Consider the following 57,671-nt stretch of genomic DNA (forward strand, 5'->3'; position numbering starts at 1 on the left):
CCCCGTCCCCCTCGCCGGCCCCCGTCCCGCAGCCGCCGGAAAGCACGCCCCAGACCGGGGACGGCGCTTTCCCGGCGGGCTGGCTGCTGGCGGGTTCGCTGGCGGTGCTGGCAGCCCTGCGCCGCCGTGCCCGCCGCCTAGGATAACAAATTAACCTGTCTCCGTCCGGGGGCTCTGTGCATTGCGCACAGGGCCCCCGGTTTTGTCGCTTTTCCCCCAGGGGGGAATCTGGTATAATGAAACTAATGATTGTATAAGGAGGGATCCCATGGGCGCTGTAATCCTGATCGCCGAGGATGACGGGGATATCCGCGGGCTGCTGCGGCTGTATCTGGAGGGGGAGGGCTTTCGGGTGGTGGAGGCCGCCGACGGCCAGGCCGCGCTGGACCTGGCCCGCACCGAAAACCCGGATATGGCCATCCTGGACGTGATGATGCCCCAGCTGAACGGGTACGAGGTCACCCGGGCGCTGCGCCGGTACAGCGATATTCCCATCCTGATCCTGTCTGCCAAAAGCCAGGATAACGACAAGATCCTGGGGCTGAATCTGGGGGCGGACGACTATGTGGCCAAGCCTTTCAACCCGGTGGAGATCGTGGCCCGGGTCAAGGCTCAGCTGCGCCGGGCCGCCCGCACCGGCGGCGAGGTGGTGCGGGTAGGGGATCTGGCGCTGGATCTCACCGCCATGCAGCTGGAAAAGGCGGGCATGCCCATTCCGCTTACCCCGATGGAATACAAGATCCTGGCGATTCTGATGCGCTCGCCCGGGCGCATCTTTACCAAGGTGCAGCTGTACGAGGGGGCCGCCGGGGAGTATTTTGAAGGGGACGACAACACCATAATGGTGCACATCTCCAAACTGCGGGACAAGATTGAGGACGATCCAAAAAATCCCCGCTACATCCGTACAGTAAGGGGGCTCGGGTATCGGTTTGAAAAATAAACGCGCATCCGGCAGTCTGTTCGGCTTGCTGGCCCGGCAGTACCTGCTGTTTTCGGTTACCCTGCTGGCCATTGCGGCGGTGGTGTTTGTACTGTGGGGCCTGGCCATGGCGTGGGTCTGGGCCCCGGCGGACTGGGACTCCCTGCTGGCGGACCCGGCGCTGGAGCAGGGCCAGTATGACCGCCTGCACCACTATCTGAACAAAGAGAGCGGTTTTGCCGTATACGACCCGGCGGGCAGCCTGGTCTACGCCGCCGGGGAAGGCTTTGATACAGTACTGACCGCATCCCAGGCGGCCTGTGTGCCCCTGTGGGAGGCGCCGTCTCTGGTGGACGTGTATCCCCTGAATAACCGGGGGGAGGGCATGCGGTATCTTCTGGTATATCACGACATGCAGGCCCAGGACGGTACCGAGCAGACGCGCGTTGCGGTGCTGGATGAAGAGTACCGGGTGGTGCTGGGCGGCCTGGAGGACGGCAAAACCGTCTACACTCCCGAGGAATACGCCTACCTGACCGGCAGCCGCTTTGCGGACAGCTATCTGTACCGGGCGCAGCTGGCGGACGGACGCACCCTGCTGCTGCGGGAGGGCATCCCCAGCGAAACGGCCTATCAGCAGGCTTTCCGGCGCAGCGGCCGGGTCTGGCTGCTGTTTGTGCCGCTGTATCTGGCGGTGGCCGGCCTGTTTATCTGGCACCTGCGCCGGCGTATCGCCCGCCCGCTGCAGACCCTGAATACGGCCCTGGAGGCGCAGGCCGCCGGGCGGAACGTGCGGGCCGGGGACTGCGGCGGCCCCTGGGAGATCCGCCGCATCGGGGAAAGCCTGGACCGGTACGCCGACCTGCTGGCCGCCAGTGAGGCCGAGCGCCGCCGCCTGGATGAGGGCCGGCAGAAGCTGATCGCCGACATTTCCCACGACATCAAGACACCGGTGACGGTGATCTCCGGCACCATCGACGCCATCTGCGACGGCAAGGTGCCCCCCGAGGAACAGGAGCGGTATCTGCGGATGATCCAGCGCAAGGCGGCATCCCTGGCCGAACTGGCGGGGGCGTTCCACGAGTACAGCAAGGTGGAGCATCCCCGGTTTGTGCTGCATCCGCGGCGGGTGGATCTGTGCGAATTTTTGCGCGCCTTTCTGGCCGCCCGGTATGACGAGATCGATCTGGCGGGCTTTTCGCTGGAGCCGGACATCCCGGAAACCCCTGCCTGGTGCCAGGTGGATGAGCTGCAGCTGAGCCGGGCACTGGACAACCTGCTGGCCAACGCGCTGCGGTACAACCGGCTGGGCACCGCGCTCTATGTGGAGCTGGAAACCGGCCCCAAAGCCGCCACCATCCGGATCGCGGACAACGGAGACGGCATCCCGCCGGAACGCCGCAGCCGCATCTTTGAACCCTTTGTCACCGGCAGCGATTCCCGCACCGGCAGCGGCAGCGGGCTGGGGCTGTCCATCACCCGCCGCATTGTGGAAAAGCACGGCGGCACCATCGCCCTGAATCCCCGCCCGGCCCCCGGCCGCAGCACCGAATTTGTGCTGACCCTGCCGCTGGATAAAGAACCCTGAATACAACAAACACAGACGCGCTTGCCTGGCAGGGCAAGCGCGTCTGTACTGTGTATGCCCGGCGAGGGAACCGGGCGATGTATGTGAAAAGAACCGGCGGGCGGGGGGGAGAGGGAACCGATCCGGGGCGAGAGGAGATGCCCCGGCCGGACAGCCGCCGTGAGGGAGGAGGCGGCAAACGCCCGCGCGGCCCTTTCAGCAAAGGTCAGTCGCTCTTGATGGCTTCCAGAGCGGGGATGCGCACCGCCTTGTCGGCCGGGTAGTAGCCGGAGCCAAGGCCGATGAGCACCGAGAATACAATGGCAAAGAGCAGCAGCCAGGGCGGGGTCACGCAGACCCGGGTGGCCCCCTCGCCGCCCAGTATCGCCAGCCGGAAGTTTTCCGGCGAGGGGCCGCCCATGGCCGCCAGATTGGCCACCAGCGCCGCGATGCAGCTGATCACACAGCTGACCACCCCGCCCATCAGGCCGATCACGCCGGCCTCGGCCAGAAACAGCTGGCGGATATCCCGCACATAGCAGCCCAGGGCCTTCATCACGCCGATCTCCTTGGTGCGTTCCGAAATGGACATGATCATGGTGTTGGTGATGCCGATGGCGGCCACCACCAGCGAGATCGCGCCCAGCCCGCCCAGCATCATCTGCTTCTGCCGGGCTTCCTTTTCCATGGGCTGACGGATGCTTTCCATGGACTCGGTGGCACAGCCCAGCGCCTTGATCTGCTTTTCCAGTTCGGCCACCTGGTTGATGCTGGTGGCCTTGACCAGAATGGACTGGTAGGGGGAGGCCCCCTTCTTTACGGTGTGCAGCTTTTCCGCCAGAGCTTTCAGATCCTTCAGATCCAGCAGGATGCCCTCGCTGGTCTCGCTGCCTTTGGAGTAGTCCTCCTTGGTGATGCCCACCGGGTTCAGCACCAGGGTGGCTTTGTACTCCCCGTTTTCCAGTTCCAGGGTCAGTTTTTCCTTCATCGGGTCAAAATAGGCGGGGGGCGGGTCGGCCAGCTGGCCGTTGTCGTCCCAGCCGCCGCTCCACCGGTCCACCGTGTTGGCCCCCTCGGGGCGCAGGGTGTCACGGAAGTTGTAGGCGGCGTACTGGCCCAGGATCACATCCCCGGAATGGGAGATGTTTTCCCCCTCGGTCAGCCGGAATCCCATCGGTTCCATCGCGGAGGTGTCCAGCCCCGCTATTGGAACCCAGTCGGCCACATACCGCTTGGACGACCCGGCGTACAGCCGTATGGTGTCCACATTCAGGCTCTGGCGGGGCATCACGGCCTCAGCGCCTTTCAGGCCTTTCAGCCGTTTGACCAGCGCGTCGTCCAGCTTCACCTTGCCGCGCCCGCCCTGGGGCGCGGTCACGGTGATGATGGTCAGATCGCCCAGCTGGCTCAGCAGCTTGTCCTGGGCTTCTTTCATGCCGATGCCCAGCGACACCATGATCACGATGGAACAGCCGCCGATCACCACCCCCAGCACCGTGAGAAAGGTGCGGGAACGCTTGCGCAGCAGATTCTGCAGGCACAGGCGGAACAGGTCCTGTTTGCGCATGGATCATTCCTCCCCGCCGGCGCCGGTATCCGGACCATCCGGCTGCCAGTTCCAGCTTTCGCCGCCCAGCGCGGCCGCCTCGGCCTTGCGCTTGCGCAGCCGCAGAAGCAGCACCACTCCGGCCGCGATCGCCGCCAGCGCAATGGGGATCGCGGGCAGCCAGCCAGGCAGACCCGGCTGCTCTTCGGGCAGATCTTCGGAGAAGTCGATCTCGGGGGCGGCTTCCTCCACCTGCAGCGTCAGCGGAAACTCCTTGGTCTGGGCCTGCATGTCGGAATCTTCATAGGTGATTTTTACAGTCAGTTTCAGTTCGCCGGCCTGCTCCGGGGTAAAGGCGAACCCGATGTTGCCGGAAGAACCGGCGGCTACGTTGCCCAGGTACTGCACGCTGGCGGGGGATTCAAAACCCTCGCCCACCAGGCTGGCCTCCAGGTTGCCGATGTCCGCCCGGCCCTTGTTCACATAGGACAGGGTGATCTCGCTTTCGGAACCGGCCTGGGGCATGCCTGCGGATACCGGCGCGTTGATCTGGAACCGGTCCGGCTGGGAAACCGGCACCGACAGGCGGATATCCGCCGTTACCGGGGTGCGCTTGCCGTTGTCCACATATTCGTACTTGAAGTTTACCATGATGCCCTGGGCGCCGCTTTTGCAGGTGGGCACCGCCTGCATGGGCAGCTGCTGGGTCTGGGTTTTGCCGGGTGCCAGGTCCTTGTAATGGGCGGTGTTGGTGCCGCCGCTCACGGTAAAGCACTCGCCGCCGTCCACCGTGGCCACAATGTTTTCCACCCGGGTGCTGCCGGTGTTTTCAAAGGTGAAGGACAGCGGGAAATCCCCGCCCGCCTGTACCGGCTTTCCGCCGTAGTCAAACTTGCTCACCACGATGTTGGGCACCGGCGTGTCCGCCGAGGTGGAGGACGCAGCCGCCTTGGCAGGGATGTTTACCTTATCCCCGGCGCTGCCCGCGGTGGGGGTGCCCGCGCTGGTGTAGGTGAACCGCAGATCCACGCTCAGGCTCTGGGCGGCGGAGGCGATCTCCTTGGCGCCCTGCAGCTGCACCTTGATGGTGCTGGTCTTGCCCGGGGCAATGTCCGGCACCGGGAAGGTGGAACTGGCGTTCAGCAGGCTCAGCCCCTCGGAGGGGGCCACGGTGGCCGCCGCGCCGGTCACCGCCACCGAACCGGTATTTTTAAAGGTGATGTCCAGATCAAACACTTCGTTCGGAGAGATGGGGCTGGAGATGTCCGAGCGGCCGATCAGCACCAGCGGGGCCGAGGCGGCGGGCCGTCCGGCCACCGGGATGGTCAGCCGGTCGTTGGATACGCCGTTCTGGGCAGTGGGGTCTTCGCCGTAGGTGTAGCGCAGTTCCACGCCCAGGGTCTGGGCACCGGAGGCGGTGTCCGCCGCCCGCACCTTTACCTTGACGGTGCCGGTGCCGCTGCCGGGGATATCCTCCAGCAGAAAGCTGGACGCCCCGCCGGACAGGCTGATGCCCTCAGAGGGGCTAAAAGCCGCCACCGGCTTGTGCAGGGTAGCGTCCCCCAGGTTGCGGAAAGAAACCGTGATCTCGGTCTCCTGCCCGGCGGGCAGATCGGACATATCGCTGCGGGAGATCAACACTCCGGGCAGCACCGACGCATCCGCCGCGGCGGGCGGGGGGGATACCGTTGTGGTTTCGCTGTCGGCCAGTGCGGCCATGGGCAGGGCGGTCAGCGCCAGCACTGCCGCCAGAGCGGCCGTTGTACGCCGCAGAGCAGATTGTTTCATGTCAGTTCTCTCCTTTTCGTTGTCTCATCCCGCACGATCTCCCCGTCGATCAGGGTCACGATGCGGTCGGCGTATTGGGCCATCTCCGGGTCGTGGGTGACCAGCACGATGGTCTGATGAAAATCCCGCGCAAAGCCGCAGATCATCTCCATGACCTCCACGGTGGTTTTGGAATCCAGGTTGCCGGTGGGCTCATCCGCGAACACCACATCCGGTCTTGCCAGAAAGGCCCGGGCGATACCCGCCCGCTGCTGCTGGCCGCCGGACATCTGGGCCGGATAGTGGTCCAGCCGGTGGGCCAGCCCCACCCGTTTCAGCATCTCCCGGGCGGCGGCGTCCCGCTGGGCCGGGGGAACGCCCCGGAACAGCAGCGGCATGGCCACGTTTTCGGTGGCGGTCAGCCCCGGCAGCAGGTTGTAGGCCTGGAATACAAAGCCCAGATGCCGCTGCCGGAAGGCGGCCAGCTGTTCCTCGCTCATGCGGGATACCGGCGCGCCGCCGATCCGCACCTCGCCCCGGGTGGGCTTTTCCATCCCGGCCAGCTGGTTGAGCAGGGTGCTTTTGCCGGAACCGGAGGTGCCGAAGATGCAGCAGATCTCCCCCCGCATGATGGTCAGGTTGATGTTTTTGAGGGCCACCACCGTTTCGTCCCCCAGGGGGTATTCCTTGCGCAGACCCCGTACCTCGATAATGGGCCGGGTGCGCGGCGTTGGTTCGGTCATCCCGTCCGCCTCCCTTCTGGCCCTTAGTATACCGGCCCTTTCTTTCGCCTGCCTTTGCGCTTCCTTACGATTTGTTAAGGTTCGCGGAAAGGTACAAAAATGCCCCGGCGGAAATCCCGCCGGGGCATTGCGTGTTTTTAGGATAAGGGGGTCATCCAGGCGCCCAGCATTCCGCCATTCCGGTCCAGGCAGAGCTGCCATACCGGCGCGCCGGTCTCATCGTACCAATAGTAGTAGTACATATACCCGTGGGTCACATACCCTTTTACCCGGGTGATCCGCTGCAGGCCGTCGTAGTACAGGCGGCAGCTGAAAAACCAGGTGCCGAACAGCCGGTCGTTGTGGTAGTAGTCCCGGTACTCCAGCGTGCCGTCCGGCCGGTAGAAATAGTCGTCCGACCGCACCGGCACCCGCTGGCCGTCGTCCTCATAATAGCCGGTGGACTCCCACCGGGTGATCCGGCCCGCCTCGTCCCGGGTGGTGGATTCCGCATAGTCGAGGACGATGCTTTCCGGGTCTTCGGCCAGGGCACAGGCCGGGTCAAAGGGGTCGTCGGGCCAGTAGTCCCGGATATTGCTATAGTAGCAGGGGCCGGTTTCATCAAAGAAGAAGGGCCGCTCCTTGCCGTCGGCGTACAGCGCCCCGCAGCCCACCCCACGCTCCGGGTCGAACCAGAGGGTCAGTTCCGGCTCGCCCTCCGCCGGCCAGCGGGCGTAGGGCTCCGCGCCGGTAAAGCCGTACTCCGCCAGAAGCTCGTCCAGATCCCGAGCGGAGGTGTAGTTCACCGGCGGCAGGCAGCAGCGGCAGCCCCACCGGGCAGAGCAGCCGCACCAGCACCACCCCCCACAGCAGGCAGGTCAGCCAGGCGGGGGCCCGGCGCAGCAGGGGCCGCACCAGGCATACTATCAGAATCGTCAGCGCGCCGGTCAGGCTCATGGCCAGCACCCGGGCAAATACCGCGCCAAGGGTCATACACTCACCCCCTCATTTCGTCAATCAGCGCCTGCAGCTGATCGATCTCCCGATCGGACAGCTTTTTGCGGGTGCTGAACGCCGCCAGAAACGCGGGCAGCGACCCGTCAAAGGTTTCCTCCACAAACTGCTCGCTGCGGGCCGCGTAGAATTCCTCCCGGCTCATCCGGGCGCTTACGGTGCCTTTTTCGTTCTGCAGCAGCCCGCCCTCGCACAGCCGCTTGAGCACGGTGTAGGTGGTGGACTTTTTCCAGCCCAGTTCCTCTTCGGCCAGGGTGGCCAGGCGGCTGGAGGGCAGCGGCCCCTCCCGCCAGACAATGTCCGCAAAGCGGGATTCCACCGCGCCCAGTTTTCCGTCGCGCATACCGGTACCTCCTTGTTCTACAACTTGTAGACCTATTGTAATTCTACATGATGTAGACTGAGACTGTCAAGCCTTTCGTTCGCAAGAGTGAAACGGATTCAACAAAAAAATCCCGGATGCAGCGGCATCCGGGATTTTTGGCACCCCCTGGGGGAATCGAACCCTCAACTAGCCCTTAGGAGGGGCTTGTTATATCCATTTAACTAAGGAGGCAGAACAGTATAGTTTAGTATACGGCAAAACCGGCGCAAAATCAACCCTTGGCCGCCAGGCGGATTTTGGCGTTTTTTTGCGGAACGTGTTATAATAAAAAGAACGGCGTCCCCGCGCGGGGCCGGATTTTACAGAGATTCAGGTGTATGCCTCATGAGCAAAATTTCGATAAAATGTCCGCTGCCCAGCCCAATTTGCCTGACCCGGCGGCTCTGGCGGCGGATCGCCGCCCTCTGCCTGCCGGTGCTGCTGGCGGTGGGGCTGCTGTGGCAGGGGCTGGCTGATCCCGCCCGACTGTTCAGCGTCCCGGAAACGGTGTCGCTGGCTGGCGCGGATTCGGTGGAACTGCCTGCGGATGCGGCGGTCTCGGGGATCGAGCAGCCCTTTACGGCTCAATATTCCTGGCTTGCCTCGGTTACGGTTCGCCCCCGGATCGGGGAGAATGCCGGGGACGACCTGTGGACCGTCACCCTCCAGAAAGAGGACGGCACGGAGGTCTGGCAGGGCCAGGCCAGCCTGACCGGTTCCCACGCTGGAGAGGTGACCATCCCGATGGGCGCCTCGCTGCAGACGGGCGAAACCTACCGGCTGGTCTTTGCCTGTCCGGATGCGGCCCAGAACCTGGAGGCCGCTGTTCCGGCCGAGGGGCAGACCACCCTCTCCCTGGCGGGAGCTGCCCAATCGGCAGCCCTGCGGCTGGATCTTGTCTATGGTGCGGCTGACTGGGTGCTGTTCGGGCTGCTGGCGGTGGGGCTGCTGGTTAGCCTGGCGGGTCTGCTGCTGGAATGGCAGGACTGCCCGGCCGCTTGGCAGGTGCTGCTGCGCCTGGGGCAGGGAATCGTAAGCGGGCTCTGGTTCCTCTGCGCTGCCGAACTGCTCAACGGTGACAGCGCCCTCTGGAAACTGCCCGCCATCGCTGTTCTGGTTGCGTTCCTGCTGTATGCCGGTCTGGCCCTGGTGCTGCGGGCCGTCACCGGCCGCACCGGACTGGCCACGGGGCTTACCGGCGCGGTGCTGTTTGTGGTGGGGGTTGCCAACCATTTTGTGCTGCTGTTCCGGGGCACCCCCTTTACCTTTATTGATATTCTGAGCGCCGGCACCGGTATGCGGGTGGCCGGCGGCTACCGCTTTACCATCCAGCCTGTTCTGCTGCTGGGGGTGGTGTTCCTGCTGTTTGGCCTCTGCACGCCGGCGCTGCGGCTGGAACCCCGTCTGCCCCGCACCCGGCGGAATCGCTGGCTGCTGCGTCTTGGCTGCCTGGCTGCCGGAGCGGCGGTGCTGGCGGGAGTGTGCCGCCGGGATACCTTCCAGGCGGCGGGGATGGCGCCCTCCGGCCGGTCTGCCGTTGACTATGCCGAAGCGGCCGGCGCGGTGACCTCTTTTGCGGGCAGCGGCGTGTTTTCCTTCCCGGCCCAGCCGGACGGTTACAGCCCGGAAGCGCTGGAGGCACTGGCGGAGGCCTATCCTTCCGATGAGGCAACGGCAATATCGGAGGACGCGCCCAATGTCCTGCTGATCCTCAGCGAATCCTTTACCGATTTCGAGGCGCTGGGTGATCTGTGCACCGACCAGACGGTGCTTCCTTTCTGGCAGGAATTCACCCAGAGGGAGGATGTGCACAGCGGCACGCTGGTTATGTCCACCCTGGGCGGCGGCACCGTCTACAGTGAGTTCCAGGTGCTCACCGGCATCACCACCGCCTTTGATTATCCCTCGTCCCCCTATACCCAGTGCCTGGACCGCACGGTGGCTTCGCTGCCCGCTCAGGCGGCACAGCTGGGTTATACCACCGCCGCGGTGCACCCGGCCGAGGGGGCCAACTACAACCGCGTCGGGGCGCTGCCCTGGCTGGGATTTGACACCTGCGTTTTCCGGGAAGATCTGACCCTGGCGCCGGAGGATACCACCCGGGGCTTCATGCGGGATTCGGCCCTGTTCCGCCAGGTGACCGGCATGCTGGAAGAAACCGACGATCCGATGTTCCTGTTCTGCATCACCATGCAGAACCACGGCGGCTATACCAATGCGGACTACGAATCGCCGGTGCAGCTGCTCTGGCCGGAGGGCTGCGATGAAGCCGAACAGTATCTGGGCCTGGTGCACGAGAGCGACGCGGCCCTGGCGGAACTGATCGGGGCACTGGAAGAGCTGGATGAGCCCACCCTGGTGATCTTTTTCGGCGACCACCAGCCGGAACTGGGCAGTGATTTTTCCCAGGCCGTGCTGGATGAAAGCGATCCCTTTGCCCAGTACACCACCCCGTACCTGATCTGGGCAAACTATCCGCTGGAGGAAGACCAGCTGCCGGAAAACGGCTCCCGTATCGGGATCGCCGCCCTGAATCCGCTGGTGGCCCGGGCCGCGGGATTCCCGCTGACCGGCTGGCAGAAGTTCCTGCTGGAGTTCTATACCCAGACCCCGGTCATGGCTCAGATGGGCGGAACCAATGCGGCGGGCGAGTATCTTACCATGGAGCAGCTGAAACAGCAGCCGCTGGCGGACGAATATCAGATCCTGCAGTATGCCATGCTGTTTGCAGAGGAGCAGGAAACCGGCCTTTGGCGGCTGGCGGAAGGTTGAAGATTGCCACCAGCGGTCGACTATGGTATAATTTTGAAGAGCCTGCCAAGGTGGCGGGCATGGGGAACGGGCCGGGCCCGCATACCCGCAGAACGGGAGGTTTAACAATGAGCGAGAGCGTTTTTCGCGGTAAGACTCTTTTGATCACCGGCGGTACCGGCAGCTTCGGCAACACGGTGCTCAAGCATTTCCTCACCACCGACATCGGCGAGATCCGGATCTTCAGCCGTGACGAGAAAAAACAGGACGACATGCGGCATTTCTACCAGCAGAAATACCCCGAGCTGGCGGATAAGATCCGCTTTTATATTGGCGACGTGCGGGAGATCGACGGCGTGCGCAGCGCGGTGCGCGGTGTGGACTACATCTTCCACGCGGCGGCCCTGAAGCAGGTGCCCAGCTGCGAGTTCTTCCCCATGGAAGCAGTGCGCACCAACGTGGAAGGCACCGACAACGTGCTGACCGCCGCCATTGACGCGGGGGTCAAGAAGGTGGTCTGCCTGTCCACCGACAAGGCGGCCTATCCCATCAACGCCATGGGTATCTCCAAGGCCATGATGGAAAAGGTGATCGGGGCCAAGGCCCGCACCGTCAAGGCGGAGGACACCACCATCTGCTGCACCCGTTACGGCAACGTAATGTGCAGCCGGGGCAGCGTGATCCCCCTGTTCATCGACCAGATCCGGGCCGGCAAGCCCATCACCATCACCGACCCGGAGATGACCCGTTTCCTGATGAACCTGGACGAGGCGGTGGATCTGGTCATGTTCGCCTTTGAGCATGCCCGCCCGGGCGATCTGTTCGTTCAGAAGAGCGACGCCTCCACCATCGGCGTGCTGGCCCAGGCGGTGCAGCAGCTGTTCGGGGATACCGGCACCCAGATCATCGGCACCCGCCACGGCGAGAAGCTGTTCGAGACCCTGATGACCCGGGAAGAGCGGCTGCGCAGCGAGGATATGGGCGATTACTTCCGCGTGTCCGCCGACGGGCGCGATCTGAACTACGACAAGTTCTTTATCCACGGTCAGGTGCATACCCAGGCCGACGAGAGCTATACCAGCCACAACACCCGCCTGCTGGATGTGCAGCAGACGGTGGACAAGATCCTGACCACCGACTACGTGCAGCAGGCGCTGGCCGAAAAGGACCGCGCATAAGGAAAGGGGCCGTCACACATGGAGAAAACCAGTCCGATCCTGATCACCGGGGCAGGCGGCTTTGTGGGCCGCAATCTGGTGGAACGGCTGCGCTGCGAGGGGTATACCCAGCTGCTCTGCTTTGAGCGGGACAACACCGACGAGGAGCTGCGCGCCTGGGCGGGCCGGGCTGCGTTTGTCTACCATCTGGCCGGCATCAACCGTCCCAAAGACCCAAAAGAATTCTACGACGGCAACGCCGATCTGACCACCCGCCTGCTGGGATATCTGGAACAGGCCGGCAACACCGCGCCGGTGCTGGTTACCAGCAGCATCCAGGCAGCCCTGGATAACGACTACGGCAAAAGCAAGGCCCAGGCGGAACAGGCGGTGTTCGACCATGAAGCCCGCACCGGTGCACCCGCCTATGTGTACCGGATGCCCGGGCTGTTCGGCAAATGGTGCCGGCCCAACTACAACAGCGTGGTGGCTACCTTCTGCCACAATGTGGCCAACGGCCTGCCCATCCAGGTGCGTGACCCGGACTATGAGCTGCCGCTGGTCTATATCGACGACGTGGTGGACGCCTTTGTGGCGGCGCTGGACGGGCGGGTGGCCCGGGAGCGCTCCATCCCCGGCTACTGTTTCCTGCGCCCGGTGCACACCGTGACCCTGGGCCGTCTGGCCGAACTGGTCAAGGGCTTTGCCCTGGCCCGGGGCGGCGCGGCGGCCGAGGCGCTGGGTGGCGGCATGCCCACCCTGGCGGTGCCGGATCTGGAGGCGGGCAGCTTTGAAAAGAAGCTGTACTCCACCTATCTGTCCTACCTGCCCGAGGACCAGTTCTCCTACCCGCTGAAGATGAACGTGGATGACCGGGGCAGCTTCACCGAATTCCTGCGCAGCCCGGAGCGGGGCCAGGTCAGCGTGAACATCTCCAAGCCCGGCATTGTCAAGGGCAACCACTGGCACAACACCAAGAACGAGAAGTTCCTGGTGGTGCGGGGCCAGGCGGTGATCCGGTTCCGCAAGGTGGGCACCGACAAGGTGATCGAGTACCCGGTCAGCGGCGACAAGCTGGAGGTGGTGGACATCCCCACCGGCTATACGCACAACATCGAAAACGTGGGCCAGGAGGATCTGGTCACCGTCATGTGGGCCAACGAGCCCTTTGATCCGGAACATCCGGATACCTTCTTCCTGAAAGTGTAAAAAGATATAAATTATACGGAATGTATAAAATAATCCAGTAAAGGCGGCGCCGTCATGCGGAAACTGAAACTCATGACCATCGTGGGCACCCGGCCGGAGATCATCCGGCTGGCAGCGGTGATCAAAAAGTGCGACCAATACTTTGACCAGATTCTGGTGCATACCGGCCAGAACTACGACTATACCCTCAACGGCATCTTCTTTGAGGATCTGGAACTGCGTCAGCCGGACGTGTACCTGGACGCGGTGGGGGCCGATCTGGGCGAGACCATCGGCAACATCATCGCCAAGAGCTACAAGCTCATGGTGGAGCGTCAGCCGGACGCGCTGCTGATCCTGGGCGATACCAACAGCTGCCTGTCCGCCATCAGCGCCAAGCGGCTGCACATTCCCATCTTCCACATGGAAGCGGGCAACCGGTGCTTTGACGAGTGCCTGCCCGAGGAGACCAACCGCCGCATCGTGGACCACATCGCCGATGTGAACCTGTGCTATTCCGAGCATGCCCGCCGCTACCTGAACGCGGAGGGCACCGCCAAGGAGCGCACCTACGTCACCGGCAGCCCCATGGCGGAGGTGCTGCGGGCCAACCTGGCCAAGATCGAGGCCAGCGACATCCTGACCCGTCTGGGCCTGGAGCCCCACAAGTATATGCTGCTCTCCGCCCACCGGGAGGAGAACATCGACACCGAGAAGAACTTCCTCGACCTGTTCACCTCCATCAACGCGCTGGCCGAGAAGTACGATATGCCGATTCTGTACTCCTGCCATCCCCGCAGCCGCAAGCGGCTGGAGGCCATGGGCTTTACGCTGGATGAGCGGGTGCGGCTGCATGAGCCTCTGGGCTTCCACGACTACAACCACCTGCAGATGAACGCCTTCTGCGTGGTGAGCGATTCCGGCACCCTGCCGGAGGAGTCCAGCTTCTTCACCAGCGTGGGGCATCCCTTCCCGGCGGTCTGCATCCGCACCTCCACCGAACGGCCGGAGGCGCTGGACAAGGGCTGCTTTATTCTGGCGGGCATCGCCGCCGGCGGGGTGGAGCAGGCGGTGGAAACCGCCGTGGCCATGAACGAAAACGGCGACCTGGGCATTCCGGTGCCCTATTATACCGAGGACGTATCCACCAAGGTGGTCAAGATCATCCAGAGCTACGTGGGCGTGGTCAATAAGATGGTCTGGCGCAAGGGCTGATGGCCCGGCGGCTTCTGGTGGTCACCCAGCACTTCTGGCCGGAGAGCTTCCGGATCAACGACATTGTGCAGGGGATGATCGCCGACGGCATTCAGGTGGATGTGCTCTGCGGCCTGCCCAACTACCCGAAAGGGGAATGGTTTGACGGCTACCGCTACACCGGCCCCCGCCGTGAGGAATGGAACGGCGCCCGGGTGTTCCGGGCCGGCGAGGTGCGCCGCAAGGGCAATACCTCCCTGCGCATCTTTCTCAACTATGTCAGCTGGCCGTTTCTGGCCCTGTTCAATCTGTGGCGGCTGCCCGGCGGTTACGACGGGATTCTCTGCTACAACACCAGCCCGGTGCTCATGAGCTTCCCGGCGCTGGTCTATGGCAAGCTGCACCGGATTCCGGTAACCAACTACGTGCTGGACATCTGGCCGGAAAACCTGTACAGTGTGCTGCCGGTCAAAAGCCGGTTCTGGCAGAAGATCGCCACCGCCGTGAGCGACTGGCACTACCGCGCCGCCGACCGGCTGATCGCCATGAGCGACGGGCTGCGGGACAAGCTGCTGACCCGTACCGGCAAGGCGGAGCAGGACGTGGCGGTGATTCCCCAGTACTGCGAGGATTTCTACGCCGTGCCCGGCCCCTGTGAGGATCTGAAGCAGCGGTTTGCCGGCCGGTTCAACCTGGTGTTTACCGGCAACTTCAGCCCGGCCCAGGCCCTGCCCACCGTGATCCGGGCGGCAGGCCGCGCCCGCGCGCTGGGGGCGGAGCATCTGCATCTGCTGCTGGTGGGGGACGGCATGAGCCGCCCCGAGCTGGAAACCCTTGTGAAAAACGAAGGGCTGGAGGATCTGGTGACCTTCTGGGGCAGTGTGCCCCCCGAGGAGGTGCCCCGGTTCACCGCCCTGGCCGACGGGCTGGTGGCCAGCCTGAACGACAGCCCTGATCTGGGGCTTACCGTGCCTGCCAAGATTGCCAGCTACATGGCGGCGGCAAAGCCGCTGCTGGCCAGTATGGACGGCGAGGGCGCGGCTGCGGTCAGCATGAGCGGCGGCGGTCTGGCCAGCCCGGCCTGCGACGAGACGGCGCTGGCGGAAAGCATGCTGCGCCTGTACCGGATGGAGCCGGCGGCCCGGCAGCGGATGGGCCGGGCGGCCTATGCCTGGTACGAGAGCCACTATACCCGTGCCGCGCTGCTGGCGCAGCTGGAACGATTTATTCTGGAATGAGGGACAATACCGTGAAGACCCTGGTGATCATCCCCTGCTACAACGAAGAAGAAAACATCCTGGCGGTGGTGCGCCGTTTGCAGGACACCTGCCCGGAGGCGGACTATCTGGTGGTGAACGATTGTTCCACCGACCGCAGCCGGGAGATCCTGAGCGCGGCGGGCTGCCGGTATCTGGATCTGCCGGTCAATCTGGGCATTGGCGGCGCGGTGCAGAGCGGCTACCGCTACGCGATGGAGAACGGCTACGACGTGACCGTGCAGATGGACGGGGACGGCCAGCACGACCCGGCCTATCTGGCGGCGGTGGTGGCCCCGGTGGCGGACGGCACACTGGATATGGCCATCGGCAGCCGCTTCATCACCCATGAGGGATTCCAGACCAGCTTTATGCGCCGGCTGGGCATCAACTTTTTGAGCGGGCTGATCCGGCTGCTCACCGGCTGCCGGGTACGGGATGTGACCAGCGGCTACCGGGCCTGCAACAAGGCCATGACCGCCTATTTCGCCCGCCACTATGCGGAGGACTATCCGGAACCGGAGGCCATCATCTGCGCCCTGACCGAGGGCTTCAAGGTGGGCGAGGTGCCGGTGGTCATGCAGGAGCGGCAGGGCGGCGTTTCCAGTATACGGGCGCTGTCCAGCGTGTATTATATGGTCAAGGTGTCCCTGTCGCTGGTGATCTACCGGCTCAGCCGCAGCCGGAAAGGAGGCAAACGATGAGCCTGATTCTGCAGATCGTTTTCCTGCTGGGGGACCTGGTGTTCCTGGGCCTGATCTTCCTGCTCATCAAGCGGGACCGGCTCAGCGTCCGGTTCGGGATGCTGTGGCTGATCTTCGGCGGGGTGTGGCTGATCTTTGCCGCCGTGCCCTGGCTGCTCAAGGTGCTGCGGGGCGTTTTCCGGTTCCAGGTGGTCTCCAACATGGTGTTCACCATGCTGCTGGCCTTTGTGCTGCTGGTGCTGCTGACTCTGTCGGTGGCGGCCAGCCTGGCGGCGCGGCGATTACGCCAGCTGGCCCAGAGCAACGCACTGCTGGAAGAACGGGTGCGCCGTCTGGAACAGCAGCTGAAAACCGGCTGCGGGCCGGATAGCGATGCCTGAACGGGGGCGGCCCCGATCTTGTTTGTGAGGAGCGGCGATTCATGGATTTCAATACCCTGATTTTTGTGGGCTTTTTCGCGGCGGCAACAGCGCTGAACTACCTGTTCCCCCGCGTGGCGCGCCCCTGGTTCCTGCTGCTTGCCAGCTATGTCTTTTACCTGTATAAGCCCGAGAACGCCCGGCTGGTGTTCGTGCTCATCACCCTGACCCTGGTGACCTATCTGTGCGGTCTGGTGATCGAGGCGTCCCGCAAGCCGGCGGTGCGCCGGGCCTTTCTTTTGCTGGGCATTCTGGCGGGCTGCGGCTTTCTGTTTTTCTTCAAATACTTCGAGTTCTTTACCGGCAAGGCGCTGGATCTGATGGCGCCGCTGGGGCTGTCCTACTTCACCTTCCAGAGCATGGGCTACGTGATCGACGTGTACCAGAAGGTCTGCCCCGCCCAGAAGAACCCGGTCAAGTACGCGCTGTTCGTCAGCTTTTTCCCCTGCATCTTCACCGGCCCCATCGAGCGGGCCGGGCACCTGATGCCCCAGTTCGACGCGCCCGCCCGGTTCGACTATGACCGGGTGGCGGGCGGCGTGTTCCGGATGCTCTGGGGCTACTGCAAAAAGATGGTGCTGGCGGATACCATCGGCGGGTTTGTCAAATCGGTCTACTCCCTGCCGGAGGGGATGCCCGGCCCCTATCTGCTGCTGGCCAGCCTGCTGTTCAGCTACCAGATCTATCTGGACTTCTCCGGCTGCTGTGACATCGCCATCGGCGGGGCCCAGGCGCTGGGCTTCACCCTGACCGAAAACTTCAACCGGCCCTTCGGCGCCCACAGCTATACCGAGCTGTGGAACCGCTGGCACATGAGCCTGACCGGCTGGTTCCGGGACTATATCTTTACTCCGCTGTCCTTTGCCAACCGGGGTCTGCCCGGTTTCTGGGGCAAGCTGCAGGGCTGGTTCAATGTGTTTATTATCTTCCCCATCAGCGGTTTGTGGCATGGCGCCAGCTGGGGCTATGTGATCTGGGGTGTGTTCAACGGGCTGTTCATGGTGATCGGCAAGGCCACCGCCCGCAGCCGCCGCAAGCTGAACAAGAAGAATCCTTTGTACAAAAACGCCCTGCTGCGCACGGCGATCCAGCGCACCATCGTATATCTGCTGTTTACCTTCTGCATCGTATTCTTTGCCGCCGACCTGTACGGCGGCAGCGCCGGGGCGGTGCTGGGCGGCATCTTCGGCGGCTGGGGCATGGGCGTTTCCGCTTTCTGGAACGGCCTGGCTGGCAAGGGCCTGGACATTGCTGCCATCGCGGTGCTGGTGATCGGCGGTGTGCTGGTGGCGGCGGTGGAAAGCCGCGGCCTGGTAAGCGACTGGATCCGCCGGCAGCGGTTCTTTGTGCGCTGGCCGCTCTACTGGCTGCTGGCCCTGGCCCTGCTGACCTTTGGCGTGTTCGGCCAGTCCGCTTTCATCTATCAACAGTACTAAGGAGGCCCGGATGAAACAGTTTCTGATTGCGCTTTTGCGGCGTGTGCTGCTGGCGTTCAAGATCCTAAGCCGGGTGGTGCTGTTTGTGCTGCCGGTGCCGCTGCTGATGGTGTACGTGAACTACCATGTGGACTGCAGCGGCCTGTTCCAGGGGGATGTGCTGCTGCGCACCGCCGCGCAGCAGCTGATCGACGGGGAAAACCTGCTGAACTTCTCCCAGATGGACGAGCGTGCGCTGCTGAAACTGGTGGCGCAGAACCTGACCGAGGAGACCGAGCCGGAGGTGCTGGCCATCGGGTCTTCCCGGGTACTGTCCCTGCATGCCGCTACGGCGGGCAGCAGCAGCTTTTACAACGCGGGCATGACCGGCGCCGACAGCCGGGACGTAATGACCAGCTACTACCTGTTTGCGCGGGAGGGCCACGTGCCCGATACGGTGATCTTCTGCGTGGATCCCTGGCTGCTCTATTCCGGGGCGGATTCCTATGACCACCGCAGCGATCCCGAACTGTACGCGGAATTCCTGCAGCAGGCCCTGGGGATGGAGAGCGATTACGAAGCGCCCGACCCGGTGCAGACCTGGAAAGCCCTGATTGACCCGGCTTACTTCCAGGGCAATGTGGCCTACTGGATGCGCAACCGGGGCAGCCAGGTGGCCTATACCGAGGACGGCGAAGCCACCCCCTTCACCCCGGTGGCGGACAGCGCCCTGTACGACCAGAACGTGGTGGTAAAGCTCAGCGACGGCAGCGTGATCTACGATAAGCCCTTCCGGGACACCAGCGTGGAGGATGCCACCATCCTGGCGCTGACCCAGGCCAGCAGCTTTGACAGCGTAAACATGGAGGGCTTTACCGAACTCAGCGACGAGGCCATTACCCTGTTCGGCCGGTTTGTGGCCTATATGCAGCAGCAGGGCAGCCGGGTGGCGCTGCTTATGACCCCGTTCCACCCCACCACCTACGATACGGTATTTTACCAGTACGAGACCGAGGGCCAGCATACCGGCTTTTTCCAGGTGGAGGAGTGGCTGCGCGAGTTTGCCGCGGCCAACAATCTGGAGATCTACGGCAGCTATAACCCCCATACCCTGGAACTGGAACCGGCGGACTTTTTCGACGGTTTCCATGTGCGGGATACCTCCATTGAGAAGTTCTTCCCGGGGGTATAAAGTAAAATGAAAAACGGACGCGCTTGTGTGAAAAAGCGCGTCCGTTTTTTGTTCAGGTTTGCGGGGCGGACCGCCGCAGCCGCCCGGCCAGCCGCACCAGCCCGCCGGCCACCGTCCGCAGCGCCAGTGCGGCGCAGGCGGCAACCAGCAGATACAGCAGGTATACCCCCCACACCCCGGGCAGGCCCAGGGTTCGCCCGGCCAGCCGGGGCACAAACAGAATGGTCAGGGTCACGTGGTGTACCAGATACAGCGGATAACCCAAAGCTGCCAGCTGTTTCAGCCCGGCGCGCACCGGCGCGGCGGTGATCCGGTCCCCCGCCGCCCACAGGGCCAGGCCGAGCCCGACGCCCAGCACCGGCAGGTTCAGCATCCGGGGCCCGGGCAGCGGGACAAACAGCACAATGGCGGCCAGCACTGCCCCCGCCCAGGGCGCCCACCGGGGCATCCGGGGCCGCCAGAGCGCCAGCCCCATGCCCAGGGCAAACTCCAGCACCCGGCTCAGCACGTGGTGCTCAATCTCCAGCCGGCCCGGATACAGCAGCGTCCACAGGATATGGAATATGGTCAGCCCGGCCAGCGTCAGCCCCGGCCGGGCTTTCATGGCCCGGCGCAGCAGTGGAAACAGCAGGTACAGCAGCAGGATGCAGCCCATGAACCACTCGCCAATCTTGTAAAAGTTCGGGGCCAGTGCGTTCAGATAGCCGTCCATCGCCAGCACCGACCAGAGGATCCGCCACAGCGGGATGGAGCGGTCCAGGTTGTGGTGCAGCAGATCGCTGTAGACAAACAGCGCACCCCAGCCGATCCAGTACATGGGAAAGATGGCCGCCGCCCGCCGCAGCAGATAGGGCCGCAGGGGGCAGTCGTCCCGGTAGCGTACCATCAGCGACGCGCCGCTCAGCACAAAAAACAGGCTGACCCCGATATGGCCCAGGCTGCCGTTGGCGTAGGTGACAAAGCCGATGGCCGGCGCGCCGGGGCAGGCGGTCTGGATGTTCTGATTGAAGTGAAAGGTCAGAATACACCACAGAGCCGCCGCGCGGGTCAGATCCAGCCCGGCCAGCCGGACACGCGGGGAAGATGCGAGGGTTTGAGGCATGGGGCGCCGCTCCTCTCTGAGATATTTGTCTTATTATACCGAACTATGGCCCGAATTGCAAAATCCCCCCGGCTGCCCTATAATAAAGGAAAAGCGCCGAAGGTGGGAGGGGAGACGATGAAATCCATCCTGCGTGAGATCCGGGATACCGTGCAGAAATACGCCGAGATCATGGCGGAGGTATCCGGCGTGGACGTGGAGGTGGCGGACGCCACCCTGTTCCGGGTGGCAGGCACCGGCCTGTTTGCCGCCGGGGTGGGGCAGGATATGTCCCGGGAGGGCTATACCTACCGGCAAGTGCTGGCTTCCGGGCGGCTGCAGGTGATCGACCGGCCCGGCCACGAGCCCATCTGCCGGGACTGCCCCCGCTGCAACCACTGCGAGGAGACCATTGAAATCGCCATGCCCATTCTGGCAGGCGGCCAGAGCATCGGGGTCATCGGGCTGGTGGGCTTTACCCAGCAGCAGCGGCAGACCATTCTGAACGCCCGGGAAACCTATCTGGGTCTGGTGGAGCAGATCGCCAGCTTTATGGCCGCCAAGGCCACCGAGCGGATCGAGCGGGCGCAGCAGCAGGCCATGCTCAGCGCGCTGGAGTGCGCCATCGACCAGATGGAACAGGCGGCCCTGGTGCTGGGGGAGGATGGCCGGATCACCATGGCCAACGAGAGCGCCCGCCGTCAGCTGGAACAGCCCCAGTTGGAGGGGATGAAAGCGGAGTTTACCGCTACCGGCGACCGGATGAGCGGCAAGACCGAGTACCGCCTGCAGCTGGGCGGGCGGCAGATTTTTGTGATGGGGCAGCTGCACCATCTGCGGCAGGAAAACTCCCGCTATGCCATTGTGGCCGCCTTTACCTGCACCCGGGAGATGCACCGCAACCTGTATCAGATGATCTCCACGGTGGGCAGCGGTACCCTGGTGGGTTCCAGCGCCCATACCGAGCGGCTGCGCAAGGAGATCGCCAAGATTGCCCGCAGCCCCTCCACCGTGCTGATCCTGGGGGAGAGCGGCACCGGCAAGGAGGTCACGGCCAGCGCCATCTGGCGGGCCAGCGACCGGGCCGACCAGCAGTTTGTGGCCCTGAACTGTGCAGCTATCCCGGAAAGCCTGCTGGAGAGCGAGCTGTTCGGCTATGTGAAAGGCGCCTTTACCGGCGCGGATCCCAACGGCCGGGTGGGTAAGTTCGAGCTGGCCAACAAAGGGGTCATCTTCCTGGACGAGATCGGGGACATGCCCCTCTACCTGCAGGCCAAACTGCTGCGGGTGCTGCAGGAGCGGCGGATCACCCGCATCGGCTCCAACCAGCAGATCCCCATTGATGTGCGGGTCATCGCCGCCACCAACAAGGACCTGAAAGCCATGATGGCCGCGGGCAAGTTCCGGGAGGATTTGTACTACCGGCTCAACGTGATTCCGCTGCCCATCCTGCCGCTGCGCCAGCGTCCCGACGACATCCCGGATCTGGCCCGGTTCTTTGCCCAGCGATACGCCCAGCGGTTCGGGCGGGCCCGCTGGTCGATCCCGGAACAGACCATGGCGGCCCTCAAGGCCCACGCCTGGCCGGGCAATGTGCGGGAACTGGAAAACACCGTGGAGTTCATGGTGAACATGAGCGATGAGGACGGGGTCCTGGGCCCGGATACCCTGCCCCGGGACTTTTTCAGCGCGGCCCTTCCCGCTGCGCCCGCCGCGCCGGCGGCGCCGGCCCCCACCCCGGTGGTCAGCCTGCGCCGGGCCGAACAGGCCGCCATCGAAAATGCCCTGGCTTTTTACGGCGCCACCACCGAGGGCAAGCGCAAGGCCGCCAAAGCGCTGGGCATCGGCCTGGCCACCCTGTACCGCAAGCTGGAACAATTCCAATAATGAGAATTTCAATTCCCGTTTTGAGAAAATTTCTCAAAACGGGAATTTTTCTTTTGCGCTAAAACGGAAATACAAAATCAGAAAACGGGGCCGGAAACGGCCTTTTTTTCGTGAATCTGCCAGAAAACGCCCGGAAATGTTCTGCCAGAATATACAAGATTTTGTGTTTGACGAAAAATAAAACACGTTTTGGCATGTGGATTGCTTTATTTATCAACGAGAGGGCGGCGATCCGAAGCGCTGCCGACAGAGAGAAAGGATGTGTGCAGCAGATGAGCGAGCAATTCAAGATGGTCTCCTTCAGCCGCGGGGAGGGCCGCACCGCCGACCTGAGCCTTTTTACCGAGGAGCAGGCCGCCAAGGTGCAGCGGTTCCACGCCAGTTTCCCGGTTTACAAGCCCACGCCGCTGGCTGACCTGACCCAGACGGCCAAGGCCCTGGGTTTGGGCGCTGCGTATGTAAAAGATGAAAGCTACCGGTTCGGCCTGAACGCCTTCAAGGTGCTGGGCGGCAGCTTTGCCATCGGCAGTTACCTGGCCGGGCGGCTGGGTATGGATATCAGCGAACTGCCCTACGACAAGATGGTTTCTGAAGAGGTGCGCGCCAAGCTGGGCGAGGTCACCTTTGTCACCGCCACCGACGGCAACCACGGCCGCGGCGTGGCCTGGACCGCCCACCAGCTGCGGCAGCACGCGGTGGTGTACATGCCCAAGGGTTCCGCCGCTGAGCGTCTGGCCAACATCCAGGCCGAGGGCGCGGATGCTTCCATCACCGATCTGAACTACGACGACGCGGTGCGTCTGGCCAACAGCCAGGCCGAGGAAAAGGGCTGGGTCATGGTGCAGGACACCGCCTGGGAAGGCTACGAGGACATCCCCGCCTGGATCATGCAGGGCTACGGCACCATGGGCTATGAGGCCCACCAGCAGCTGCCTGAGAAACCCACCCACATCTTCCTGCAGGCGGGCGTGGGCAGCATGGCCGGGGCCATCACCGGGTTCTTCAGTTCCCTGTACGGCGCCGACCGGCCCATCATCACCATTGTGGAGCCCAATAAGGCCGACTGCCTGTACCGTACCGCCGAGGCAGACGACGGCGCACTGCATTTTGTCACCGGCGAGATGAACACCATCATGGCGGGCCTGGCCTGCGGCGAGCCCTGCAGCATCGGCTGGCGCATCCTGCGTGCCAACGCCGACCACTTCATCTCCTGCCCGGACTATGTGGCCGCCAAGGGCATGCGGATCCTGGGCAACCCGATGCCGGGCGATCAGCGGGTCATCTCCGGCGAGAGCGGCGCGGCCACCTTCGGCTGTGTGGCCGAGATCATGACCAACCCGGAACTGGCCGGCATGAAGGCCGAGCTGGGCCTGGACGAGAACAGCCGGGTGCTCTTCTTCAGCACCGAGGGCGACACCGACCGGGAAAACTACCGGGCCGTGGTGTGGGACGGCCGCTACCCCAGCGGAAAGTAACCGAACAGCAACATCGGATCAGGCGCTTGCAGGCGCATTGAGATAAACAGGGAGGTAAGACTTATGTTGAACAAGGAACAGGAACAGACCGTGGTGCGGCTTTGCCAGGAACTGGTCAAGCAGCGCAGCTACTCCGGCGAGGAGCAGGGCGTGGTCAAGGTGCTCAAGGAGAACATGGAGCAGATGGGCTTTGACAGCGTCACGGTCGACAAGTACGGCAACATCATCGGCTGCATCAAGGGCAACCGTCCCGGCCCGAAGATCCTGTTTGACGGGCATATCGACACCGTGCCCGTACAGGACGCCGGCAAGTGGGAGCACGATCCCTTCGCCGCCGAGATCGTGGACGACAAGATCTACGGCCGCGGCACCTCTGACATGAAGGGCGCTGTCGCCGCTATGACCTGCGCCGCCGCCAACTTCGCCGCCGCCACCGGCAAGGACTTCGCCGGCGAGATCTACGTGGCCGGCGTGGTGCACGAGGAATGCTTTGAGGGCGTGGCTGCCCGGGCCATCAGCGCCGCGGTGCATCCCGATTACGTGGTCATCGGCGAGGCCAGCCAGCTGAACCTGAAGATCGGCCAGCGCGGCCGTGCCGAGATCGTGGTGGAAACCTTCGGCAAGCCCTGCCACAGCGCCAACCCGGAAAAGGGCATCAACGCCGTGTACAAGATGGCCAAGGTCATCGAGGCCATCCGCACCCTGGAGCCCACCCATCACCCCGTGCTGGGCGACGGCATCCTGGAACTGACCGATATCAAGTCCGCTCCGTATCCCGGCGCTTCGGTGGTGCCTGAATACTGCCGCGCCACCTACGACCGCCGCCTGCTGGTGGGCGAGACCAAGGAGAGCGTGCTGGCCCCCATCAACGCCCTGCTGGATAAGCTGATGGCCGAGGATCCCCAGCTGAAGGTCAAGGCCAGCTACGCAGTGGGCCGCGAGAAGTGCCACACCGGCAACGAGATCGAGGGTGAGCGCTTCTTCCCCGGCTGGCTCTACGACGAGAAGGACGAGTTCGTCCAGGCCGTCTACGGCGAGCTGAAAGCCATGGGTTACGACCCGTCCATCACCCAGTACAACTTCTGCACCAACGGCAGCCACTACGCGGGCGAGGCCGGCATCAAGACCTTCGGCCTTGGGCCCAGCCGTGAGAACCTGGCCCACACCATCAACGAGTACATCGAGATCGACCAGCTGGTCAAGGTCTGCGACTGCTACGGCGGCGTGATGAAGGCTCTGCTCAAGTAACGGGCTGCGCAGATACGAAGGGAGGAAGAATTCATGTCAAACGTACAGATCACCGCATTGGTTATTATTCTGCTGTACATGGCGGCCACCGTCGCGCTGGGCCTGTTCATCTCGGCCCGCAAGAAGAAAAAACAGGCCATGCAGAGCAACGACGACTTCCTGATGGCCGGCAAGTCCCTGGGACCTGTTGTCCTGGCGGCCACCCTGTTTGCGGCCAACACCGGCGGTGCCAGCACCACCGGTATCGCCACCAACGTGTATACCTACGGCCTGTCCGCCTGCTGGTACGTGATCGCGGCCGGCATCGGCTTTGTGCTGGTGTCCTTCATCGCCCCGTACTTCCGCCGCTCCTCCTCCAGCACCGTGCCGGAAATCATCAGCAAGCGCTATGGTAAGGCCTCCCATATCTTCACCGCCTTTACCTCCATCGCGGCCCTGTTCATGGCTACCGGCGCCCAGATCATCGCTACCGCCTCCATCATCAACGTGGTTACCGGTATCGACTTCAGCACCGCCGCCATCATCACCACCGCTGTGGTTATCGCCTACACCATGGTGGGCGGCTTCACCTCCGTTACCGCGGCCAACATGATGCACGTGATCTTCATCACCGTGGGTATGGCCATCGCCATGCTCATCATGGTCTTCAATCCGCAGGTGGGCGGCTTCGGCGCTCTGTTCGCCAAGGCTGACGCCATGGGTACCGAACTGGATCTGCTCAGCATGACCAAGATCGGTCTGCCCACCATCATCGGCTACATCGCTATGTACTTCATGACCTTCCCCACCGGCCAGGAGATCGTGCAGACCTACTGCTCCGCCAAGGACGGCAAGTCCGCCAAGACCGGTTCCGTGATCGCCGGCCTGCTGAGCGCTGCCTACGCCATTGTTCCCGCCATCATCGGCCTGATCGCCTATGTGTGCATTGACGGCTACGCCGACGGCGGCGCCCAGAAGAACGCCCTGGCTGACGCCACCATCCGCTTTGCTCCCGCCGTGGTCGCGGGCCTGGTTCTGGCCGCCATCGTGGCCGCTACCATGAGCAGCGCCTCCGGCAACATGATCGGCACCGCCACCATGTTCACCAACGACGTCTTCCGCCCCTACATCAACAAGGGCGTTAAGGACGACAAGAAGGAAGTCTGGATCTCCCGCGTCACCATGGTCGTGGTCGGCCTGGTTGGCCTGAGCGTGGCCCTGACCGCCTCCAACATCATCAGCGTCATGATGGGCGCCTTCGCCCTGCGCAGCGCGGGCCCGTTCGCCGCCTTCATCTGCGGCCTGTTCTATAAGAACGTCACCAAGCGCGCCGGCTTCATCTCCATCGTGCTGGGCACCGTGGTGGCCGCTGTCTGGATCTACGCGCTGGATACGCCCTGGGGCCTGAGCGCAATGGTGCCCGGCGGCATCGTGGCCTTCATCGCCATCTTCCTGTTCTCCGCCATCGACCGCAAGATGGGTGTGGAGCCCGCCCCCGAACTGGTGTTCGACAACGACTGATCGCTATCTGACAACATCGCATGAAAGGATGTGGACCATATGAAAAAGCTCATCATCAACGGCACCGTCGTGGACGGCACCGGCAAACCCGGCTACAAGGCCAACGTTCTGGTAGAGGATGACAAGATCGCCGCTATCGGCGATATCCAGCCCGCCGAGGGTATGGAGGTCATCGACGCCGCCGGCCTGGTGGTTGCCCCCGGCTTTATTGATACCCACAGCCACAGCGACCTGAAGATCCTGGAAGAGCCCGAAGTGGCCCCCAAGGTCATGCAGGGCATCACCACCGAGATCCTGGGCCAGGACGGCATCTCCATGGCGCCGCTGCCGGTGGAGTACATCAGCCCCTGGCGCAAGAACCTGGCCGGCCTGGACGGCGACAGCGACAACATCAACTGGGAATTCAAGAACACCGAAGGCTACCTGGCCATGATCGACGCGGTCAAACCCGGCCTGAACGAGTGCTATCTGGTGCCCCACGGCAACATCCGCATGGAGGCCATGGGCCTGGAGAACCGTCAGCCCAACGAGGAAGAGCTGGAAAAGATGCGCCAGATCACCCGCCGTGAGATGGAAGCCGGCGCGGTGGGCCTGTCCACCGGCCTGATCTACATGCCCTGCGCCTACTCGGAGAGCAAAGAGATCATCGAGATGTGCAAGGTGGTGGCCGAGTACGACGGTATCTTCGTGATCCACCAGCGCAGCGAGGCCGACACCATCCTGGACAGCATGGAAGAGGTCATCCGCATCGGCCGCGAGTCCGGCGTCAAGATCCATTACTCCCACTTCAAGGTCTGAGGCAAGAAAAACTGGGACAAGATCGACAAGGTCATCGAGCTGCTGGAAAAGGCCGAGGCCGAGGGCATCCGGGTCAGCTTCGACCAGTACCCCTACGTGGCCGGCAGCACCATGCTGGGCGTCATCCTGCCGCCCTGGGTGCACGACGGCGGCACCAACAAGGTGATCGAGCGCCTGCATGACCCCGAACTGCGCAAAAAGATGGTCTACGACATCGAGCACGGCATCCCCGGCTGGGACAACTTCGTGGAGTTTGCGGGTCTGGACGGCATCTTCGTCACCAGCGTCAAGACCCAGAAGAACCAGGACGCGGTGGGCCTGAGCCTGACCGAGCTGGGCAAGCTGCGGGGCAAGGATCCCTACGAGGCCACCTTCGACCTGCTGATGGAAGAAGAGAACGCCGTGGGTATGGTGGACTTCTACGGCACCGAGGAGCATGTGCAGCTCTTCATGAAGCGGCCCGAGATGAACGCCTGCACCGACGGCCTGCTGGGCGGCAAGCCCCATCCCCGCGTATATGGCGCCTTCCCGCGCATCCTGGGCAAGTACGTCCGCGAGGACAAGGCCCTCACCCTGGAGGAAGCCATCTATAAGATGACCAAGAAACCCGCCACCACCTTCAACATGGAAGGCCGCGGCGAGATCAAGGTGGGCAACTACGCCGACATCACCATCTTCAACCCGGATACGGTCATCGACAAGGGCACCTTCACCGATCCCGTGCAGTTCCCCGAAGGCATCGAGTACGTGCTGGTCAACGGCGGTGTCACCGTGGCGAACGGCAAGCATACCGGCAATCGCAGCGGTGTGGTTCTGCGCCAGAAAGACAAGAAGGTTGTCAAATAAGCCATTATCCGTCCTCTCAACATAAGCGGCAAAGCCGGGAGCAGCAATGCTCCCGGCTTTGCTGTGCGGGGGCTTTGTGCGGCTTTCACAGAATATGCGCGCTGTTTTGTTGCGCCGTGGTGCAGAATGTTGTATAATAATAGAGAATTCAGTCCGGCAATGCCGGGCTTTTTGCAGAGGAGGGCGCGCCGATGGAACTGGTACAGCAACAGGCGCAGAAGCAGGTATTGAGTCAGGGATTACGCTGCTCGCTGGAGGTGCTGCAGCTGCCGCAGACCGAGCTGGAGGGATACCTGCAGGAGGCGGTGCTCTCCAATCCGCTGCTGGAGATGGAACTGCCCCAGGATATGCATCTGCCCGACCCGGAAGGGGAACCCGCCCGTGCCCTGGCCGAACGGGAGGCCGACACCTGGGAAGCCAGCGACAGCGAGAGCGCGGCGGTCTGGGATCTGCCCGCCGACAGCGCCTGGGAGGGCAGCCCCGGGGAGGACTTCACCGTCCGCCTGGCCGATCCCCGCGCCCAGGGGGAAAAACTTACCGATGCGCTGGCGGAACAGCTGCTGCACATGCCCCGCCTCACCGACGGGATGCGCCGCCTGTGCCAGTATCTGATCGAGTGCCTGAACGAGAACGGATTTCTGGAGTTTGACCTGGCCGATCTGGCCCGGGAACAGGGCGTGCCGCTGTTTGATATGGAGCAGGCCCTTTACATCCTGCAGGACCTGCAGCCCGCCGGGGTGGGGGCCCGTTCCCTGACCGAATGCCTGGTGCTGCAGCTGGCCCGCACCGAATGCTTCAACCCCCACACCCTGCGTCTGGTGCAGCCGGACGGGCTGGAACTGCTGGCCAAGGGGGATATGTCCGCCATTGCCCGCCTGCTGGCGTGCAGCCCGGCGGATGCCCGGCAGGCCGCGGCGGCGGTGCGGGCGCTGAACCCCCGTCCCGCCCAGGGCTACGGCACCGGCGGTGAACTGGCCTGCCAGATCCCGGAGGCGGTATTCCGTCTGGAGGACGGCCGGGTGCATATCGAGCTGAACGGCTGCCTGGCCCGGCGCCTGACCCTGGACGAGCAGAACTGCGCCCTGCTGCAGACCGCCGGTTCCGAGCAGGACCGGCAGTATCTGCGGGAAAAGAAAAACGAGGCCCAGCAGCTGATCCGGGCCGTGCAGGAACGGGAAAACACCATGGTGCGTCTGCTGCGCACCCTGGCCGACTGCCAGCAGGGCTATTTTGTGCGCCGTGAACCGCTGCAGCCCATGACCCTGACCCAGCTGGCCGAACGGCTGGGGCTGAGCCTGTCCACCGTAAGCCGGGCCGTGCAGGGCAAAACGATCCAGTTCGAGGGCCGCAGCATTCCGCTGCGCCGGTTCTTCACCTCGGCCATCACCGCGGCGGACGGCGCGTCGGTCTCCAGCGAAAATGTGCGCCGCCATATCGTCCGGTTCATCCAGGCGGAAGATCCCTGCAAGCCCCTCAGCGACGAGGCGCTGCGGGCCGCGCTGGAGGCGGTGCAGCTGCCCGTTTCCCGGCGCACGGTGGCCAAGTACCGGGAGGAACTGGGCATCCCGTCCTCCTCCGCCCGCCGCCGGACCGCCCGCTGACCGGCAAAATGTTTCTTAAGCTTTTTTAAAGGTTGAAGCCTTTCGCCCCTTTCGTTTCGTTTCAGCAATAAGCGACGAAACGAGAGGGGCGATTTTCTATGGATTCCAATACCATTCCGGTGCTGCGGGCTGACCCGGCCCGGGGCCTGACCACAGAACAGGCCCGGCAGCGGCAGGCTGCCGGGCTGCGCAACACCCCGCCGCCCGATCTGACCAAATCCACCGCCCGCATCCTGCGGGACAACCTGCTTACCTTTTATAACCTGCTGTTTCTGGCGCTGGCCGGGTGTCTGGTGGCGGTGGGCGCGGTGCAGGAGACCCTGTTTCTGGGCATCGTGGTCTGCAACGCGGCGGTAGGGGTGGTGCAGGAACTGCGGGTGCGGGCGGCCCTGCGCCGCATCGCCCTGCTGGCCGCCCGGCCGGTGCGCACCGTGCGGGACGGCACCGAGCAATTGCTGGATACTGCCGATCTTGTGCGGGACGATATCGTGCGGCTGCGCCCGGGCGACCAGGTGCCCGCCGACGCCGTACTGGTGGAGGGCCGGGCCGAATGCAACGAGTCCCTGGTCACCGGCGAGGAAGACCCGGTGCTGCACACACCCGGTGAACCGCTGCTTTCCGGCAGTTTTCTTGTGGCCGGCAGCTGCGCGGCCCGGCTGGTCCGGGTGGGGCCGGATTCCTGCGCCGCCCGGATCACCGGCGAAGCCCGCCGGGCCCGCACCCGTCGCAGCCGGATGATGCGCAGCCTGGATGCCTGGCTGCGGTTTGTGGGGGTGCTGATCCTGCCGCTGGGCCTGGCCATGGTCTGGCAGCAGTGGGCCGCCTCCGGGCCCCGGGCGGCGGTCACCGGCACCGTGGCGGCGCTGGTGGGTATGATCCCGGAAGGGCTGTACCTGCTGGTGAGCATTGCCCTGGCGGTGAGTGTGCTGAACCTGGCCCGCCGCCATACCCTGGTGCGGGAACTGACCTGCATCGAAAACCTGGCCCATGTGGACGTGCTCTGCCTGGACAAGACCGGCACCCTCACCGCCGGGCAGATGCAGGCGGAGGAACTGCTGCCCGTTTCCGGCCTGTCGCAGCCGGAACTGGCCGCGCTGCTGGGCGGCTATGTCCACGCCATGCCGGAGACCAACGCCACCGACCGGGCCCTGCGGGAGGCCTTCCCCTCACAGGGCTGGCAGGCACAGGGGCAGGTGCCTTTTTCCTCTGCCCGCAAATGGGGGGCGGCGCTTCTGCCGGACGGGCGCTGCCTGATCCTGGGCGCGCCGGAACTGGTGCTGGGGGCGGACTGCGCTGCCTGGCAGCCGAAGCTGGCCCCCCGGCTGGCTCAGGGCCGCCGGGTGCTGGTACTGGCCCAAAGCAGCTGCCCGCCGGACGGCAGCGCGCCGCTGCCCGCCGGTCTGCGCCCGCTGGGATTTGTGGTGCTGCGGGACAAGCTGCGCCCCGGCACCGCCGAGACCCTGGCCTACTTCCGCTCCCAGGGGGTGACGCTGCGGGTACTCTCCGGCGACAACGCCGCCGCCGTCTCCCGGGTGGCGCTGCAGGCCGGGGTAGAAAACGCCGACCGCTATCTGGATCTGTCCGGGGTGGGGGAGGAGGCCGACTGGGCCGACCTGGCCCGCCGGTACACCGTGTTCGGGCGGGTTTCGCCCCGGCAGAAACAGAAACTGATTGCCGGGATGCAGGCGGCCGGGCATACCGTGGCCATGATCGGGGACGGTGTGAACGATGTACCCGCCCTGGGGCAGGCGGACTGCAGCCTGGCCATGGGCGCGGGCAGCGAAGCGGCCCGGCAGGCCGCCCAGATGGTGCTGCTGGACTCCGATTTTGCCGCTGTGCCCGCCATTCTGCAGGAGGGGCGGCGGGTCATCGGCAATATCAGCCGGTCGGCGGCGCTGTTCCTGTATAAAAACATCTTTTCCTTTCTGGTGTCGGCGGTGCTGCTGTTTGTGGCGCTGCCCTACCCGATGGTGCCCCGGCAGATCAGCCTGATCAGCGGCCTGCTCATCGGGCTGCCCTCCTTTCTGCTGACCTTTGAGCCGGTGCGGGGCCGGGCCCGGGGCGGCTTTATGACCGGCGCGGTGCTCAGCGCCCTGCCCGGCGGCCTTACCGCCACCCTGGGGGTGCTGGCGGCGGGCACGCTGGGGGCCGGCCTTCCCCGGAACGAACTCTCCACCGTCTGCACCCTGCTGGCGGCCCTGGCCGGGATGCTGGTGATTCTGCGGCTCTGCGTGCCCCTCACGCCGCTGCGGGCCGCGGTGCTCACCCTATGCCTGGGCGGCTTTGCCGGGGCCTGCCTGCTGCTGCCCGGCCTGTTTGCCCTGTCGCCCCTCAGCGGCCCGGCGCTGCGTCTGCTGGGTGTGTGCGCGGCGGGTACGGTGCTGTTTTTTGCCCTGCTGCAGGGAGTAAGCGAGTGGCTGCGGCAGCGCCCGTTCCGTGCGGCCCGCCGCCCTGCCACCCTGCCGGTGCGGGGCCGCCGTTCGGACGCAACCTGAAAACAAAACGGCATACCGCTGTCTTGCGGTATGCCGTTTCGTATATTTTAAATATAAAACAACTTATCGTATATAAAGACGCCGCTCAGGCCTTTTTCAGCGCGGCCAGGAATGCCTCCACCGCTTCGGGGCGGGTGGCCCAGCTGGTCACCAGACGGATGGCGGTGTGGTCCGCATCCGGTTTGCCCATCTCTTCCCAGTGGAAATCCCCCCGCAGCTTTGCCAGTACCCGGTCCGGCAGAATGGGAAACTGCTGGTTGGAGGGGCTGTCGCAGGAAAAACCATACCCCAGCGCGGCGATGCCCTCCCGCAGCCGCAAAGCCAGGGCGTTGGCATGGGCGGCCAGTTCCACATACAGGCCGTCCTGCATCAGCTGTTCAAACTGGATGCCCAGCAGCCAGCCCTTGGCCAGCATGCCGCCCCGCTGCTTCATGATGTACCGGAAATCCTTTGCGATGGCGGGATTCTGGATGCACACCGCTTCCCCGAACAGCGCCCCGTTTTTGGTGCCGCCGATGGAGAACACATCGCACAGCGCACCCAACTCGGTCAGGGTAGCGCCGCCCGCCGCCAGGGCGCTGCCCAACCGGGCCCCGTCCAGATACAGCAGCAGGCCCAGTTCGTCGCACACCTTTCGGATAGCGGCCAGTTCCGCGCCGGTGTACACCCCGCCCACCTCGGTGGTGTTGCTGATGTATACCAACTTGGGCTGTACCATGTGCTCATCCGGATGGGCCGTGCAGACCGCCCGGATGGCCTCCGGGGTCAGCTTGCCGTCGGCTGTGCCCGGGGCAGCCACGCACTTGTGGCCGCTGGCCTCGATGGCGCCGGTCTCATGCACGCACACATGGCCGGTGGTGGCGGCGATCACCGCCTGATGAGGCCGCAGCGCGGCACAGATGCACACCGTGTTGGTCTGGGTGCCGCCCACAAGAAAATGCACCGCCGAATCCGGCCGGCCGATGGCATCCCGGATCATCTGCCGGGCGTTTTCGCAGTGGGGATCGGTGGAATAGCCGAAATTCCCCTCGGTGTTGGCGGCCCCCATGGCCTCCAGAATGCGGGGATGGGCCCCCTCGCTGTAGTCATTGGTGAATCGGATCATACAAACGCACCCCTCTCTGGCAGCTGCGCCCCGCAGGGCGCGTATAGTCCCATTTTACCACGTTTTCACAGAAAATCCATGCCTTGGTTTTGCACTGGCGGGCAAAGTATGGTATACTGACTTTGTATCATCGATACCTGTGCGGTTTTTCCGCGCCGCGGCCCTCCCCGAAACGGCGGGCCGGCCCTGTTTGCCGGGGCAGCATCTGACAAAACCATGCGCGCAGCGCAGAGGAGGAACGATATGGATAACGCAGTATTCCGGGAAGAAAACGCCCGCCGCCATCGCCGGCGCCGCCGTCAGGCGCTGGGGCTGGTGCTGGCTGTTCTGATCCTGGTGGGCCTGGGCACCATCGCCACCAGCGTGGCCGGTCTGGTGGGCAGCCTGTTTGACGACACCGATCTGATGAAAGATTTTGAAAACCGCCTGCAGATCATGGTCATGTTTGACCCGCTGCCCTTTGACAGCCTGGAACAGGCCGACCAGATCATGCTGCGCGAGGTTGGCATCTGGGGCGCTTTGTACGGCGAACTGGAGACCAGCGGCAGCCTGGACGCCTACGAGCGCGATCCGGAAACCGATTGCATCATCCTGCCCACCCTGGAGGTGGACGCCACCCTCACCAAGCTGGTGGGCCCCGGTTTCAGCGTGACCCACGAGAGTTTTGAGGACGACGGCATGACCTTCACCTACCTGGAGGACAAGCAGGGTTACCTGATCCCCATCACCGGCCAGCAGGGCCGCTACACCCCCACCGTGGTCAAGCTGACCCGGGGCGGCGGCAAGATGCGGGTGACCGTGGGGTATATCCCGGTCAGCAGCCCGGCGGACGATTTCATGGGCGCCACCACCGCGACCGAGCCGGTCAAGTACATGGACTACATCTTTGAAAAGACCGATTCGGTCTGGTACCTGACCGCTCTGGAAGAGAGCGAGATGCAGCCGGTGAACGCGGCGGCCAGCGATACCGCCGACCAGCCGGATGCAGTGGACTCCTCCATCGCGCCGGAGCAGCAGCTGCAGGGCGCCGCCAATGACGGCGTGGTATCCAGCGTGCCCACGTCCGATGCGTCCGCGCAGACCGACGAGAGCGCCGCCGCCGAGCCTGCCTCGGAGGAAAGCAGCGACGAAGCTGCGTAAGGGGGAACCGGTATGCTGCCTGTGACCTATGAAATGGTACGCCACAGCGAAGAGATCAATACCTACATCCGCCAGGCGGATGCTTCGCTGGTAGCCCTGGGGTATACGGAACACTCCTTTGCCCATGTAACCCGCTGCGCCGAGACGGCCAGCGGCCTGCTGCAGCAGCTGGGCGCGGACGAGCGCCAGGTGGAACTGGCCCGCATTGCCGGGTATATGCACGACATCGGCAACCTGGTCAACCGGGTTGACCACGCCCAGAGCGGTGCGGTGATGGCGTTCCGGATTCTGGACAAGATGGGCATGCCCCCGGAGGACACCGCCCTGGTGGTGACCGCCATCGGTAACCATGACGAAAGTACCGCCTTCCCGGTAAACGGGGTGGCCGCCGCGCTGATCCTGGCCGACAAAACAGATGTGCGCCGCAGCCGGGTGCGCAACCGGGATACCATTCGGTTTGACATCCACGACCGGGTAAACTGGGCGGTGGAGCATTCCCAGCTGGATCTGGACAAGGCCGCCGGCACGGTGACCCTGGTGATTCGTCTGGACACCCAGGTGTGCTCGGTAATGGATTACTTCGAGATCTTCCTGGCCCGCATGCTGCTTTGCCGCAAGGCGGCGGAGTATTTCGGCCTGACCTTCCGGCTGGAGGTCAACGGTCAGCAGCTGGTTTGATCCGCCAACCCATAGTTGAAAAAGCCCCCGCCGGGCAGCTGCCCGGCGGGGGCTTTTTGCATGGGTGCAGAAGATAAAAACAGCGCCCCGCCAACCGGCGGGGCGCTGCAAGCGTTTATAGCTTTGAAAACCAAACCTTAGTTCAGGATGGTCAGCTCGGTCTCCACGTCGAACAGATGCACCTTGTGCGCGTCGAACGCCACGGTCACGGTGCTGCCGTTGCGGGCCTTGCTGGTGGGGGCCACACGGGCGGTCATCTTGTTGCCCTTGTAGTCCAGGTACAGGTAGATCTCGCTGCCCATCAGTTCGCTGACTTCCACGTCGGCGCTCAGCTTGCACTCTTTGTGCTTCTCGATGAACTCGGGATCGTCCTTGATGTCCTCAGGACGGATGCCCATCTTGACAGCCTTGCCCACGTAAGCGTCCAGCTTGCCGTCGGCGGTCTTCTCGGCGGGCAGAACGATCTTGTCGCCGGACAGATCCAGGTAGTAGGTGCTGCCGTCCTTGTTCAGGGTGGCATCCAGGAAGTTCATCTGGGGGCTGCCGATGAAGCCGGCAACGAACATGTTGCAGGGGAAGTCGTACAGGTTCTGCGGGGTGTCAACCTGCTGGATGACGCCGTCCTTCATAACCACGATGCGGTCGCCCATGGTCATAGCTTCGGTCTGGTCATGGGTAACGTAGATGAAGGTGGTAGCCAGCTTCTGGTGCAGCTTGATGATCTCGGTACGCATGCTGGTACGCAGCTTGGCGTCCAGGTTGGACAGAGGCTCGTCCAGCAGGAAGACGGCCGGGTTACGAACCATGGCGCGGCCCAGAGCAACACGCTGACGCTGACCACCGGACAGAGCCTTCGGCTTGCGGTCCAGCAGGTGCTCGATGTCCAGGATCTTGGCGGCCTCACGCACGCGCTTGTCGATCTCGTCCTTCGGGGTCTTGCGCAGCTCCAGACCAAAGGCCATGTTCTTGTACACGGTCATGTGGGGGTACAGAGCGTAGTTCTGGAACACCATCGCGATGTCGCGATCCTTCGGGGGAACGTCGTTGATCAGGCGGTCACCAATGTACATCTCGCCCTTGCTGATCTCTTCCAGACCGGCGATCATACGCAGGGTGGTGGACTTGCCGCAGCCAGACGGGCCGACGAAAATGATGAATTCCTTATCCGCGATCTCCAGGTTGAAGTCCTTAACAGCGGTTACGTTGCCCGGATAGATCTTGTAAATGCCGCGGCAGCTGATACTTGCCATGGGGGAGCCCTCCTTAAATTTGTGAAGTTTGTGTGATAACAGTTTGTTGACACGCGCTTGACCGCGTGTGCTGTCTTTACTATAATAATACCAGGGTTTTCGGGAAAAGAAATAGCATTTTATTGATGTGCAGGGGGCGATTGTTGATGTTTGACTGTCGGGCCTGGTGCGCGGCGGCCCAGGTGTGGGACGCCCAGCTGTCGGGCCGTGCCGTACTGGACGGCGAAGGGGTCTGGGCAGGGGTGCTGTCCAGCGGCCGGTGTGCGCTGGACGGGCCGGACGGCCCGGTAAGCGCCGACGCGGGCAGTCTGCTGATCGGTACCTCCCCTCTGGAACTGGTGCCGGAGGGCGCCTGCCATCTGCTGGCTGTACGGATCACCGGCCGGGTCGCCCAGGACTTTGCCGCGCAGCTCGAGGCACCTTTCTGGGCGGGCGGGGCCAGTGCCCCCATGGCGGCCCAGCTGCTGGCCCGCCTGCGGGAACAGCCCGAAGTCGCCGCGGAAAGCAGCCTGGCCTACCGGCTTCTCTGCGAACTGGCCGGGGCCGATCCGGCCACCCCGGCGCTGCCGCCGCTGGTCAGCCGGGCTATGGCCGCCATGCAGCAGAACTACGCCGGGCTGTACGGGGTGGAGGAGCTCAGCGCGCAGCTGGGGGTAAGCAAAAGCCATCTGATCCGGGTGTTCCGGGCCGCGATGGGGATGCCGCCGGGTCAGTATCTGACCGCTGTTCGGATCGAGGCAGCCAAGCAGCTGCTGACCCATCGGGAGTATCCGCTGGAGGTGGTGGCAAGCCTGTGCGGGTTTTCCGGCGCCAACTATCTGTGCCGGGTGTTCCGCAAGGCCACCGGCATGACCCCCGCCGCCTGGCGGGCGGTGGCCGCCGCGCCCGATGCTCCGGAGGGCCCGCTGCCGCTGGAAAAGGAACTGTATGTGTAAAACGGGCCTTTTGTACAAATAAAATCCCTCTCCGGCCCTATACAAAACCGCCGCCGGACGGTATCATTAAAGGTAAGAGAACGGCCCGCCGAAGGCCGACAAAAATCGCCAAAGGAGCGTGTCAATCGTGATTCAGGTAGTTGTGACCGAGAGCTACGACGCCAGCTGCGCGTACGTGGCCGATATGATCTGCAAGCTCGTGAATGAGAAGCCCGCCTGCAAGCTGGGCCTGGCCACCGGCGGTACTCCGGTGCCCATGTACAAGAAGCTCATCGAAGCCAACAAGGCCGGCAAGGTGGACTTCTCCGCTGTGCACACCGTGAACCTGGATGAGTACTGCGGCATCCCCGGCACCCATGACCAGAGCTATCGCTACTTCATGGATACCAACCTGTTCGACCACATCAACATCGACAAGGCCAACACCTACGTGGCCCAGGGCATGGGCGATGCCGAAGCCAACGCCGCTGAGCTGGAAGCCAAGGTCTACGAGGGCGGCGTGGCCGACCTGCAGCTGCTGGGCATCGGCAATAACGGCCATATCGCTTTCAACGAGGCCAGCGATACCCTGCATGCCACCGCTCATATCGAGAAGCTGACCGAGAGCACCATCAATGCCAACGCCCGCTTCTTTGAGCGCAAGGAAGACGTGCCCACCACCGCCATCACCATGGGCATGGGGGACATCCTGGCTGCCAAGTGTGTGGTTCTGATCGCCACCGGCCTGGCCAAGACCGACGCGATCCGCGGCCTGGTGATGAGCGACGAGATCACCACCCACAACCCCAGCACCATGCTGAAGATGCACCCCAACGCGGTGGTCGTCATCGACAAGGAGCTGGCCGACGCGGTGGGCTACAAGGGCTGAGAAATCTGTCCTTGACACAAGCGAACAGCGTGCTATGATTAGAACCGGTGGGGCCGGGGCAGACAGCCTGCCTTGACCCCGCCGGTTTGTTTTGTATGCCTTGCCAAAAAGGAGGATTATTTGTGAAACTGCTGATCATGATTCTGAGCGATCCGGACGTAATGGACCGGGCGCTGGAGAAGCTGGAGCGCCGGGGTATCCGCGGCGCGACCATTCTGCGCAGCCGTGGTATGGCCATGGAGCTGCAGAACTACATGGGCGGCTCGTTCCTGGGCAGCCTGCGGGCCAGCCTGGAGCCGGACCGGGAAGAAAACTACACCGTGCTGATGGTGCTGCCGGATGAAAAGGTGGCTGAGGCCCTGGAACTGATCGACCAGGTGGCGGATCTGGACCGGCCCGGCAACGGCATTGCGTTTACGGTGCCGGTTGACCTGACCAAGGGCATCGGGAGGCTGTAAGCATGGAACTGGATTTGTTGTTTCAGCTGGCCCTGCTGCTGCTTGCCGGCTTGCTGGGGGCCCGCCTGATCCGCCTGATCCGACTGCCGGATGTGACCGGTTACCTGATCCTGGGCCTGCTGATCGGGCCCTCGGTGCTGGGGCTGTTCACCAGCGAGGGGATCGCGGCCCTGACCGCCATCTCGGACGTGGCCCTGGGCTTCATCGCCTTTACGGTGGGCGGCGAGTTCAAGTTTGAATACTTCCGCCGGGTGGGGGCCACCCCCATTGTGATTGCTTTCTTTGAAAGCATCATGGCGGTGGTGCTGGTGGTGCTGGGGCTGTGGGTCACCGGCAACGGCCTGCCCTTTGCCCTGGTGCTGGGCGCTATCGCCGCCGCCACCGCGCCCGCCGCCACCGTCATGGTCATCAAGCAGTACCGGGCCAAGGGACCGGTTACCGAAACCCTGCTGAGTGTGGTGGCACTGGACGATGCGGTGGCGCTGATTGCGTTTGGCCTGGCGGTGGCCGTGGCCCGCACGCTGGAAAGCGGCGGCCCGGTGAATCTGGTCGAAGCGATCCTGTCGCCCATCTGGGAAGTGGTGCTCAGCGTGGGTGTGGGCCTGCTGCTGGGAATTCTGTTTACCTTCCTGCTGCGCTTTTTCAAGGATGCGGGCAGCCGCCTGAGCCTGTCCATCGCCTTTGTGCTGGGGGCAGTTGCCCTGGCCAATGAGGTGCTGGGGGTATCCAGCCTGCTTATGTGCATGGCGCTGGGCGCAGCCTTCTGCAACCTGTCCAAGAATTCCGCCGACGTATACCGTCAGGTGGATGCCTTCACCCCGCCGCTGTTCATGATGTTCTTTGTGCTCAGCGGTGCGGATCTGCAGCTGAGCGTGCTGCCCACCATCGGTGTGGTAGGCGTGGTATATGTGGTGCTGCGTGTGGTCGGCAAATGGCTGGGTGCCTGGATGGGCGCCAAGATCATGCACGCCTCTCCGGCCATTACCAAGTACCTGGGCCCGGCCCTGCTCCCGCAGGCGGGCGTGGCCATCGGCCTGTCCTTCCTGGCCCAGCAGGTGGTGCCCCAGTATGCGGCCACCATCCGGGCCGTGGTGCTCTGCGCCACCCTGATCTATGAACTGATCGGCCCTGCTGTGAGCAAGAAAACCCTGCAGGCGGCCGGCGAGATCGCCAAGGATGCGTAAAAATAGCGAATCTGGGGGAGATAACATCTCCCCCAGCCCCCCGGAAAACGCGGGCCGAATACTCGGCCCGCACTTTTTATTATGATAGACAGGGGGCTGGGGGACTGGTCCCCCAGATCGGCAAAAGAAAAAGGACGCGGTTTGCACCGCGTCCTTTTTTATGTTGGAATCTTAGCCCTTGTAGCCGTCCGGGTTCATGCTCTGCCACTTCCAGCTGGTGGCGCACATCTCCTCGATGCCGTACTGCGCTTCCCAGCCCAGCTCGGCCTTGGCCTTGGCGGGATCGGCGTAGCACTCAGCGATGTCGCCGGGGCGGCGCGGGTCGATCACGTAGGGCAGCTCCTTGCCGCAGGCCTTGGAGTAAGCCTTGATCACGTCCAGCACGCTGTAGCCGTGGCCGGTGCCCAGGTTGCAGATGAACAGGCCGGGCTTGGTGGCCAGCTTCTTGATGGCAGCCACATGGCCCTTGGCCAGGTCTACCACATGGATGTAGTCGCGCACGCCGGTGCCGTCGTGGGTGGGATAGTCGTTGCCGAACACGTGCACCTTCTCCAGCTTGCCCACAGCCACCTTGGCGATGTAGGGTACCAGGTTGTTGGGGATGCCGTTGGGATCCTCACCGATCAGGCCGCTCTCATGAGCGCCGATGGGGTTGAAGTACCGCAGCAGGGCCACGTTCAGGTCCTTGTCCGCCTTGCAGCAGTCGGTCAGGATCTGCTCGTTCATGGCCTTGGAGGTGCCGTAGGGGTTGGTGGTGCGGTCGCCGCCCACGGGGAAGTCCTCGGTGATGGGCACAGTGGCGGGATCACCGTACACGGTGGCGCTGGAGGAGAACACGATGTTGTGCACACCATGACGGCGCATGGCGTCCAGAATCACCAGGGTGGTGTTCAGGTTGTTGGTGTAGTATTCGATGGGCTTGGACACGCTCTCGCCCACGGCCTTGTAAGCGGCAAACTGGATCACCGAGTCGATGTCCGGATTGGCGGCAAAGATCGCCTCCACCTGGGCAGGATCGGTCAGCTCAGCCTCCACAAAGCGGAAATCCTTGCCGGAAATCTGCTTTACCCGGCGCAGAGCCTCCGGGCAGGAGTTATAGTAGTTGTCCGCCACCACGATGTCGTAACCGGCAGCCAGCAGTTCCACACAGGTGTGGCTGCCGATGTAGCCGGCGCCGCCGCATACCAAAATAGCCATAGCGCAGTTCTCCTTTTAGTTTATAAAATTGTTGCAGCTGAAGCCGAGCGCTTCGTGCTGCTCCCTACCTGAAAGTATAGCCCTATATATAGGAAATATAAATAGACGTTTACGCTTGTTGGATGGACAATTGTATCATCATTCGCCCCGGCCCTGCCGGCTCAGCACCTTGACGCTGCTGGCGTATTCGCTGGGGGTCATCCCGGTAACTTTTTTGAAATGGCGGGAGAAATAATGGATCGAATTGTACCCCAGCATAGCGGCAATCTCGGTGAAATTGTGCTTGCCCTCCCGGATCAGCTCCTTGGCCCGGCGGATCTTCAGATGGCCAAAATACTCCATGGCGCCGCCGCCGGTTTTTTCCCGGAACACCTTCTGCAGATAGCTGCGGCCCACCAGGTTGTCCCGGCAGATATCGCTCAGGGTCAGGCGCTTTTCCAGGTTTTCGTCCAGATACCGGCACACCCGCTCCATCAGATCGTTGCGGCTGTTCTCACGCAGCAGCGAAGAAGGCCGGGACGCCGCCGGCACGCCGCCTTTACGGATCAGTTCCAGCAGCAGCAGTTCCAGCGAAAGCCCGATCAGTTCCTCCGCACCGAAAGGCTGGATCGCCCGCCGCTCCATCATCTGGGACAAGGGATCGTCCAGCGGCGTGGCAAATGCCTCGGCGGCCTGTTCCACGATGCGGGCCATCAGGTTGCGCTCGGCATCTCCGGCGCTGAGCAGCCGGCCGCGGAAAAAGTCCATGGCCGGGCCATCACACTCAAAGGTGATTACGACTACGTTGGGGGCACGGCCTCCGGCAGCTTTCAGGGTATGGAATTCCCCCGGTTCATGAAACAGCATCTGACCTTTTTGCAGCAGATGCTCGGCTTCGCCGGCCTGGGCGATGATCTCGCCTTTGTCCACATAGACAATCTCCCAGAAATCATGGCTTTCTCCGGCGAACGCATAGTCCGGACCATATTCAAAATAGTGCACCGTGATGATCCGCTCGATCCGGATCGGCCGCTGCAGTTCCACCGCTGTATAGGCCACCCGTATTCGCCTCCTTTGCGAAAAACACTTCTTGTACCAATTATACACGATGGTGTCCGATTGTGTAAATACATCGGGGTGGTTTTTCTCTATAATGGGGAATAACTGTCCATAGGAAAGGAGAAGCCGCGTGCGCAAAAAATTCTTTTACTGGGAGCCGGGATTCCTTCCGTCGGTTCTGGCCATCAGCCTGCCTATCGCGCTGCAGAACGTGATCAGCCTGGGGGTCAACCTGATGGATACGATCATGCTGGGGCAGCTCAACGACCTGGCCATCACCGCGGCCAGCCTGGGCGGGCAGCCTTTCAACATCCTGAACATTCTGGGATTCGGGTTTGCCAGCGGGGCCAGCGTGCTGGTCAGCCAGTAGTGGGGCAAACGCCAGACCGAGCCGATCCGCGAACTGTTTGCCATCACCCTGCGCTGCGCGCTGGCGGGGGCGCTTCTGTTCACCGTGGTCTGCGGCTTGTTTCCGGAAACGATCATGGGGCTGTACTCCCGCGATCCCCAGGTGATCCAGGCGTCGGCGGCCTATCTGCAGGTGCTCAGCGCCAGCTTTATCCTGTTCAGCTTCTCCAACTGTTATATCATGTGCCTGCGCGGAGTGGAACAGGTCAACATCAGCATGGTGGTGTACGGCACCATGTGGCTGGTATCGGTGCCCATGGGCCTGCTGGCGGGCTTTGTCTGGAAACTGGACCCGCCGTTTGTTTTTCTTTTGATGCGCTGCGACTATCTGGCGCAGCTGCTGCTAGGAGGGCTTCGCCTGCGCAGCGGCCGCTGGATCCGCGTGATGACCCGATAAAACAACAGCGCCCGAAACGTCTGTTTCGGGCGCTGTTGTTTTTGTCAGTCGGCGTATACCGAGTCGATACCCAGATACTCTTCCAGGCACAGGCCGCTCTCATACACAGCGGCGGCGGTCTCCTTGCCCAGATACCGCACATGCCAGGGTTCGTATTTGTAGCCGGTGATCTCCACCTTGTCGGCAGGATACCGGATGATGAAACCGTATTCATGGGCGTGGGCGGCCAGCCATTCCGCCTCGGGGGTGCCGATGAAAGCGTCGCTGACCTCGTTCAGGTCAAAGGCCAGACCGGTCTGGTGCTCGGAATGGCCCGGCCGGGCCGAGTAGGTATCGGCTTCTTCCTTTCCATCCCGGTCCACATACCGCTGGTACAGTTTTGCCTGGTAGTCATAGGAGCGGAACCCGGACGCAATGTACAGATTGATGCCGTCCTCCGCGGCGCCGGCGGCCATTTCCTCAAAGGCGGACTGGGCCTCTTCCGATACGCCGGGGGCATAGTCGGCGGGCAGGCCGTAGCTTTTGTTGGCAATCAGAATGCCGTTTACGTAGGTGACCCCATCCACCACCTGAATGTCGGGGGTGGGTTCGGGGGTCACTTCAGGGGTAGGTTCCGCCGTGGGTTCGGCGGTGGGGGCCGCTGTGGGCGCTGCCGTGGGGTCGGGCGGCACCGTTTCGGCCGGAGCCGAGCAGGCAGCGGCACAGAGCACCAGCGCCAGCACAGGGACAAATCGGATCAAACGCATGGTAAAAATCTCCTTTTGTTGCGGAATGGCCGCACCCGCCGGGTGAGCCTTGCATTGAATTATACGAGCAAGCCCCCGATTTTATTGCCAAATCTGCCGATAAACAGGACAGGGGCCGGACGGAAATCCGTCCGGCCCCTGCCGCCAAAGGAAGAAAATATGGGAAAAAGTTGATAGCAATTTTAAAACCAGCGCGCAATGCGCGCCGCTGCGCAGCAGGCTCCTGCCGGGCCAAAGCCCGCAGCCCCGCCAAGGTGCGGAGAACTTACTTGCTCTCCGGCAGGCTGGCGGCGGCGGAACTCTGGCCCACACGGCGGGGAGCGGCGCTCCGCAAAGCGGCCCGGTCGGGCCGGTGCGCGGCAAGAGCCGCCCCCTTGCGTGAGGGGCAAGAGGCCGGCGTGCCCGGTACGGCGCGCGGTGCGCGCCGCTGCGCAGCAGGCTCCTGCCGGGCCAAGGCCCGCAGCCCCGCCAAGGTGCGGAAAACTTACTTGCTCTCCGGCAGGCTGGCGGCGGCGCTGGACTGACCCACACGGCGGGTCATCTCGTCCGGCGCTTCGGGACGGAAGGACACCTCGGGGTACTCCTCGTCCATCACGCGGGCCGCGGTGGCCAGGATGATGTCGCCGCCCTTGCCGCTCATGACACGGCCCATCATCTGTACGTGATGGATGTCATAGAACTGGGCGTACAGGCCCATGGTGTGGCCCAGATAGACGCCGATGCTCTCGTAGACCTTAACGGCGCGGGGATCGTCCTCAGCCATCAGGCCCTGCACAACCTTCAGCTTGGCAGCGGGGGCGTCCTCTTCGTTCAGTTCGATACCGGCACGGGGGGCCAGCTTGATCACGCTGTCCTGGCTGAAGTACTTCACGCCGCAGCCGATGTCGCCGCTCCACTCGTCGGCCATGGCATCGGGCTGTGCGTCCACCGGAGCAAACGCCAGCTCGTTCAGCCAGCCGCAGATGTTGCCGTCCGCGTCCACGTAGCCCACAGCTTCGCTGGTGCCCATGGCGATACCCATGATGCCGTTCTCGCCCAGGCCCATGGCACCGGCCAGCGCGCTCACGTCGCCGTCGTTGGCCACAACCACGGGGATCTCGTAGCCCAGCATGCGGCCCAGATCCTCGGCAGCGCGGGTGTAGATGTTCTTGACCTTGGCGTCAAAGTCTTCCTTGCCCACCTTGATGAACAGGCTGGCCACCATGCACTTGTTGTCGATGTACACGCCCGCGCTGGACACGCCGATGCCGTCCACCTTGCGGCCCTTTTCCATGATCTTGGCCGCGGCGGTCTGCATGGCGGCCAGGATGCCCACATAGTGGTAGCTGGGATCGCTGATGGTCTTGGGATACCACACAACCTCTTCGCTGTAGATGGTCTCGCCGTCGATCACAGCGCTGACCTTCCGGTCGGATCCGCCGGCGTCAAAGCCGATGCGGGCGCCGGTGGTGTGACGGCCCACGCTCTCCGCCTTCTGGAACGGAGCAGGACGCTGATCGTAGGGCAGGCTGACCACTTCAAAGGCACGCTCGTACACGTTCTCCATGAAGTCCTTGTCAAAGGCGCGGCTGCCGTCAACGCTGTACGCCTTGCGCACGGTCTCGGCCAGGGCGTCGTCGCCGCAGATGTACACCTTGAAACCGCCCCAGCTCCACAGCAGGAACTTGACCATGCGGTCCACAAAGTACTCGTCGGCTTCCTTCATCTCCGGGGTGCCGTGCACCTTGCACTCCCAGGTGCCGATCTGGCCGCCGCTGCGTTCCACAGCGATGCACAGGGGCTTTTCCGCACCGGTGGCGTAGTGCTTGAAGAACAGGCCCAGAGGCACAAAGCCCTGGTCCAGTTCGGGCAGATTCTTGACGGGGATCTCCACATTCAGAAATTTCATGAGGCAGCTTCCTTTCTTCCTTTTGGGGGGCGGCGCTGAGACCGGCCGCTTGTCGTTACTTCTATTGTAAACGTCCCCGGACCCAGCGTCTTGTCCCGGCAGGCCGACTTTTTTGCATTTTCGTCCATTGCCCCTCTGTGCGGCGGAGACGGAAGGTGCTATAATCAATCTATAGAACAAAACCGGGCCGTCTGCGGCCTGCCAGGGAGGAAACCACAATGTTGTACGACCGTTTGGAAAACATCGAGCAGTATACCGGCCTGTTTGAAAATCTGGACACCGCCATCGCCTATATCGCGGAGCATGACCTGGACGAGCTGCCCGAGGGCCGCACCGACATCGACGGGGACAAGGTGTATGTCAAGGTGACCGAGTCGGACACCGCGCCCTCCGAGGACCGGGAGTTCGAGATGCACGAGAAGTACATCGACATCCAGATCGATTTGTCCGGCGTGGAGCTGTTTGAGGTGGCGCTGGGCGAGCTGGAGGAGAGCGCTCCCTACGACGAAACTACCGACGCAGCGCTGTACAAGGCCCCGCTGAGCTGCGCCGGCGTGCTGGGAGAGGATCGTTTTGTGATCTTCATGACCAACGAGGCCCACAAGGCGCTGGTGCGGGCGGCCGGCTGCGACCGGGTGCGCAAAGCGATCTTCAAGGTGGCGCGGGACTGACCCGCCGCCTTTGGCAGCAACGAAAAACGGGACGTGCCGCACAGCCGGCGCGTCCCGTTTTGCTATTCCTGTACCAACTGCGTGCCCGGATAATACCAGGCCAGAATGTCGGCGCAGCTTTTGCCCTCCAGTGCCATGCCCCGGGCGCCCCATTGGCTCAGGCCTACCCCGTGCCCGTAGCCGTGGGTGGTGACCGAGAAGGTCCGGTCGGCGTACTGCACCGTAAAGGCGGCGCTGCGCAGCCCCAGCGCCCCCCGCAGCTCGATGCCGGAAAGCTCGGCCCCGGCCACCGGCTGGGTGGCTACGTATCCCGCCGCCGTCAGGGTGGGGGCGCCGAACCAGCCCGACGGGTCGCCGGAAAGATCCAGCCCCCGGTCGGCAAAATTCAGCTGCAAAGCGTCGGTCATCTGTTGTACCGTATAGGTAACGGTCACCTCCCAGCCGTCGGCCGCGGTGTCCCAGGGGCTGTCCACCCCCTGCAGATAGGGCAGCGCCTCGGTCCACACGTTCTGGCTGGCCTCGGTGGCCCCGCAGCTGGAGGCATGGTAGCAGCAGGCCGCCGCCGCACCCTCCCACTGTACCACCCGGCCCTCCACCTGATCGGCCAGGGCGGCCAGGCGCTGGTAGTTGGCCTCAAAATCCACGCCCCAGTAGCTTTCCAGCACCTCCCGGGTCATGAAGCCCTGGCGGCGCGCCGGGTTGGCGGACAGGTCGTGGGCTTGTCCGGCGGCGCGGGCGGTCTGCTGCTGGAACAGCGCGTAGCTCCAGGCCGCCACCATCTGGGCCTTGATGGCCTCGTCCGGCCAGTCGGCGGGCAGTTCCGCGGCTGCCGCCCCGATCCGGTAATCCCGGGCGGAGACGGTCAGAATCTCCCCGGAGGCCTCGTCCAGCACCCGCAGCGTATCGGCGGCGGGGGTGGGGGTGGCTGTGGCGGCGGGCGAGGGGCTGACCGGCTCCCCGTTTCCGGACGGCTCGTCCGGCGCGGGGGTAGCGGCGGGCCCGGTCAGCGGGGCGCCGGGTAAGGACGCTTCCGCCAACAGCAGGCCACCCACCGGGATCAGCCAGGTAAGCAAGGCAAAGGTCAGCATGCACAACAGAGTTTTCTTCATCCCATCCTCCGGCGGGCTGCTTGCAATTTGGCCCAAAACCTTGTACACTACATACCATAGAGGGAAACACTTTAGAAAGGGGAAGTATGGTATGTCCACAGAAGTACCGATCCTGGACCCACAGTCCATGACCATCCTATGCAATGAGTATCTGAAAAATAACTACATTGACCCGGAAACCAGCGAACGCCTGGGCGTAAAGCGGGGCCTTCGCAATCCGGACGGCACCGGTGTGCTGGCGGGCCTGACCAACGTCTGTGACGTTATCGGCTACGAAAAAGAGCCGGACGGCACGGTGCGGCCCATTCCGGGCAAGCTGATCTACCGGGGCATTGACATCCGGGAGATCGTGCGGGAGGCGCTGGAGAAGGATCGCTTCGTATTTGAAGAGATCATCTGGCTGCTGCTGTTCGGCAGCCTGCCCCGGCAGGCGGAGCTGGCCCAGTTCTGCCACCTGCTGGAGGAGCACCGGGCCCTGCCCGACGGCTTTGCCGAGGACATGATCATGAAGGCCCCCAGCCCGAACATCATGAACAAGATGGCCCGCAGCGTGCTGGCCCTGTACAGCTATGACCCGGACGCGGAGGATCTGAGCCTGGGCAACATTCTGCAGCAGTCGGTGAACCTGATCGCGGGGCTGCCCACCATCATGGTGAACGCCTACCAGGTCAAGCGCCGGGTCTATGACAAGCAGAGCATGTTCTTCCATCTGCCCCAGATCGGGCAGAGCACCGCGGAGCATATCCTGTCCACCTACCGGGCGGACCAGAAGTTCACCCACGCGGAAGCCAAGCTGCTGGACCTGTGTTTGGCGGTGCACGCCGACCACGGCGGCGGCAACAACTCCACCTTTGCCTGCCGGGTGCTGTCCAGCTCCGGCACCGATACCTATTCGGCCATCGCGGCGGCCATCGGCAGCCTGAAAGGCCCCAAGCACGGCGGCGCCAACCTGAAGGTGATGCAGCAGCTGCGGGTCATCCAGCAGGGGGTGGAGAACCACCGGGACGAGGATGAAGTGCGGGAGTTCCTGCGCCGTATCATCCGCAAAAAGGAAGGGGACGGCAGCGGCCTGATCTACGGTATGGGCCATGCGGTCTACACCATCAGCGACCCGCGTGCGCTGATCCTGCGGGAGAATGCCCGGGAACTGGCCTACGAGAAAGGCTTTGAGGACGAGTTTGACCTGCTGTGCCTGGTGGAGAAGCTGGGCCCGGAGGTGTTTGCCCAGGAGAAGGGCAGCAAGACCGTCTGCGCCAATGTGGACCTGTACAGCGGCCTGATCTACAAGATGCTGGGCATCTCGGAGGATCTGTTCACCCCGCTGTTTGCCATCAGCCGTATTCCGGGCTGGTGCGCCCACCGGATCGAAGAGGTGGTGTTCGCCAACCGGATCATGCGCCCGGCCTACAAGTATCTGGGCGTGCGTCAGAAATACAAAACCATCGAGGAGCGCAAATGAAACGAGCCGTCACCGTCCTGGCGGCGCTGGTGTGCCTGGCTGCCGGCGCGGTGCGTGGACTGGATCTTTCTGCATACAATGACTGGAGCACCGGGTTTGTGACCTGGGGCTCGGTCTGGACCCGATATGGGGTGCTGGCCGGCGTGCTGGTGCTGGCCGGGGTGACCGCGCTGGTGCAGACACCGGGCCCTTACCGGATCACGGCGCCCAGCCGCGGCCTGGGGGTGTTCGGCCTGCTGGCGTCGGTGCTGTTCGCCGCCTATGCGGGCGGCCAGGTCATGCTGCTCTGGCCGGAGCGGGACTGGTTCGGCCTGGTGCAGGCGGTGCTGTTTTTCCTCACCGGCCTGTGGCTGCTGCTGACCGGCCTGGCCCATCTGGGCGAGGAGCTGACCCCGCCCACCCACAGCGCGGTGCTGGGGGTAGGGGCCACGCTGGGCTTCTATCTGCTCACGGTGGGGCGGTTCGGCTTTGCCCCCTCCAGTGTGGAGCGGATCGGCCCCACGGTGGAGGTGTTCAGCGCCCTGCTGGCGCTGCTGCTCTCCACGGCGCTGGTGCGTCTGCTGTATGTGGGGCAGGTGCGGTCGGGCCGGTGGCTGTACTTTTTGGGGTTTGCCGCGTTTTTCCTCTGCACCTGCCTGGAACTGCCCCAGACCTTCCTCTCCTGGCGCAACGGCGCCGACGGGCTGGCGGATCTGGCGCTGAGCCTGTTGCTGGCCCTGATCGGGCTGGCGGGCCTGGGCGCGGCCTGGGCGGTGTCCGGCCAGCAGGAGGATACACTGCCGGACGAGGACGACTGATAATTCTGTATACAGACAAAACAAGGCCCTGCCGCAAAAGCGGCAGGGCCTTGTTCCTTGTGTTTCTCAGAATCCCAGAGGTTCGCCCACAAACAGCACCTTGACCCGGTCCGGATCCCGCTGGAAGGCCGTGATCAGGGCGTTGCAGCAGATGCGGGCGGGGGAGTGGCAGTTCTGGCAGCGCCCGCTCTCGGCGCAGGGGGTGTCGCAGTTCAGCCGGACGGTGTTGGCCGGGGCGGCGATGGTCTGTACCCGGGCCATGGCCTCGTCCAGATCCCGCACGATCTTGTTGCAGCCCACGATCACCAGCACATGGGCCGGGCCGAACGCGATGGCGGCCACCCGGTTGGAGTTGCCGTCCACGTTGTACAGCTTGCCGTCCTCGGTCACGGCGTTGCTGCTGGTCAGGTACCAGTCGGCACTGAAAACCTCCCGGTACAGTTTGCCGATCTCCTCCGGGCCGTTTGCCTTGCTCCGGTCCAGATAGCGGTAATCGCCCTGGGCCAGCAGATCGGTCACGCCGCACTCGCTCAGGGTGGCGGAACCGCCGTGAGATACGCTGCACCCGGCGGGCAGCATCTCCTTGACAAAGGCGGGCACCTGGTCCGCCCGCTCACAATAAAAGGCCTGCATCTGGTTGCGCTGCACCGCGGCCATGGCCCGGCGGATGCGCTTTTCCATCACCGATTGTACTGCTTCGTTCATTGCTTTCTCCTCCCATTCTGTGCGGGTATGCCCGGCGCGCGGCGGGGCACACTGTTCCTGGAGACACCGGTTTGCGGTCAAACCCGGTAAACCTTGTATGATTCCATTATAGCAGATGGGTCAAGATGGTTGACAGAAAGGCGGGAGTGTGTAGAATGAATAAGAGAGTATATTTTTCGGAGGTGCCTTCCGTGCCCAAAAAATTACAGGCGGGGGACCAGATCCCGCGCTTTACCTATGACAGCCCTTACCAGCCTCAGCTGCCTTTTTATGATCTGCTGGATGCGGACACGCCCCTGTTTGTGGTCTTTATGCGCAACTTCGGCCATCCCATCACCCGGCATTATGTGATGGAGTATATCCAGGACAAGGACAAGCTCACCAGCGCCCGGCTGGCCTGTGTGGTGCGCACCGATCCCCATGTGATCGCGGGCGCTATCCCGGAAGAGCAGATGCCCTTCTCCCTGATCTGCGACGCGGAAGGGGTGCTGTATGAGCACTTCTGCGTGCCCAGCACCACCAGCTGGTTCCGCAGCCATTCCCTGACCGCGCTGCGCATCCTGAAAGAGGCCCGCAAGATGGGCTACAAGGCGGTGGAGGGGGAAACCTACCAGCTGCCGCTGACCCTGCTGATCGGCCGGGACGGCACCGTGCTGATGGCCCATTACGGCCAGAGCCTGACCGACCTGCCGGAGAACTGCGCCGCCCTGGAAAAGGTGGCCAAGGCTGTGCTGGACGCCCGGCGCCGGGAGATGGAGAAGCAGAACAAACGTGCTGCCCGCCAGGAAGAGGCGGAGACCGACGAACCGGAAGCGGAGAAATGGACCCCGGAAGAGGACGCGCCCGAAACCGCTGTCCTGCCAAAGGAACAGCCGGCACCGGCGGAGGAGACACCCATCGTGCCGGAAGCCTCAGAGGAAGAACCCGCACCGGAGAGCGACCGGCACAAGGAACTGTCCCAGGCAGCGGCGCTGCTGTTCGGGGATGGCAAGGACGAGTAACTCTGAAACCAGAAATGAAAAACGCCCCGCGGCGCTGCCAATCCGGCTGCCGCGGGGCGTTTTCCATCAAAAGAGGAGATCGTTGTTTTCAGTCGTTCCAGACCACAGGCTGCCCGGACAGGGTGACCGTGGCCACCTGGCTGGTATCCACCGGCGTGCGGAACAGCATCCGGTAGACAATGTTGCCCTGGTCGTCGGTGCTTACCGAGGAGGAGATGAACTCCGGCTGGGTGCCGTCCTGCAGGATGACTACCGGGGTCAGGTCGAGGCTGTCGGCGTACAGTTCGCCGTTGCCCTCAATGGTGATGCCCAGGCTGGACAGGGAGACCTGCTGCAGCTGCCAGCTGCCGGTGTCCAGATTGCAGCTGCCGGTACGGTCGGCGTGGGCGGGTTCCAGTTCAAAGGTGACCTGCCAGCCCGCATTGCTGGCCACGGTGCAGTTCACACCGCTGGCATACAGCTCCCAGTCGGCCGGGTCGGCGTCCTGGGGCAGGGGCAGCACATATTCCCGGGTGCCGCTGCTGAATCCGGCTTCCGGCTCATCCAGTGCCACATCCAGCACGGCCTGGCCGCTCTCTTCGCCATCGGCGTTGGCCAGGCTCAGGTTCACGCTGCAGAACCGGCCCAGATCCTCGTCCTGACGCAGCTGGATGTGCAGCGCATTGTCCACAACGCCTACCGCCTGCACGGTCAGCCAGTCCAGCCCCTCCACAGGATAGGAGAACTGCTGCTTGAGCACCGGCAGACTGCTGCTTTCCACCTGCTGCTCCAGCTTTTGGTCGCCGGGGCCGTTCAGCATGCCCCAGCCATGGTCCAGGGTGGGGTAGGACAAAGCGGGGGTGGGCTGCAGTTCCGCCAGTTCAGCCACCGTCCAGCCGGTGGGGGTGGGCGGGTAATACTCGATGCCGGAGGAGAACGCCTCCACCCGCACCGTAACCTTGTCGCTGGTCACATCCTCGCCGGTCAGGCGGAACATGGCGCTGCCGGTCTCGGGATCGTAATCCACCTGTTCGGCATGGGCAAAGGACGCGCCCTCCAGATGGTAGTTCCACAGCTGGGTGTTTTCCTGAATGCGGCCCTGGCCGGTGGTGTCCCGCAGGGTCAGATAGACGACCGCTGTGTCCTCGCTGCGCATGGAGGCCAGCACCTCCATACGGATGCCGTCGGCCTCGCTGACCTGGTTGACAGGCTGCAGGAAGGACAGGGTCTGCCGCCCCAGCACGGCCAGCTGCTGGGCCAGCCCGGGCGAGGTGGCCAGCACCCCGGCACTGAGTACCAGCGCCACGGCGAACACCGCGGCCACGCTCAGCGCACGCCGGGCGATGCTGCGCCGGTGTACCCGAAGCGGTTCGGGGCGGCACCGGGCCAGGATCGCGGCCTTTTGCCCGGGCGAAAGGGCCACGCCCGAAAGGCCGTCTTCGACAGCCTTTCGGATGGATGTATCAGAGATCATCACGGGGCACCTCCTCCAGTCGTTTTGCCAGTTGTTCGCGGGCGCGCCGCAGCCGCACGCTCACCGTGCTTTGGGGTGCGTGCAGAAGCTGGGCAATCTCGCCCACCGAATACTGGTGATAGTAATGCAGCAGGACGACTTCGCGGTATTTGGGTTTCAGGGCCAGCACCTCGGCCAGCAGGCGGCCGCTCTCGCTGCGCATGGCTTCCGGAGAGGCCAGTTCGGGGTATTGCTCCACCAGATTGACCTTCTTGTGCCAGGCGCTGCGCAGATAGTCTTTGCAGACATTGGCCGTCACCCGCATTACAAAAGCCTTTTCCGAAGCAGGGGAGTCCTCCAGCGGGCGGTAGCTCTTGTAGATCTTCAGGAAAGCATCCTGCACGGCGTCCTGTGCCAGGTGTGCGTCGCCCAGATAGGCACAGCAAACACGCAGCATGGCGTCACCATACTGATCCACAAGGCGTTCCATCTCCTCGGCACGCAGGCCGGCCTTTGCAGCGAACAAGTTTTCACATCCTTAACGCCTTCACCCAAACAACGATTGAGGGGGCAGAAATATTTCAATTTTGTCACCGGTCCGTTACAGTTTGTTTACAAGACGGCATCCGGGCAAAAAAGGCCGCGGAAAGAGCCTTTCCGCAGCCCGTCTCTATGATTATAGCCGATTGTCCGGGTAACTGCAACCGCGGCAAAACAGGAAAAACAAAACGCCGCCGGGCAATTGCCGCGGCGGCGCTGTATTTGGTTTTGGCGGATGGCTTAGTAGGCTTTGCCCCAGTAGACCATCACCTTGGCAGGCTTGCCGCAGCAGGGGCACACATCGCTCAGCTGCTCCTGCTCAAACGGCATGCACCGGCTGGACAGGCCCGCTTCTTCCTTCATCTTCTCCTCGCAGGCCTCGTCGCCGCACCACATGGTCTTGATGTAGCCGGTGTTCTCGGCGGCCAGCTTCTTGACCTCGTCCAGGGTGGTAGCGGCCCAGGTGCGGGCTTCCCGGTTTTCCAGCGCACGCTGGTACAGGTTGGCGGACAGCTCCTCCAGCAGGCGGGGGATCGCGGTCTCCAGCTCATCCAGGGATACGAAGGTCTTTTCGCGGGTATCGCGGCGCACCAGCACACACTGGTTCTTCTCGATATCCTTGGGGCCGATCTCCAGGCGCAGGGGCACGCCCTTCATTTCCCACTGGCTGAACTTCCAGCCGGGGCTGTTGTCGCTGTTGTCCAGCTTGACACGGGCAAACTTGCGCACGCGGGCGGCCAGCTCCTCGGCCTTCTCGGTCACGCCGGGCTTGTGGGCGGCCACCGGCACGATCACCACCTGATAGGGGGCAATGGCCGGGGGCAGGATCAGGCCCTCGTCGTCGCCGTGGGTCATGATGATGGCGCCCACCAGACGGGTGGATACGCCCCAGCTGGTCTGATGGGGGTACTGCAGCTGGTTGTCACGGCCGGTGAACTGCACATCGAACGCGCGGGAGAACCCGTCGCCGAAGTAGTGGCTGGTGCCGCTCTGCAGGGCCTTGCCGTCGTGCATCATGGCCTCGATGGTGTAGGTGGCTTCGGCGCCGGCGAACTTTTCCTTGTCGGTCTTCTTGCCCTTGACCACCGGGATCATCAGGTACTTCTCGCAGAAATCCGCATAGGTGTTCAGCTGCTGCAGGGTCTCCTCCACGGCCTCCTCGGCGGTCTCGTGGATGGTGTGACCCTCCTGCCACCAGAACTCACGGCTGCGCAGGAAGGGACGGGTGGTCTTTTCCCAGCGCACCACGCTGCACCACTGGTTGTACTTCATGGGCAGATCCCGCCAGGAATGCAGCACGTGGGCAAAGTGGTCGCAGAACAGGGTCTCACTGGTGGGCCGCACGCACATGCGCTCTTCCAGCTTCTCCGCGCCGCCGTAGGTAACCCAGGCCACCTCGGGGGCAAAGCCCTCCACGTGGTCCTTTTCCCGCTGCAGCAGGCTTTCCGGGATAAAGATGGGCATGGCCACGTTCTCATGGCCGGTAGCCTTGAACATCCCGTCCAGGATGTGGGTGATGTTCTCCCAGATGGCGTAGCCGTAGGGACGCAGGATCATGCAGCCCTTAACGGTGGAGTAGTCCACCAGCTCCGCCTTGAGGCACACGTCGGTGTACCACTGGGCAAAGTCCTCGTTGATGGGGGTGATGGCCTCCACCAATTTCTTTTTCTGTTCGCTCATCCGATAACTTCCTTCCGGTGCAAATCTCTCGTCAAAAAAGCGGGCCCCGCGCCAAGGCGTGGGGCTCGCCGGGTGTCGATCGGCACAAAAATCAGGTGTGGTCCTCGACGAAACGCACCACGTCGCCCACCGTGTGGAAACTCTCGATGGCGTCGTCCGGCACTTCCACCTCAAACTCGTCCTCCAGCGCCATTACCAGATCCACCAGATCCAGGCTGTCAGCGCCGAAGTCGTCCAGGATGTTGCTGTCCATGGTGATCTCGTCGGGCTCGATATCCAGCTGCTCGGCCAGGCAGGCGCGAATCTTCTCAAACGTATCCATGCTATGAACTCTCCTTAACAAGCTATTCCGGCCGGGATCACGCCGCGCAAAGCCGCGCTCCGGGCCAAATCACTATACTTTTTATAGCTTATCTGCAAGGGGATGTCAAGGTTTATTTTGGGCATCCGGCCACAATTCGCAGAAAATTCGTCCGCGCCCCCATACCAGGGTCCGACGGGGCCGCAGAACCGCCCCTCAGACGGGTGCGGCAAGGCCTTTTTACAGCAGGGTGCGGCGCAGGGTCTCGCCGTCTTCCGGGCGCAGCAGGGCCGGGGCCACGTCAAACACGGTGGCCGCGCCGGTATGGCCGGCGGCGTTCATCCGGGCGGCAGCCCGGGCGTAGGCCACCAGCACGCTGGAGGTGAATTCCGGATTGGAGTCCAGCTTCAGGCTGTACTCGATCACATGGGTGTTGGGGGCGGCGGCATCACCGGTGGTGCCGGTGCGGATCACGCAGCCGCCGTGGGGGATGCCCTTGTGATCCCGGTCCAGCTCTTCCTGGCTGATGAAGTGCACGGTGGTGTCATAGTCGGCAAAGTAGTTGGGCATGGTCTTGATCTCATTCTCGATGCGGGCGGTATCCGCGCCGGGCTTGGCCACCACGTAGCACTCCCGGGTGTGCTTCTGCCGGGTGGTCAGTTCCGGCTGGGCGCCGCTGCGCACCGCCTCCAGGGCGGCGGGCACCGGCACGGTGTACTGCCGGGCGTCCTGCACGCCCTCAATGCGTCGGATCGCGTCGGAGTGGCCCTGGCTGACCCCCTTGCCCCAGAAGGTGTAATCCTTGCCGTTGGGCAGGATGGCGCCGGCGTACAGCCGGTTCAGCGAGAACATGCCCGGGTCCCAGCCCACCGAGATCAGGGCGGTGGTGCCCGCCGCCTTGGCCGCCGCGTCCACCGCGGCAAAGTGCTCGGGGATCTTGGCGTGGGTGTCAAAGCTGTCCACCACATTGAACCACCGGGCCATGGCCGGGGTCTGTACGGGCAGATCGGTGGCGCTGCCGCCGCACAGAATCATCACGTCAATTTTGTCCTTCCAGCTTTCCACATCGCTGGCGGCCACTACCGGCACGCCGGGGGTGTGGATGGTCATGGAAGCCGGATCCCGGCGGGTGAACACCGCCGCCAGTTCCATATCGGGGTTTTGCGCCACGGCGTACTCCACGCCGCGGCCCAGATTGCCATATCCCAAAATACCGATTCGAATCGTCATACTCAATTTCCCTCCCTGATTGTTCTGTGCACGGCAAAAGCGCCGTGCCGCATACACTTTATTATAGCACATCACCGCCCGCCGGGGCAATAAAAATGCCCGGGGCAGATGCCCCGGGCACGGAGAGGAGGGCCGGCGGGCAGAAACTCAGGGTTCCTCCAGCCGGGTGATGAACTGACAGTACACATACAGATTCTGCAGCTTGGTGGCCTCGTTGCCGTAGACGGTCTGGATGCTGGGCTGGGTCTCGGAAGGGGTCACATAGAACCGGAACGCGATCGCGTCCTGGCCCGGGGCCAGCTCGCCCACCGGCAGATAGTGGAAATTGCTGATGGCGATACCGGCGTGCTTGTACAGCAGCTGCTCGATCTCCGGATGGGAGAAGCAGCGCAGCACATCTTTCTGGCCGTGCATCTCCACAATCGCGCGGACCTCTTCAAACGAGATTTCCTGGAACCGATAGGTTCCGCTGTGCAGCAGTTCCAGCGCGGACGAGTTGTCCACCAGCAGCAACGCTTTGGATGAATTCATACCTCTCCCTGCCTTTCTGAAATAAAGTGTGCTTCTATATTCAGAATACGGCCTCGACAAAGGATTGTCAATTATTGTTAAATGAATAACGGTTATGTGAAATAAAACCGTCACATGGTACAAAAATATAGCGTCGCTTTCGTGGGATAAAAATGGGCAAACGCCACGGTCTGCCACAAAAAACGGGGGAGAGACACCCGGTCTCTCCCCCGCTGGCATGTGCAGGAAAACAGCTTATTCCACGATGCTCTTGCCGGTCATCTCCTCCGGCTGGGGCAGGCCCATCAGCTTGAGCATGGTGGGGGCGATGTCGGCCAGCACGCCGCCCTCGCGCAGCTTCACATCGCCGGCGCCGGCCACCAGGAAGGGCACCGGGTTGGTGGTGTGGGCAGTAAAGGGCGCGCCGTCCGGCTCGTACATCTGGTCGGCGTTGCCGTGGTCGGCGGTCAGCAGCACCTTGCCGCCGGCGGCCAACACCGCGTCGATCACCTTGCCGGCGCAGGCGTCCACCGCCTCCACCGCCTTGACAGCGGCTTCAAACACGCCGGTGTGACCCACCATGTCGCAGTTGGCAAAGTTCAGGATGATCACGTCGTACTTGCCGCTCTCGATCCGCTTCACGCACTCGTCGGCCACCAGGTAGGCGCTCATCTCGGGCTGCAGGTCGTAGGTGGCAACCTTGGGGCTGGGGATCAGCGCCCGGTCTTCGCCCTCGAACGGGGCCTCCACGCCGCCGTTGAAGAAGAAGGTCACATGGGCGTACTTCTCGGTCTCCGCGATGCGCAGCTGGGTCTTGCCGCACTTGGCCAGGTAT

49 protein-coding genes, 1 tRNA gene and 2 pseudogenes (1 of these 52 running past the window's edge) are annotated in these 57,671 nt (G+C 63.4%); 30 read left to right on the top strand and 22 right to left on the bottom strand.

The annotated features are described in order from the left end of the window. From B5E65_RS16855 to B5E65_RS12420, 3 genes are all read left to right on the top strand, one after another. Window positions 1–146, top strand: a 146-nt coding sequence (locus B5E65_RS16855) for an MYXO-CTERM sorting domain-containing protein (RefSeq protein ID WP_481810360.1), incomplete at its 5' end; no start/stop codon positions are given. A 122-nt stretch (window positions 147–268) separates the two neighbouring features. Beyond that, window positions 269–943, top strand: a complete 675-nt coding sequence (locus B5E65_RS12415) for a response regulator transcription factor (protein WP_087172087.1) — start codon at window positions 269–271, stop codon at window positions 941–943. Next, on the top strand, window positions 933–2,510 hold the full coding sequence (locus tag B5E65_RS12420; protein ID WP_087172088.1) for a sensor histidine kinase: 1,578 nt from the start codon (window positions 933–935) through the stop codon (window positions 2,508–2,510). The genes B5E65_RS12415 and B5E65_RS12420 overlap by 11 nt, the downstream gene beginning before the upstream one ends. Window positions 2,511–2,715: 205 nt before the next feature. Here the strand turns inward: B5E65_RS12420 and B5E65_RS12425 are convergent, their stop codons facing one another. The 6 genes from B5E65_RS12425 to B5E65_RS12450 all read right to left on the bottom strand — a co-directional run bounded on the left by B5E65_RS12425 (window position 2,716) and on the right by B5E65_RS12450 (window position 8,094). Next, window positions 2,716–4,056, bottom strand: coding sequence for an ABC transporter permease (locus B5E65_RS12425; protein WP_087172089.1), 1,341 nt, complete (start codon window positions 4,054–4,056; stop codon window positions 2,716–2,718). 3 nt (window positions 4,057–4,059) lie between these two features. Further along, window positions 4,060–5,823: a COG1361 S-layer family protein gene (locus B5E65_RS12430; protein WP_087172090.1), complete on the bottom strand. Its 1,764-nt coding sequence runs from the start codon at window positions 5,821–5,823 to the stop codon at window positions 4,060–4,062. Next, the gene (locus tag B5E65_RS12435) at window positions 5,820–6,545 is read right to left on the bottom strand and encodes an ABC transporter ATP-binding protein (protein WP_087172091.1); all 726 of its coding nucleotides are present in this window, start codon (window positions 6,543–6,545) and stop codon (window positions 5,820–5,822) included. Before B5E65_RS12435 ends, B5E65_RS12430 begins: the two co-directional genes overlap by 4 nt. 137 nt (window positions 6,546–6,682) lie before the next feature. Continuing rightward, window positions 6,683–7,330, bottom strand: a complete 648-nt coding sequence (locus B5E65_RS12440; RefSeq protein ID WP_087172092.1) for a hypothetical protein — start codon at window positions 7,328–7,330, stop codon at window positions 6,683–6,685. Between the two features lie 191 nt (window positions 7,331–7,521). Next, window positions 7,522–7,881, bottom strand: a complete 360-nt coding sequence (locus tag B5E65_RS12445) for a BlaI/MecI/CopY family transcriptional regulator (protein ID WP_087172093.1) — start codon at window positions 7,879–7,881, stop codon at window positions 7,522–7,524. Between the two features lie 138 nt (window positions 7,882–8,019). Further along, a tRNA-Arg gene (locus B5E65_RS12450) sits at window positions 8,020–8,094 on the bottom strand. Between the two features lie 153 nt (window positions 8,095–8,247). Here B5E65_RS12450 and B5E65_RS12455 point away from each other — a divergent pair. From B5E65_RS12455 to B5E65_RS12495, 9 genes are all read left to right on the top strand, one after another. Beyond that, window positions 8,248–10,674 carry an LTA synthase family protein gene (locus B5E65_RS12455; protein WP_087172094.1) on the top strand — a complete coding sequence of 809 codons (2,427 nt, stop codon included), beginning with the start codon at window positions 8,248–8,250 and terminating at the stop codon, window positions 10,672–10,674. Window positions 10,675–10,781: 107 nt separating this feature from the next. Further along, window positions 10,782–11,831 (top strand): polysaccharide biosynthesis protein, encoded by a 1,050-nt coding sequence (locus B5E65_RS12460; RefSeq protein ID WP_087172095.1) that lies wholly within the window; start codon window positions 10,782–10,784, stop codon window positions 11,829–11,831. 18 nt (window positions 11,832–11,849) lie between these two features. Then, window positions 11,850–13,019 (top strand): polysaccharide biosynthesis C-terminal domain-containing protein, encoded by a 1,170-nt coding sequence (locus tag B5E65_RS12465; RefSeq protein WP_087172096.1) that lies wholly within the window; start codon window positions 11,850–11,852, stop codon window positions 13,017–13,019. 54 nt (window positions 13,020–13,073) lie between these two features. After that, entirely contained in the window at window positions 13,074–14,213 is a 1,140-nt protein-coding gene (gene wecB, locus B5E65_RS12470) for a non-hydrolyzing UDP-N-acetylglucosamine 2-epimerase (protein ID WP_087172097.1), read from the top strand. Beyond that, window positions 14,213–15,430 (top strand): glycosyltransferase family 4 protein, encoded by a 1,218-nt coding sequence (locus B5E65_RS12475; RefSeq protein ID WP_087172098.1) that lies wholly within the window; start codon window positions 14,213–14,215, stop codon window positions 15,428–15,430. The genes wecB and B5E65_RS12475 overlap by 1 nt, the downstream gene beginning before the upstream one ends. An 11-nt stretch (window positions 15,431–15,441) precedes the next feature. Then, complete coding sequence (locus B5E65_RS12480; RefSeq protein WP_087172099.1) at window positions 15,442–16,152, top strand: glycosyltransferase family 2 protein; 711 nt, start codon at window positions 15,442–15,444, stop codon at window positions 16,150–16,152. Further along, entirely contained in the window at window positions 16,149–16,532 is a 384-nt protein-coding gene (locus tag B5E65_RS12485; protein ID WP_087172100.1) for a DUF2304 domain-containing protein, read from the top strand. Before B5E65_RS12480 ends, B5E65_RS12485 begins: the two co-directional genes overlap by 4 nt. Before the next feature lie 41 nt (window positions 16,533–16,573). After that, window positions 16,574–18,007: an MBOAT family O-acyltransferase gene (locus B5E65_RS12490; protein ID WP_087172101.1), complete on the top strand. Its 1,434-nt coding sequence runs from the start codon at window positions 16,574–16,576 to the stop codon at window positions 18,005–18,007. Between the two features lie 10 nt (window positions 18,008–18,017). Next, on the top strand, window positions 18,018–19,178 hold the full coding sequence (locus B5E65_RS12495) for a hypothetical protein (protein WP_087172102.1): 1,161 nt from the start codon (window positions 18,018–18,020) through the stop codon (window positions 19,176–19,178). A gap of 52 nt (window positions 19,179–19,230) precedes the next feature. Here B5E65_RS12495 and B5E65_RS12500 read toward each other — a convergent pair whose 3' ends face one another. Continuing rightward, the gene (locus tag B5E65_RS12500) at window positions 19,231–20,280 is read right to left on the bottom strand and encodes an acyltransferase family protein (protein ID WP_087172103.1); all 1,050 of its coding nucleotides are present in this window, start codon (window positions 20,278–20,280) and stop codon (window positions 19,231–19,233) included. Window positions 20,281–20,397: 117 nt separating this feature from the next. Here B5E65_RS12500 and B5E65_RS12505 point away from each other — a divergent pair, with 117 nt between their 5' ends. The 7 genes and pseudogenes from B5E65_RS12505 (at window position 20,398) to B5E65_RS12535 (ending at window position 32,109) form a co-directional block, all read left to right on the top strand. Next, the gene (locus B5E65_RS12505; protein WP_087172104.1) at window positions 20,398–22,146 is read left to right on the top strand and encodes a sigma-54 interaction domain-containing protein; all 1,749 of its coding nucleotides are present in this window, start codon (window positions 20,398–20,400) and stop codon (window positions 22,144–22,146) included. A 272-nt stretch (window positions 22,147–22,418) separates the two neighbouring features. Further along, the gene (gene dpaL, locus B5E65_RS12510; protein WP_087172105.1) at window positions 22,419–23,621 is read left to right on the top strand and encodes a diaminopropionate ammonia-lyase; all 1,203 of its coding nucleotides are present in this window, start codon (window positions 22,419–22,421) and stop codon (window positions 23,619–23,621) included. Window positions 23,622–23,684: 63 nt separating this feature from the next. Beyond that, a complete protein-coding gene (locus B5E65_RS12515; RefSeq protein ID WP_087172106.1) occupies window positions 23,685–24,869 on the top strand; it encodes a YgeY family selenium metabolism-linked hydrolase in 1,185 nt (394 codons plus the stop codon). A gap of 33 nt (window positions 24,870–24,902) precedes the next feature. Beyond that, window positions 24,903–26,369 carry a sodium:solute symporter family protein gene (locus B5E65_RS12520; protein WP_087172107.1) on the top strand — a complete coding sequence of 489 codons (1,467 nt, stop codon included), beginning with the start codon at window positions 24,903–24,905 and terminating at the stop codon, window positions 26,367–26,369. A gap of 39 nt (window positions 26,370–26,408) precedes the next feature. Next, a pseudogene (locus B5E65_RS12525) lies at window positions 26,409–28,013 on the top strand (N-acyl-D-amino-acid deacylase family protein). Window positions 28,014–28,204: 191 nt separating this feature from the next. Continuing rightward, window positions 28,205–29,614 carry an RNA polymerase factor sigma-54 gene (rpoN, locus tag B5E65_RS12530; RefSeq protein WP_087172108.1) on the top strand — a complete coding sequence of 470 codons (1,410 nt, stop codon included), beginning with the start codon at window positions 28,205–28,207 and terminating at the stop codon, window positions 29,612–29,614. Window positions 29,615–29,712: 98 nt separating this feature from the next. Continuing rightward, a complete protein-coding gene (locus B5E65_RS12535) occupies window positions 29,713–32,109 on the top strand; it encodes an HAD-IC family P-type ATPase (RefSeq protein WP_087172109.1) in 2,397 nt (798 codons plus the stop codon). Window positions 32,110–32,194: 85 nt separating this feature from the next. Here the strand turns inward: B5E65_RS12535 and B5E65_RS12540 are convergent, their stop codons facing one another. Continuing rightward, a complete protein-coding gene (locus B5E65_RS12540; protein WP_087172110.1) occupies window positions 32,195–33,214 on the bottom strand; it encodes a threonine aldolase family protein in 1,020 nt (339 codons plus the stop codon). A gap of 243 nt (window positions 33,215–33,457) precedes the next feature. Between B5E65_RS12540 and B5E65_RS12545 the strand changes: the two genes are divergently transcribed. Further along, the gene (locus B5E65_RS12545; protein WP_087172111.1) at window positions 33,458–34,354 is read left to right on the top strand and encodes a hypothetical protein; all 897 of its coding nucleotides are present in this window, start codon (window positions 33,458–33,460) and stop codon (window positions 34,352–34,354) included. Between the two features lie 12 nt (window positions 34,355–34,366). Further along, on the top strand, window positions 34,367–35,032 hold the full coding sequence (locus B5E65_RS12550) for an HD domain-containing protein (RefSeq protein ID WP_204657752.1): 666 nt from the start codon (window positions 34,367–34,369) through the stop codon (window positions 35,030–35,032). A gap of 137 nt (window positions 35,033–35,169) precedes the next feature. On the opposite strand, the gene B5E65_RS12555 is transcribed toward B5E65_RS12550, so the two are convergent. Continuing rightward, window positions 35,170–36,282 (bottom strand): ABC transporter ATP-binding protein, encoded by a 1,113-nt coding sequence (locus tag B5E65_RS12555; RefSeq protein ID WP_087172112.1) that lies wholly within the window; start codon window positions 36,280–36,282, stop codon window positions 35,170–35,172. Between the two features lie 146 nt (window positions 36,283–36,428). On the opposite strand from B5E65_RS12555, the gene B5E65_RS12560 reads away from it, so the two are divergent. The 4 genes from B5E65_RS12560 to B5E65_RS12575 all read left to right on the top strand — a co-directional run bounded on the left by B5E65_RS12560 (window position 36,429) and on the right by B5E65_RS12575 (window position 39,727). Beyond that, window positions 36,429–37,217 (top strand): helix-turn-helix transcriptional regulator, encoded by a 789-nt coding sequence (locus B5E65_RS12560; RefSeq protein WP_087172113.1) that lies wholly within the window; start codon window positions 36,429–36,431, stop codon window positions 37,215–37,217. A gap of 127 nt (window positions 37,218–37,344) precedes the next feature. After that, a complete protein-coding gene (locus B5E65_RS12565; protein ID WP_242957551.1) occupies window positions 37,345–38,085 on the top strand; it encodes a glucosamine-6-phosphate deaminase in 741 nt (246 codons plus the stop codon). A 122-nt stretch (window positions 38,086–38,207) separates the two neighbouring features. After that, window positions 38,208–38,543, top strand: coding sequence for a P-II family nitrogen regulator (locus tag B5E65_RS12570; protein ID WP_087172114.1), 336 nt, complete (start codon window positions 38,208–38,210; stop codon window positions 38,541–38,543). Between the two features lie 2 nt (window positions 38,544–38,545). Then, window positions 38,546–39,727 carry a cation:proton antiporter gene (locus tag B5E65_RS12575; protein ID WP_087172115.1) on the top strand — a complete coding sequence of 394 codons (1,182 nt, stop codon included), beginning with the start codon at window positions 38,546–38,548 and terminating at the stop codon, window positions 39,725–39,727. Window positions 39,728–39,898: 171 nt separating this feature from the next. Here the strand turns inward: B5E65_RS12575 and galE are convergent, their stop codons facing one another. Then, window positions 39,899–40,924, bottom strand: coding sequence for a UDP-glucose 4-epimerase GalE (gene galE / locus B5E65_RS12580; RefSeq protein ID WP_087172116.1), 1,026 nt, complete (start codon window positions 40,922–40,924; stop codon window positions 39,899–39,901). A gap of 138 nt (window positions 40,925–41,062) precedes the next feature. Then, the gene (locus B5E65_RS12585; RefSeq protein WP_087172117.1) at window positions 41,063–41,962 is read right to left on the bottom strand and encodes an AraC family transcriptional regulator; all 900 of its coding nucleotides are present in this window, start codon (window positions 41,960–41,962) and stop codon (window positions 41,063–41,065) included. Between the two features lie 130 nt (window positions 41,963–42,092). On the opposite strand from B5E65_RS12585, the pseudogene B5E65_RS12595 reads away from it, so the two are divergent. After that, window positions 42,093–42,767 (top strand): annotated as a pseudogene (locus tag B5E65_RS12595) (MATE family efflux transporter). A gap of 44 nt (window positions 42,768–42,811) precedes the next feature. On the opposite strand, the gene B5E65_RS12600 reads toward B5E65_RS12595, so the two are convergent. Beyond that, a complete protein-coding gene (locus B5E65_RS12600; protein WP_087172120.1) occupies window positions 42,812–43,513 on the bottom strand; it encodes a M15 family metallopeptidase in 702 nt (233 codons plus the stop codon). Window positions 43,514–43,997: 484 nt separating this feature from the next. Next, a complete protein-coding gene (locus B5E65_RS12605) occupies window positions 43,998–45,401 on the bottom strand; it encodes an ROK family protein (RefSeq protein WP_087172121.1) in 1,404 nt (467 codons plus the stop codon). Between the two features lie 218 nt (window positions 45,402–45,619). On the opposite strand from B5E65_RS12605, the gene B5E65_RS12610 reads away from it, so the two are divergent. Continuing rightward, a complete protein-coding gene (locus tag B5E65_RS12610) occupies window positions 45,620–46,072 on the top strand; it encodes a NanQ anomerase/TabA/YiaL family protein (protein WP_087172122.1) in 453 nt (150 codons plus the stop codon). 62 nt (window positions 46,073–46,134) lie between these two features. Here the strand turns inward: B5E65_RS12610 and B5E65_RS12615 are convergent, their stop codons facing one another. After that, window positions 46,135–47,181, bottom strand: coding sequence for a SpoIID/LytB domain-containing protein (locus B5E65_RS12615; protein WP_087172123.1), 1,047 nt, complete (start codon window positions 47,179–47,181; stop codon window positions 46,135–46,137). Between the two features lie 91 nt (window positions 47,182–47,272). Here B5E65_RS12615 and B5E65_RS12620 point away from each other — a divergent pair, with 91 nt between their 5' ends. Next, entirely contained in the window at window positions 47,273–48,640 is a 1,368-nt protein-coding gene (locus B5E65_RS12620) for a citrate synthase (protein ID WP_087172124.1), read from the top strand. Beyond that, the gene (locus B5E65_RS12625; protein ID WP_087172125.1) at window positions 48,637–49,437 is read left to right on the top strand and encodes a hypothetical protein; all 801 of its coding nucleotides are present in this window, start codon (window positions 48,637–48,639) and stop codon (window positions 49,435–49,437) included. The genes B5E65_RS12620 and B5E65_RS12625 overlap by 4 nt, the downstream gene beginning before the upstream one ends. Window positions 49,438–49,503: 66 nt before the next feature. Here B5E65_RS12625 and B5E65_RS12630 read toward each other — a convergent pair whose 3' ends face one another. Beyond that, window positions 49,504–50,142: a lactate utilization protein gene (locus tag B5E65_RS12630; RefSeq protein WP_087172126.1), complete on the bottom strand. Its 639-nt coding sequence runs from the start codon at window positions 50,140–50,142 to the stop codon at window positions 49,504–49,506. A 191-nt stretch (window positions 50,143–50,333) separates the two neighbouring features. Between B5E65_RS12630 and B5E65_RS12635 the strand changes: the two genes are divergently transcribed. Next, on the top strand, window positions 50,334–51,143 hold the full coding sequence (locus tag B5E65_RS12635; protein ID WP_143403025.1) for a thioredoxin domain-containing protein: 810 nt from the start codon (window positions 50,334–50,336) through the stop codon (window positions 51,141–51,143). A gap of 88 nt (window positions 51,144–51,231) precedes the next feature. On the opposite strand, the gene B5E65_RS12640 is transcribed toward B5E65_RS12635, so the two are convergent. The 7 genes from B5E65_RS12640 to gpmI all read right to left on the bottom strand — a co-directional run. Next, window positions 51,232–52,596 carry a hypothetical protein gene (locus B5E65_RS12640; RefSeq protein WP_087172128.1) on the bottom strand — a complete coding sequence of 455 codons (1,365 nt, stop codon included), beginning with the start codon at window positions 52,594–52,596 and terminating at the stop codon, window positions 51,232–51,234. Then, complete coding sequence (locus B5E65_RS12645) at window positions 52,586–53,101, bottom strand: sigma-70 family RNA polymerase sigma factor (protein ID WP_242957552.1); 516 nt, start codon at window positions 53,099–53,101, stop codon at window positions 52,586–52,588. Before B5E65_RS12645 ends, B5E65_RS12640 begins: the two co-directional genes overlap by 11 nt. Window positions 53,102–53,355: 254 nt before the next feature. Then, on the bottom strand, window positions 53,356–54,795 hold the full coding sequence (gene proS / locus B5E65_RS12650; protein ID WP_087172129.1) for a proline--tRNA ligase: 1,440 nt from the start codon (window positions 54,793–54,795) through the stop codon (window positions 53,356–53,358). A 91-nt stretch (window positions 54,796–54,886) separates the two neighbouring features. Next, complete coding sequence (gene acpP / locus B5E65_RS12655) at window positions 54,887–55,117, bottom strand: acyl carrier protein (protein WP_087172130.1); 231 nt, start codon at window positions 55,115–55,117, stop codon at window positions 54,887–54,889. A 219-nt stretch (window positions 55,118–55,336) separates the two neighbouring features. Beyond that, on the bottom strand, window positions 55,337–56,326 hold the full coding sequence (locus B5E65_RS12660) for a diaminopimelate dehydrogenase (RefSeq protein WP_087172131.1): 990 nt from the start codon (window positions 56,324–56,326) through the stop codon (window positions 55,337–55,339). Between the two features lie 147 nt (window positions 56,327–56,473). Beyond that, window positions 56,474–56,857 carry a hypothetical protein gene (locus B5E65_RS12665; RefSeq protein WP_087172132.1) on the bottom strand — a complete coding sequence of 128 codons (384 nt, stop codon included), beginning with the start codon at window positions 56,855–56,857 and terminating at the stop codon, window positions 56,474–56,476. 234 nt (window positions 56,858–57,091) lie between these two features. After that, window positions 57,092–57,671, bottom strand: partial view of a 2,3-bisphosphoglycerate-independent phosphoglycerate mutase gene (gene gpmI / locus B5E65_RS12670; protein ID WP_087172133.1) — the 3' portion only. The gene runs 941 nt beyond the window's last position; only the last 580 of its 1,521 coding nucleotides appear in the window; its start codon lies off the right edge, out of view; the stop codon is at window positions 57,092–57,094.

The sequence above is a fragment of the Gemmiger sp. An120 genome (assembly GCF_002160955.1).
Lineage (GTDB): Bacteria > Bacillota > Clostridia > Oscillospirales > Ruminococcaceae > Gemmiger_A > Gemmiger_A avium.

Excerpts from the sequence above, each read along its gene's own strand:
- B5E65_RS12600 (WP_087172120.1), bottom strand. The coding sequence starts at position 43,513 with ATGCGTTTGATCCGATTTGTCCCTGTGCTGGCGCTGGTGCTCTGTGCC.
- B5E65_RS12555 (WP_087172112.1), bottom strand. The coding sequence starts at position 36,282 with ATGGCAAGTATCAGCTGCCGCGGCATTTACAAGATCTATCCGGGCAAC.
- B5E65_RS12640 (WP_087172128.1), bottom strand. The coding sequence starts at position 52,596 with ATGATCTCTGATACATCCATCCGAAAGGCTGTCGAAGACGGCCTTTCG.
- B5E65_RS12545 (WP_087172111.1), top strand. The coding sequence starts at position 33,458 with ATGGATAACGCAGTATTCCGGGAAGAAAACGCCCGCCGCCATCGCCGG.
- B5E65_RS12540 (WP_087172110.1), bottom strand. The coding sequence starts at position 33,214 with ATGATCCGATTCACCAATGACTACAGCGAGGGGGCCCATCCCCGCATT.
- B5E65_RS12515 (WP_087172106.1), top strand. The coding sequence starts at position 23,685 with ATGTTGAACAAGGAACAGGAACAGACCGTGGTGCGGCTTTGCCAGGAA.
- rpoN (WP_087172108.1), top strand. The coding sequence starts at position 28,205 with ATGGAACTGGTACAGCAACAGGCGCAGAAGCAGGTATTGAGTCAGGGA.
- B5E65_RS12520 (WP_087172107.1), top strand. The coding sequence starts at position 24,903 with ATGTCAAACGTACAGATCACCGCATTGGTTATTATTCTGCTGTACATG.
- B5E65_RS12455 (WP_087172094.1), top strand. The coding sequence starts at position 8,248 with ATGAGCAAAATTTCGATAAAATGTCCGCTGCCCAGCCCAATTTGCCTG.
- wecB (WP_087172097.1), top strand. The coding sequence starts at position 13,074 with ATGCGGAAACTGAAACTCATGACCATCGTGGGCACCCGGCCGGAGATC.
- B5E65_RS12620 (WP_087172124.1), top strand. The coding sequence starts at position 47,273 with ATGTCCACAGAAGTACCGATCCTGGACCCACAGTCCATGACCATCCTA.
- proS (WP_087172129.1), bottom strand. The coding sequence starts at position 54,795 with ATGAGCGAACAGAAAAAGAAATTGGTGGAGGCCATCACCCCCATCAAC.
- B5E65_RS12550 (WP_204657752.1), top strand. The coding sequence starts at position 34,367 with ATGCTGCCTGTGACCTATGAAATGGTACGCCACAGCGAAGAGATCAAT.
- galE (WP_087172116.1), bottom strand. The coding sequence starts at position 40,924 with ATGGCTATTTTGGTATGCGGCGGCGCCGGCTACATCGGCAGCCACACC.
- B5E65_RS12505 (WP_087172104.1), top strand. The coding sequence starts at position 20,398 with ATGAAATCCATCCTGCGTGAGATCCGGGATACCGTGCAGAAATACGCC.
- B5E65_RS12445 (WP_087172093.1), bottom strand. The coding sequence starts at position 7,881 with ATGCGCGACGGAAAACTGGGCGCGGTGGAATCCCGCTTTGCGGACATT.
- B5E65_RS12625 (WP_087172125.1), top strand. The coding sequence starts at position 48,637 with ATGAAACGAGCCGTCACCGTCCTGGCGGCGCTGGTGTGCCTGGCTGCC.
- B5E65_RS12605 (WP_087172121.1), bottom strand. The coding sequence starts at position 45,401 with ATGAAATTTCTGAATGTGGAGATCCCCGTCAAGAATCTGCCCGAACTG.
- B5E65_RS12535 (WP_087172109.1), top strand. The coding sequence starts at position 29,713 with ATGGATTCCAATACCATTCCGGTGCTGCGGGCTGACCCGGCCCGGGGC.
- B5E65_RS12485 (WP_087172100.1), top strand. The coding sequence starts at position 16,149 with ATGAGCCTGATTCTGCAGATCGTTTTCCTGCTGGGGGACCTGGTGTTC.
- B5E65_RS12575 (WP_087172115.1), top strand. The coding sequence starts at position 38,546 with ATGGAACTGGATTTGTTGTTTCAGCTGGCCCTGCTGCTGCTTGCCGGC.
- B5E65_RS12430 (WP_087172090.1), bottom strand. The coding sequence starts at position 5,823 with ATGAAACAATCTGCTCTGCGGCGTACAACGGCCGCTCTGGCGGCAGTG.
- dpaL (WP_087172105.1), top strand. The coding sequence starts at position 22,419 with ATGAGCGAGCAATTCAAGATGGTCTCCTTCAGCCGCGGGGAGGGCCGC.
- B5E65_RS12460 (WP_087172095.1), top strand. The coding sequence starts at position 10,782 with ATGAGCGAGAGCGTTTTTCGCGGTAAGACTCTTTTGATCACCGGCGGT.
- B5E65_RS12490 (WP_087172101.1), top strand. The coding sequence starts at position 16,574 with ATGGATTTCAATACCCTGATTTTTGTGGGCTTTTTCGCGGCGGCAACA.
- B5E65_RS12610 (WP_087172122.1), top strand. The coding sequence starts at position 45,620 with ATGTTGTACGACCGTTTGGAAAACATCGAGCAGTATACCGGCCTGTTT.
- B5E65_RS12425 (WP_087172089.1), bottom strand. The coding sequence starts at position 4,056 with ATGCGCAAACAGGACCTGTTCCGCCTGTGCCTGCAGAATCTGCTGCGC.
- B5E65_RS12495 (WP_087172102.1), top strand. The coding sequence starts at position 18,018 with ATGAAACAGTTTCTGATTGCGCTTTTGCGGCGTGTGCTGCTGGCGTTC.
- B5E65_RS12660 (WP_087172131.1), bottom strand. The coding sequence starts at position 56,326 with ATGACGATTCGAATCGGTATTTTGGGATATGGCAATCTGGGCCGCGGC.
- B5E65_RS12435 (WP_087172091.1), bottom strand. The coding sequence starts at position 6,545 with ATGACCGAACCAACGCCGCGCACCCGGCCCATTATCGAGGTACGGGGT.
- acpP (WP_087172130.1), bottom strand. The coding sequence starts at position 55,117 with ATGGATACGTTTGAGAAGATTCGCGCCTGCCTGGCCGAGCAGCTGGAT.
- B5E65_RS12665 (WP_087172132.1), bottom strand. The coding sequence starts at position 56,857 with ATGAATTCATCCAAAGCGTTGCTGCTGGTGGACAACTCGTCCGCGCTG.
- B5E65_RS12560 (WP_087172113.1), top strand. The coding sequence starts at position 36,429 with ATGTTTGACTGTCGGGCCTGGTGCGCGGCGGCCCAGGTGTGGGACGCC.
- B5E65_RS12415 (WP_087172087.1), top strand. The coding sequence starts at position 269 with ATGGGCGCTGTAATCCTGATCGCCGAGGATGACGGGGATATCCGCGGG.
- B5E65_RS12465 (WP_087172096.1), top strand. The coding sequence starts at position 11,850 with ATGGAGAAAACCAGTCCGATCCTGATCACCGGGGCAGGCGGCTTTGTG.
- B5E65_RS12475 (WP_087172098.1), top strand. The coding sequence starts at position 14,213 with ATGGCCCGGCGGCTTCTGGTGGTCACCCAGCACTTCTGGCCGGAGAGC.
- B5E65_RS12500 (WP_087172103.1), bottom strand. The coding sequence starts at position 20,280 with ATGCCTCAAACCCTCGCATCTTCCCCGCGTGTCCGGCTGGCCGGGCTG.
- B5E65_RS12630 (WP_087172126.1), bottom strand. The coding sequence starts at position 50,142 with ATGAACGAAGCAGTACAATCGGTGATGGAAAAGCGCATCCGCCGGGCC.
- B5E65_RS12615 (WP_087172123.1), bottom strand. The coding sequence starts at position 47,181 with ATGAAGAAAACTCTGTTGTGCATGCTGACCTTTGCCTTGCTTACCTGG.